The sequence below is a fragment of the Methanofollis sp. UBA420 genome, from assembly GCF_002498315.1.
Classification (GTDB): Archaea; Halobacteriota; Methanomicrobia; order Methanomicrobiales; family Methanofollaceae; genus Methanofollis.
Genome location: NZ_DAGX01000005.1, coordinates 535384 through 588654, shown reverse-complemented (window position 1 = coordinate 588654; position 53271 = coordinate 535384). Strand labels below are relative to the sequence as shown.

63 protein-coding genes and 2 tRNA genes (2 of these 65 cut by a window edge) are annotated in these 53271 nt (G+C 61.9%); 47 read left to right on the top strand and 18 right to left on the bottom strand.

The genetic code is table 11. The features are described from left to right. The 10 genes from BP869_RS09100 to BP869_RS09055 all read left to right on the top strand — a co-directional run. On the top strand, positions 1-660 hold the 3' end of the coding sequence (locus tag BP869_RS09100; RefSeq protein WP_342678911.1) for a D-aminoacyl-tRNA deacylase. The gene continues 669 nt to the left of window position 1, outside the view; the window shows 660 of its 1329 coding nt (coding positions 670-1329); its start codon lies beyond the left edge, outside the window; the stop codon is at positions 658-660. Beyond that, the gene (gene ftsZ, locus BP869_RS09095) at positions 644-1738 is read left to right on the top strand and encodes a cell division protein FtsZ (RefSeq protein ID WP_067048664.1); all 1095 of its coding nucleotides are present in this window, start codon (positions 644-646) and stop codon (positions 1736-1738) included. The genes BP869_RS09100 and ftsZ overlap by 17 nt, the downstream gene beginning before the upstream one ends. A 5-nt stretch (positions 1739-1743) precedes the next feature. Further along, positions 1744-1944: a protein translocase SEC61 complex subunit gamma gene (locus BP869_RS09090; RefSeq protein WP_342678907.1), complete on the top strand. Its 201-nt coding sequence runs from the start codon at positions 1744-1746 to the stop codon at positions 1942-1944. Further along, the gene (locus BP869_RS09085; RefSeq protein WP_394339034.1) at positions 1944-2420 is read left to right on the top strand and encodes a transcription elongation factor Spt5; all 477 of its coding nucleotides are present in this window, start codon (positions 1944-1946) and stop codon (positions 2418-2420) included. The genes BP869_RS09090 and BP869_RS09085 overlap by 1 nt, the downstream gene beginning before the upstream one ends. A gap of 108 nt (positions 2421-2528) precedes the next feature. After that, on the top strand, positions 2529-3005 hold the full coding sequence (locus BP869_RS09080) for a 50S ribosomal protein L11 (RefSeq protein WP_300166694.1): 477 nt from the start codon (positions 2529-2531) through the stop codon (positions 3003-3005). Between the two features lie 53 nt (positions 3006-3058). Next, the gene (locus BP869_RS09075; RefSeq protein WP_067048673.1) at positions 3059-3703 is read left to right on the top strand and encodes a 50S ribosomal protein L1; all 645 of its coding nucleotides are present in this window, start codon (positions 3059-3061) and stop codon (positions 3701-3703) included. Continuing rightward, on the top strand, positions 3703-4554 hold the full coding sequence (locus tag BP869_RS09070) for a 50S ribosomal protein L10 (RefSeq protein ID WP_342678901.1): 852 nt from the start codon (positions 3703-3705) through the stop codon (positions 4552-4554). The genes BP869_RS09075 and BP869_RS09070 overlap by 1 nt, the downstream gene beginning before the upstream one ends. Positions 4555-4581: 27 nt before the next feature. Further along, positions 4582-4890 (top strand): 50S ribosomal protein P1, encoded by a 309-nt coding sequence (gene rpl12p / locus BP869_RS09065; protein ID WP_067048680.1) that lies wholly within the window; start codon positions 4582-4584, stop codon positions 4888-4890. A gap of 89 nt (positions 4891-4979) precedes the next feature. Beyond that, a complete protein-coding gene (locus tag BP869_RS09060) occupies positions 4980-5357 on the top strand; it encodes a cupin domain-containing protein (protein WP_342678899.1) in 378 nt (125 codons plus the stop codon). A gap of 332 nt (positions 5358-5689) precedes the next feature. Further along, positions 5690-6685, top strand: coding sequence for an HNH endonuclease (locus BP869_RS09055; RefSeq protein WP_342678897.1), 996 nt, complete (start codon positions 5690-5692; stop codon positions 6683-6685). A 53-nt stretch (positions 6686-6738) separates the two neighbouring features. On the opposite strand, the gene BP869_RS09050 is transcribed toward BP869_RS09055, so the two are convergent. Together BP869_RS09050 and BP869_RS09045 are read right to left on the bottom strand one after the other, a co-directional pair. After that, positions 6739-7581, bottom strand: coding sequence for an alpha/beta hydrolase (locus BP869_RS09050; protein WP_342678895.1), 843 nt, complete (start codon positions 7579-7581; stop codon positions 6739-6741). 233 nt (positions 7582-7814) lie between these two features. Further along, a complete protein-coding gene (locus tag BP869_RS09045) occupies positions 7815-8009 on the bottom strand; it encodes a hypothetical protein (RefSeq protein WP_342678893.1) in 195 nt (64 codons plus the stop codon). 186 nt (positions 8010-8195) lie between these two features. Here BP869_RS09045 and BP869_RS09040 point away from each other — a divergent pair, with 186 nt between their 5' ends. Continuing rightward, positions 8196-8945: a hypothetical protein gene (locus BP869_RS09040; RefSeq protein ID WP_342678891.1), complete on the top strand. Its 750-nt coding sequence runs from the start codon at positions 8196-8198 to the stop codon at positions 8943-8945. 109 nt (positions 8946-9054) lie between these two features. Here the strand turns inward: BP869_RS09040 and hypF are convergent, their stop codons facing one another. Further along, positions 9055-11274 (bottom strand): carbamoyltransferase HypF, encoded by a 2220-nt coding sequence (gene hypF / locus BP869_RS09035; protein WP_342678889.1) that lies wholly within the window; start codon positions 11272-11274, stop codon positions 9055-9057. Between the two features lie 96 nt (positions 11275-11370). Between hypF and BP869_RS09030 the strand changes: the two genes are divergently transcribed. The 4 genes from BP869_RS09030 to BP869_RS09015 all read left to right on the top strand — a co-directional run bounded on the left by BP869_RS09030 (position 11371) and on the right by BP869_RS09015 (position 15114). Continuing rightward, positions 11371-11850 (top strand): ArsR family transcriptional regulator, encoded by a 480-nt coding sequence (locus BP869_RS09030; protein ID WP_342678887.1) that lies wholly within the window; start codon positions 11371-11373, stop codon positions 11848-11850. After that, complete coding sequence (locus tag BP869_RS09025) at positions 11828-12643, top strand: MarR family transcriptional regulator (protein WP_342678885.1); 816 nt, start codon at positions 11828-11830, stop codon at positions 12641-12643. The genes BP869_RS09030 and BP869_RS09025 overlap by 23 nt, the downstream gene beginning before the upstream one ends. Next, the gene (locus BP869_RS09020; RefSeq protein ID WP_342678883.1) at positions 12640-14661 is read left to right on the top strand and encodes a DEAD/DEAH box helicase; all 2022 of its coding nucleotides are present in this window, start codon (positions 12640-12642) and stop codon (positions 14659-14661) included. Before BP869_RS09025 ends, BP869_RS09020 begins: the two co-directional genes overlap by 4 nt. A 261-nt stretch (positions 14662-14922) precedes the next feature. Continuing rightward, the gene (locus BP869_RS09015; RefSeq protein WP_342678881.1) at positions 14923-15114 is read left to right on the top strand and encodes a hypothetical protein; all 192 of its coding nucleotides are present in this window, start codon (positions 14923-14925) and stop codon (positions 15112-15114) included. Between the two features lie 25 nt (positions 15115-15139). Here BP869_RS09015 and BP869_RS09010 read toward each other — a convergent pair whose 3' ends face one another. From BP869_RS09010 to BP869_RS08985, 6 genes are all read right to left on the bottom strand, one after another. Further along, positions 15140-15967 (bottom strand): hypothetical protein, encoded by an 828-nt coding sequence (locus tag BP869_RS09010; RefSeq protein ID WP_342678879.1) that lies wholly within the window; start codon positions 15965-15967, stop codon positions 15140-15142. Continuing rightward, entirely contained in the window at positions 15964-16821 is an 858-nt protein-coding gene (locus tag BP869_RS09005) for a polymer-forming cytoskeletal protein (protein WP_342678878.1), read from the bottom strand. The genes BP869_RS09010 and BP869_RS09005 overlap by 4 nt, the downstream gene beginning before the upstream one ends. A 184-nt stretch (positions 16822-17005) precedes the next feature. After that, positions 17006-17608, bottom strand: a complete 603-nt coding sequence (locus tag BP869_RS09000; protein WP_342678876.1) for a 30S ribosomal protein S3ae — start codon at positions 17606-17608, stop codon at positions 17006-17008. A gap of 63 nt (positions 17609-17671) precedes the next feature. Further along, complete coding sequence (locus BP869_RS08995) at positions 17672-17914, bottom strand: KEOPS complex subunit Pcc1 (RefSeq protein ID WP_342678874.1); 243 nt, start codon at positions 17912-17914, stop codon at positions 17672-17674. Beyond that, complete coding sequence (locus BP869_RS08990; RefSeq protein ID WP_342678872.1) at positions 17911-19125, bottom strand: DHHA1 domain-containing protein; 1215 nt, start codon at positions 19123-19125, stop codon at positions 17911-17913. The genes BP869_RS08995 and BP869_RS08990 overlap by 4 nt, the downstream gene beginning before the upstream one ends. Before the next feature lie 3 nt (positions 19126-19128). Next, positions 19129-19587, bottom strand: a complete 459-nt coding sequence (locus BP869_RS08985) for a 30S ribosomal protein S15 (protein WP_342678870.1) — start codon at positions 19585-19587, stop codon at positions 19129-19131. A 231-nt stretch (positions 19588-19818) separates the two neighbouring features. Between BP869_RS08985 and BP869_RS08980 the strand changes: the two genes are divergently transcribed. The 9 genes from BP869_RS08980 (at position 19819) to thiE (ending at position 28630) form a co-directional block, all read left to right on the top strand. Then, complete coding sequence (locus BP869_RS08980) at positions 19819-22800, top strand: PAS domain S-box protein (RefSeq protein WP_342678868.1); 2982 nt, start codon at positions 19819-19821, stop codon at positions 22798-22800. Positions 22801-22838: 38 nt separating this feature from the next. Further along, a tRNA-Gly gene (locus tag BP869_RS08975) sits at positions 22839-22909 on the top strand. Positions 22910-23092: 183 nt separating this feature from the next. Then, the gene (locus tag BP869_RS08970) at positions 23093-24178 is read left to right on the top strand and encodes a DUF91 domain-containing protein (RefSeq protein WP_342678866.1); all 1086 of its coding nucleotides are present in this window, start codon (positions 23093-23095) and stop codon (positions 24176-24178) included. Positions 24179-24276: 98 nt separating this feature from the next. After that, the gene (locus BP869_RS08965) at positions 24277-24858 is read left to right on the top strand and encodes an HD domain-containing protein (RefSeq protein ID WP_342678864.1); all 582 of its coding nucleotides are present in this window, start codon (positions 24277-24279) and stop codon (positions 24856-24858) included. A 188-nt stretch (positions 24859-25046) separates the two neighbouring features. Further along, on the top strand, positions 25047-25541 hold the full coding sequence (locus BP869_RS08960; RefSeq protein WP_342678862.1) for a threonyl-tRNA synthetase editing domain-containing protein: 495 nt from the start codon (positions 25047-25049) through the stop codon (positions 25539-25541). Positions 25542-25574: 33 nt separating this feature from the next. Then, positions 25575-26762, top strand: coding sequence for an aminotransferase class V-fold PLP-dependent enzyme (locus BP869_RS08955; protein WP_342678860.1), 1188 nt, complete (start codon positions 25575-25577; stop codon positions 26760-26762). Further along, a complete protein-coding gene (locus tag BP869_RS08950; protein ID WP_342678858.1) occupies positions 26734-27102 on the top strand; it encodes a hypothetical protein in 369 nt (122 codons plus the stop codon). Before BP869_RS08955 ends, BP869_RS08950 begins: the two co-directional genes overlap by 29 nt. Before the next feature lie 50 nt (positions 27103-27152). Beyond that, on the top strand, positions 27153-27953 hold the full coding sequence (gene thiM, locus BP869_RS08945; RefSeq protein ID WP_342678856.1) for a hydroxyethylthiazole kinase: 801 nt from the start codon (positions 27153-27155) through the stop codon (positions 27951-27953). After that, positions 27953-28630, top strand: a complete 678-nt coding sequence (thiE, locus tag BP869_RS08940) for a thiamine phosphate synthase (protein WP_342678854.1) — start codon at positions 27953-27955, stop codon at positions 28628-28630. Before thiM ends, thiE begins: the two co-directional genes overlap by 1 nt. A 465-nt stretch (positions 28631-29095) precedes the next feature. Here the strand turns inward: thiE and nadA are convergent, their stop codons facing one another. After that, a complete protein-coding gene (gene nadA / locus BP869_RS08935) occupies positions 29096-30031 on the bottom strand; it encodes a quinolinate synthase NadA (protein WP_342678852.1) in 936 nt (311 codons plus the stop codon). 123 nt (positions 30032-30154) lie between these two features. Between nadA and BP869_RS08930 the strand changes: the two genes are divergently transcribed. The 3 genes from BP869_RS08930 to BP869_RS08920 are packed head-to-tail and all read left to right on the top strand — an operon-like array spanning position 30155 to position 31585. Continuing rightward, on the top strand, positions 30155-30478 hold the full coding sequence (locus BP869_RS08930) for a hypothetical protein (protein ID WP_342678851.1): 324 nt from the start codon (positions 30155-30157) through the stop codon (positions 30476-30478). Beyond that, positions 30478-30672 (top strand): MoaD/ThiS family protein, encoded by a 195-nt coding sequence (locus BP869_RS08925; protein WP_300164383.1) that lies wholly within the window; start codon positions 30478-30480, stop codon positions 30670-30672. Before BP869_RS08930 ends, BP869_RS08925 begins: the two co-directional genes overlap by 1 nt. Continuing rightward, positions 30662-31585: a TIGR00269 family protein gene (locus tag BP869_RS08920; protein WP_342678846.1), complete on the top strand. Its 924-nt coding sequence runs from the start codon at positions 30662-30664 to the stop codon at positions 31583-31585. Before BP869_RS08925 ends, BP869_RS08920 begins: the two co-directional genes overlap by 11 nt. Here BP869_RS08920 and BP869_RS08915 read toward each other — a convergent pair whose 3' ends face one another. Continuing rightward, a complete protein-coding gene (locus tag BP869_RS08915) occupies positions 31586-31894 on the bottom strand; it encodes a transcriptional regulator (protein WP_342678844.1) in 309 nt (102 codons plus the stop codon). Positions 31895-32033: 139 nt separating this feature from the next. On the opposite strand from BP869_RS08915, the gene nifS reads away from it, so the two are divergent. From nifS to BP869_RS08895, 4 genes are read left to right on the top strand one after another with little or no spacing between them, the layout of a single operon-like run. Next, positions 32034-33212 (top strand): cysteine desulfurase NifS, encoded by a 1179-nt coding sequence (nifS, locus tag BP869_RS08910; protein WP_394339033.1) that lies wholly within the window; start codon positions 32034-32036, stop codon positions 33210-33212. Then, the gene (gene nifU, locus BP869_RS08905; protein ID WP_342678842.1) at positions 33212-33640 is read left to right on the top strand and encodes a Fe-S cluster assembly scaffold protein NifU; all 429 of its coding nucleotides are present in this window, start codon (positions 33212-33214) and stop codon (positions 33638-33640) included. The genes nifS and nifU overlap by 1 nt, the downstream gene beginning before the upstream one ends. Then, positions 33630-34373: a HesA/MoeB/ThiF family protein gene (locus tag BP869_RS08900; protein ID WP_342678840.1), complete on the top strand. Its 744-nt coding sequence runs from the start codon at positions 33630-33632 to the stop codon at positions 34371-34373. Before nifU ends, BP869_RS08900 begins: the two co-directional genes overlap by 11 nt. Beyond that, positions 34370-34774 (top strand): molybdenum cofactor biosynthesis protein MoaE, encoded by a 405-nt coding sequence (locus BP869_RS08895; RefSeq protein ID WP_342678838.1) that lies wholly within the window; start codon positions 34370-34372, stop codon positions 34772-34774. Before BP869_RS08900 ends, BP869_RS08895 begins: the two co-directional genes overlap by 4 nt. Here the strand turns inward: BP869_RS08895 and BP869_RS08890 are convergent, their stop codons facing one another. Further along, positions 34775-34972, bottom strand: coding sequence for a hypothetical protein (locus tag BP869_RS08890; protein ID WP_342678836.1), 198 nt, complete (start codon positions 34970-34972; stop codon positions 34775-34777). A gap of 81 nt (positions 34973-35053) precedes the next feature. On the opposite strand from BP869_RS08890, the gene BP869_RS08885 reads away from it, so the two are divergent. The 4 genes from BP869_RS08885 to BP869_RS08870 all read left to right on the top strand — a co-directional run bounded on the left by BP869_RS08885 (position 35054) and on the right by BP869_RS08870 (position 38691). Further along, positions 35054-35959: a 4Fe-4S dicluster domain-containing protein gene (locus tag BP869_RS08885; RefSeq protein ID WP_342678834.1), complete on the top strand. Its 906-nt coding sequence runs from the start codon at positions 35054-35056 to the stop codon at positions 35957-35959. 524 nt (positions 35960-36483) lie between these two features. After that, positions 36484-37185 carry a DUF5612 domain-containing protein gene (locus tag BP869_RS08880; RefSeq protein WP_342678832.1) on the top strand — a complete coding sequence of 234 codons (702 nt, stop codon included), beginning with the start codon at positions 36484-36486 and terminating at the stop codon, positions 37183-37185. 1 nt (position 37186) lies between these two features. Beyond that, positions 37187-37768 carry an L-threonylcarbamoyladenylate synthase gene (locus BP869_RS08875; RefSeq protein WP_342678830.1) on the top strand — a complete coding sequence of 194 codons (582 nt, stop codon included), beginning with the start codon at positions 37187-37189 and terminating at the stop codon, positions 37766-37768. Continuing rightward, positions 37765-38691, top strand: a complete 927-nt coding sequence (locus tag BP869_RS08870) for a nucleotidyltransferase domain-containing protein (RefSeq protein ID WP_342678828.1) — start codon at positions 37765-37767, stop codon at positions 38689-38691. The genes BP869_RS08875 and BP869_RS08870 overlap by 4 nt, the downstream gene beginning before the upstream one ends. A gap of 745 nt (positions 38692-39436) precedes the next feature. On the opposite strand, the gene BP869_RS08865 is transcribed toward BP869_RS08870, so the two are convergent. After that, a complete protein-coding gene (locus tag BP869_RS08865) occupies positions 39437-40120 on the bottom strand; it encodes a Dna2/Cas4 domain-containing protein (protein WP_342678826.1) in 684 nt (227 codons plus the stop codon). A 40-nt stretch (positions 40121-40160) separates the two neighbouring features. Here BP869_RS08865 and BP869_RS08860 point away from each other — a divergent pair, with 40 nt between their 5' ends. The 7 genes from BP869_RS08860 to BP869_RS08830 all read left to right on the top strand — a co-directional run bounded on the left by BP869_RS08860 (position 40161) and on the right by BP869_RS08830 (position 46304). Further along, positions 40161-40454 carry a DUF3467 domain-containing protein gene (locus tag BP869_RS08860; protein WP_342678824.1) on the top strand — a complete coding sequence of 98 codons (294 nt, stop codon included), beginning with the start codon at positions 40161-40163 and terminating at the stop codon, positions 40452-40454. A gap of 88 nt (positions 40455-40542) precedes the next feature. After that, positions 40543-42192: an AarF/ABC1/UbiB kinase family protein gene (locus BP869_RS08855; protein WP_342678822.1), complete on the top strand. Its 1650-nt coding sequence runs from the start codon at positions 40543-40545 to the stop codon at positions 42190-42192. A gap of 74 nt (positions 42193-42266) precedes the next feature. After that, on the top strand, positions 42267-43745 hold the full coding sequence (locus BP869_RS08850; RefSeq protein ID WP_342678820.1) for a phytoene desaturase family protein: 1479 nt from the start codon (positions 42267-42269) through the stop codon (positions 43743-43745). A gap of 8 nt (positions 43746-43753) precedes the next feature. After that, positions 43754-44590: a phytoene/squalene synthase family protein gene (locus BP869_RS08845; RefSeq protein WP_342678818.1), complete on the top strand. Its 837-nt coding sequence runs from the start codon at positions 43754-43756 to the stop codon at positions 44588-44590. Then, complete coding sequence (locus tag BP869_RS08840) at positions 44587-45435, top strand: prenyltransferase (RefSeq protein WP_342678816.1); 849 nt, start codon at positions 44587-44589, stop codon at positions 45433-45435. Before BP869_RS08845 ends, BP869_RS08840 begins: the two co-directional genes overlap by 4 nt. Beyond that, complete coding sequence (locus BP869_RS08835; RefSeq protein ID WP_342678814.1) at positions 45436-46191, top strand: carotenoid biosynthesis protein; 756 nt, start codon at positions 45436-45438, stop codon at positions 46189-46191. It abuts the gene before it with no gap. A gap of 41 nt (positions 46192-46232) precedes the next feature. Further along, positions 46233-46304: transfer RNA gene (locus BP869_RS08830), tRNA-Thr, on the top strand. A gap of 337 nt (positions 46305-46641) precedes the next feature. Here the strand turns inward: BP869_RS08830 and BP869_RS08825 are convergent. Together BP869_RS08825 and BP869_RS08820 are read right to left on the bottom strand one after the other, a co-directional pair. Beyond that, positions 46642-46947 (bottom strand): hypothetical protein, encoded by a 306-nt coding sequence (locus tag BP869_RS08825; protein ID WP_300165866.1) that lies wholly within the window; start codon positions 46945-46947, stop codon positions 46642-46644. After that, positions 46940-47623 carry a MarR family winged helix-turn-helix transcriptional regulator gene (locus BP869_RS08820; protein ID WP_342678811.1) on the bottom strand — a complete coding sequence of 228 codons (684 nt, stop codon included), beginning with the start codon at positions 47621-47623 and terminating at the stop codon, positions 46940-46942. The genes BP869_RS08825 and BP869_RS08820 overlap by 8 nt, the downstream gene beginning before the upstream one ends. A gap of 137 nt (positions 47624-47760) precedes the next feature. Here BP869_RS08820 and BP869_RS08815 point away from each other — a divergent pair, with 137 nt between their 5' ends. From BP869_RS08815 to BP869_RS08805, 3 genes are all read left to right on the top strand, one after another. Then, entirely contained in the window at positions 47761-48330 is a 570-nt protein-coding gene (locus BP869_RS08815) for a hypothetical protein (protein WP_342678809.1), read from the top strand. A 657-nt stretch (positions 48331-48987) separates the two neighbouring features. Then, on the top strand, positions 48988-49215 hold the full coding sequence (locus BP869_RS08810; protein WP_342678808.1) for a hypothetical protein: 228 nt from the start codon (positions 48988-48990) through the stop codon (positions 49213-49215). After that, the gene (locus BP869_RS08805; RefSeq protein WP_342678806.1) at positions 49172-49483 is read left to right on the top strand and encodes a type II toxin-antitoxin system RelE family toxin; all 312 of its coding nucleotides are present in this window, start codon (positions 49172-49174) and stop codon (positions 49481-49483) included. The genes BP869_RS08810 and BP869_RS08805 overlap by 44 nt, the downstream gene beginning before the upstream one ends. Before the next feature lie 357 nt (positions 49484-49840). Here the strand turns inward: BP869_RS08805 and BP869_RS08800 are convergent, their stop codons facing one another. Beyond that, positions 49841-50665: a hypothetical protein gene (locus BP869_RS08800; RefSeq protein WP_342678804.1), complete on the bottom strand. Its 825-nt coding sequence runs from the start codon at positions 50663-50665 to the stop codon at positions 49841-49843. 216 nt (positions 50666-50881) lie between these two features. Here BP869_RS08800 and BP869_RS08795 point away from each other — a divergent pair, with 216 nt between their 5' ends. Both BP869_RS08795 and BP869_RS08790 read left to right on the top strand, forming a co-directional pair. Then, on the top strand, positions 50882-51280 hold the full coding sequence (locus tag BP869_RS08795; RefSeq protein WP_342678802.1) for a hypothetical protein: 399 nt from the start codon (positions 50882-50884) through the stop codon (positions 51278-51280). 176 nt (positions 51281-51456) lie between these two features. After that, positions 51457-52191: an epoxyqueuosine reductase gene (locus tag BP869_RS08790; RefSeq protein ID WP_342678800.1), complete on the top strand. Its 735-nt coding sequence runs from the start codon at positions 51457-51459 to the stop codon at positions 52189-52191. 25 nt (positions 52192-52216) lie between these two features. Here the strand turns inward: BP869_RS08790 and BP869_RS08785 are convergent, their stop codons facing one another. Together BP869_RS08785 and BP869_RS08780 are read right to left on the bottom strand one after the other, a co-directional pair. Next, positions 52217-53053 (bottom strand): class I SAM-dependent methyltransferase, encoded by an 837-nt coding sequence (locus BP869_RS08785; protein WP_342678798.1) that lies wholly within the window; start codon positions 53051-53053, stop codon positions 52217-52219. Then, a protein-coding gene (locus BP869_RS08780) for a class I SAM-dependent methyltransferase (protein ID WP_342678796.1) crosses the window boundary here: on the bottom strand, positions 53050-53271 show its end. The gene runs 621 nt beyond the window's last position; the window shows 222 of its 843 coding nt (coding positions 622-843); its start codon lies beyond the right edge, outside the window; its stop codon occupies positions 53050-53052. Before BP869_RS08780 ends, BP869_RS08785 begins: the two co-directional genes overlap by 4 nt.

Sequence of the window (53271 nt, the reverse complement as noted above, 5' to 3'; positions counted from 1 at the left end):
GCGGTCGCCGCCTACCTCGACAGAAAAGCGCTTGCAAAAACCGACGCCGACCGTCTCCTGGCGATCCTCGTCGACCTCGGCCTGCCCCTCCTCTCGGAAGGCGAGATCACCGGTATCGGGGACCTCTCCTGGGAGACATACACGGCCGTTCGCGCGGCGGCAGAAGGGATCTCTCCGGGCTGCCGTCTTCATACCGGCACCCTTGCAGGGACGGGCGATCCTGTCGTGGCCACGATACCCGCGGCTCTCGTTTCAGAGGCGGATAAAGCCGACCCGAAGGCATTCAGGGACGCACTTGACCTCCTCCCCGCGGCATCGGTCGCCGGGGAGCACGGGGAGATCCTCCCGACATTCATCACCTTCGCGAATCAAAGAGAAGAAATAATACATTATTTAATATCCATGTGTATTAAAATCATAGATGATCGGTGGAGCACTGCAGCTGAAGGGGACGACCTCGTCATCATGAAGGCGAGATTCGACCCCGATAAGGCCCGGCAGCTCGGGGTTCCGAAAGGCCCGCTCTTCGGACGTCTTTCGAGCGGTCAGCCCGTCGAGGTCGGAGGGCGGACGATCACCCCGACCATGGTCAGTTCCTGCAGTGAAACACGCATCCACATCCCGGGGTTGGAGAGGTATATCGATGAAGTCCATAGTTGAAGAGGCATTATCACGGGCACGAGACGAGTTTGAGACCGCCGTCCAGCCGGATGACGACCTTGAGGAACTCCTGCGAGACCTCAAGACCGAGATCGTCGTCGTCGGGTGCGGCGGCGGTGGCTCGAACACGATGACCAGGATCGCCGAGGAAGGCGTGGTGGGAGCGCGGCTCATCGCGGTCAACACCGACGCCCAGCACCTGATCCGCACCAAGGCCGACAAGAGGATCCTCATCGGCCGCCAGCGGACGCGCGGCCTCGGCGCCGGTTCCATCCCCCAGATCGGCGAGGAAGCCGCCCTGGAGAACGAGGACCAGATCAAGACGTCCCTTGAGGGTGCCGACATGGTCTTCATCACCACCGGCCTCGGCGGCGGCACCGGCACCGGCTCGGCCCCGATCGTCGCCAAGGCCGCGCACGAAGAGGGCGCACTGACGATCGCCGTCGTCACCCTCCCCTTCACCTCCGAGGGATCGATCCGGTCGGAGAACGCGGAGGCCGGCCTTGAACGCCTGCGCGACGTCGCCGACACCGTGATCGTCGTCCCGAACGACCGTCTCCTCGAAGTCGTGCCGCGCCTGCCCCTCTATGCCGCCTTCAAGGTTGCCGACGAGGTGCTCATGCGTGCGGTCAAGGGGATCACCGAACTGATCACCGTGCCCGGCCTCGTGAACCTGGACTTCGCCGATGTGCGGACCGTGATGGAGCGCGGCGGCGTCGCCATGATCGGCATGGGCGAGTCCGACGCCGAGGACAAGGCTGCCGATTCCGTGAAAAAGGCCCTGCGTTCGCCTCTTCTCGACGTGGACATCTCCGGCGCGACCGCCGCGCTTGTCAACGTCGTCGGCGGCCCCGACATGACAATGGCCGAAGCCGAGGGTGTCGTCCAGGAGGTCTACAACAGGATCGACCCGAGTGCCCGGATCATCTGGGGCGCCCAGGTCGACCCTGATATGCAGGGCAAGGTGCGGACGATGCTCGTCGTCACCGGTGTGAACTCCCCCCAGATCTATGGGCGGGGCGAGCGCAAGTCTCTTCCCCGCGTGGCGAAAGAATTTGATATAGACTTTCTGAGGTGAGATTTATGGAGATCAATACCGGATCAGCCAGATTAGGCTCTCTCTATGAGGAGTATATCCAGAAATACCTCCGCGTCCTGAAACTGGCGCGGACCCCGTCCCGTGATGAGTTTACCAAGATCGCCCTTGTTGCGGCAATGGGCGTCTTTGTCATCGGTCTCATCGGGTTTACGATCTATGAGCTGATGCTCGTTCTGCCGCACTGATGTCCATGACCAGCGAAATACTGACCCGGGTATATGCCGTCAAGACGACGGCAAAACAGGAGCGTGCCGTCGCGGACGGGATATACCGTGCGGTTCTGCACGACCCGTCCTTCAAGGTGAAGGCGGTGGTCGCTCCCGATGAACTGAAAGGCTACGTCCTTGTCGAGGCCGATGAGCCCCACGCACGTATCGCCGAACTGATCGAGACAGTGCCGAGCGCCCGGACAGTGGTGCCCGGCGAGACCTCCCTTGCAGAGGTCGGCCATTATCTCGTCCCGAAACCAGCCGTGTCCGGTATCGACGAGGGTACGATCGTCGAGCTCATCGCCGGACCTTTCAAGGGTGAAAAGGCCGTCGTAAAGCGGGTCGACTCCTCCAAGGAAGAGATCACCGTGGAACTGTATGAGGCCATGGTGCCGATCCCGATCACCGTGCGCGGCGACAATGTCCGCGTGATCGACCGTGGCGAAGCCTGATCCTCTCCCTCTTTTTTCCCGCTCCCTGTGATAGTATTAAGTGCGCCCCGGGAAAACCTTAGTCACCCAGGCTCAGTACCCTTCTGGGAAAAGCATGGTGATTGTACTATGGCAGAAACGGTCGAGGTATTAGTACCCGGTGGAAAGGCAACTGCAGGCCCACCTATTGGTCCTGCCCTGGGTCCCCTCGGTATCAACGTGAAAGCGGTCATTGACGAGATCAATAAGAAGACCGCTGAATTCAACGGCATGCAGGTGCCGGTGACGATCGAAGTTGACGAGAAGAAGAACTTCACCGTAACGGTGGGTATTCCTCCGACAACCGCGCTCGTCATGAAGGAAGCTGGTATCGAGAAGGGGTCCGGCGAGCCGTCCACTCAGTTCGTGGGTGATCTGCCGCTCGAGGCCGCTGTCAGAATCGCGCGCATGAAGTTCGACGACATGCTCTCCTACCGCCTGAAGTCGGCGGTCAAGGAAGTTGTCGGGACCTGTGTCTCTATCGGTGTGACGGTCGAAGGCCGCAAGCCGAAGGAGATGCTGGCAGCGATCGATGCGGGCGAGTTCGACAGTATGCTCGAGAACTAAACGGGATTCATCCATAGGAGATCAAACACGGTCGTGTACTATGGAGGCACGTAATGGTTGAGAGAGAACAGATATTGAAGGCTGTGCAGGCGGCTCTTGAGACTGCGCCGGAACGCAAGTTCACGGAGAGCGTTGATCTCACGATCAACCTCAAGAATATCGACATGGCGCAGCCGAAAAACCGTATTGATGAGACTATCCTTCTCCCGCACGGTATGGGCACGCCGATAAAGGTCGCTGTCCTCGGAAAGGGCGAGATCACGACGCAGGCAAAAGAAGTCAACGTCGACCTGATCATCAGCCCCGAAGAGATCGAGCGCCTGGGCGGCGAGCCCCGTGAGGCACGGAAGATCGCAAACGAGTACCGCTTCTTCCTTGCGGAAACAAGCGTGATGGGTCTTGTGGGTCGCTGGCTCGGTCCGAGGCTCGGTCCCCGCGGCAGGATGCCGATGCCGATCCAGACCGGGATGGACGTCCGCCCGATCATCGAGAGGCTCCGCTCCTCGGTGAAGATCCGGTCGAAGGACAAGAAGGTCTTCCACGCGCCCGTGGGCAGCACCACGATGGCTCCGGAGGAACTTGCAGACAACATCGACGCGGTCATGAAGAAGATCGAGTCTGTGCTTGAGCAGGGTCCGCAGAATGTCCGCTCGGTGTATGTGAAGACGACCATGGGTCCGGCAGTGAGGCTGATCTAATGGCGCTCTACACTCACCACCTGCCCACGTGGAAGAAGAGCGAGGTCGAGGCGATCAAGCAGCACTTTGCCGATTACCCGGTGGTCGGGCTCGTGGATATGTACGGTATCCCGGCGAGTCAGCTCCAGCACATCAGGCAGAACCTCCGCGAGGTCGCCTATATCAAGATGACCCGCAACACCCTGACCTCTCGTGCTCTCGACGAGGTCGGTGGCGAGGTCGCCACGATGGCCGGGCACATTGCCGGACAGAGTGCGCTTATCTTCACGAAAGAGAACCCCTTCAAGCTCTACAAGCTCCTTGAGCAGACGAAGACGAAGATGGCCGCAAAGCCGGGCGAGACTGCTCCGGAGGACATCGTCGTCGCCAAGGGCCCGACGAGCTTCAAGCCCGGTCCGATCGTCGGCGAGCTTCAGCAGGCCGGCATTCCGGCCGTGATCGAGGCCGGCAAGGTCAAGATCAAGGACACGAAGACGGTCGTGAAGAAGGGCGAGGTCATCAACGCGAAGATGGCCGACGTGCTCGCAAAGCTTGACGTCAAGCCGATGGATGTCGGCCTGATCCTTCGGGCGGCATTCCAGAACGGCACGGTGTTTGCACCTGAGACGCTCGCGATCGACGAGTCGGCCTACCTTGGCAAGATCTCGCTCGCGGCCCAGCAGGCATTTAACCTGTCGGTGAACGCTGCGATCCCGACCACGGAGACGACCGGTGCGATCCTGGCGAAGGCCGTCCGCGACGCCCGCAGCCTCGGTATCGAGGCCGGTGTCTACGAGAAGGATATCATCGACGCGATCATTGAAAAGGCGTACAGATCATCGCTTGCTCTGAAGGGAATTGTCGAAGAATAAAATTGAAAAAAATTTGAGGTGAATGAAATGGAATACATCTACGCTGCACTGCTCCTGCACAACGCAGGTAAGGACATCAACGAAGAGAATGTCAAGGCTGTTCTCTCCGCTGCCGGTATCGCCGCTGACGACGCTCGTGTGAAGGCCCTCGTGGCCGCACTCGACGGTGTTGACATTGAGGAGGCCATCTCGAAGGCCGCCGTCGCCACCGTTGCCGCTGCACCCGCCGCAGCCGCTCCGGCCGCAGCCGCCCCTGTTGAGGAAGAGGCTGAGGAAGAGAAGAAGGAAGAGGAAGAAGAGTCCGGCATGGCCGGCCTCGGTGCCCTCTTCGGCTAAATCTTTTTTTCTTTTCGGGCCACGGTGCTTTCGGGCCCGGTTTTCGCTCTGTCGATACCTACATCCCTGTTCAGACCGGACGGTGATGTATGATCGTCAAACATACGTCTGATGTCCCTGCCGAACCGCAGGAGAAGCCCGGTTTTTCAAAGATGACGGCGCGTTTTCTCCTCACGGCGGACGCCGGGTGCCCGCGGTACGCGTTGCGGCTGATGGAGTTCGCCCCCGGCGGGTGCACCTCGTACCACCGGCACAGGGAGGAGCACGAGATGTACATCCTGGAGGGCGAGGGTGTGTGCGTGGGTGAAGGAAAGGAAACTCCCGTGAAGGCCGGGGACGCGGTCTATACCGCGCCATGCGAATTTCACCAGATGAAGAACACCGGCGACGGCGTGATGCGGATGATCTGCACGGTCCCGCTCTTCGCGGGGAAGGACGGGAAGACGACGACGCCGTGCGAGGAGTGAGCGCCGCCGTAAATCGTGAACTACCCGTAGGTCCGTGAACGGGCGAAGGTCCACCGACATGGCGGGAATGCCGGCGGACACTTTTCTCCTTATGGGGCGCTCCTCACCTCTCATAGGCGACGGAACTCCTCATAGGATAGGCGGGTATATGACAATCTCCCTCCCCTGGATCTGTGCTCACTCTGGTGGACCGGAGTATGTCTCCGCTGGATGATGATTCTACAGAGCCGTCTGTCCCAATAAAATCAGCAAATTTATCGGATGAAAGGAGGCATTTCAATCATGCTCTGGCGTTTCGGCCTCCTTACAGGTAATGGGGGGGAGTTTCTGTGATGGTTTATTCGGGGATGAATGAAATCAAAGAAACTCTCTCATCAATTTTGCCCGATGAAAAATATCGAAAGAGGTGTCTGTCCTTATTCGCGGAATCAGTCGTCGAAGCACATTCACATGGCAGGAACAAGTGGGGCGTATATTGTTTTCGTGAAGGTGCCCGGAAAGGTATTCGGCTCCTGGTGGGGGGTCTCATTGTTTTTACGATCGATAAAGACGGGATGTGGTTGTCTCTTGATGCGGCGTTCTTGAATGAGAAAAAAGATGAACAGCGTGTTTTAGAAAAGAGCGACGTCTGGCGCTGGGGCAGAGGGGAGTATTCTGAGTATTGTTTGATCCCTTCACGGAACGGATATTATGTCCCTTCGGATATGAATTTTGATCTCTGGCCGGTAATTCGTATGTTTCATTTTGCGCATCTCAGAAATGCTGCAAACAAATACGGCCAGTTACGATCAGATAGCCAGGAAAATCATACTCCTGCATTACTGGTGTATTTAAGAGAGGAACTGGGACAGAATCTTCCGAGCCCTGATTATGGAGCGGCACCTGGCGATGATAGTATTCAGGAGCTTGCAGACTTTAATAGAACATATCGAGAATTGCCTGAGACCCAACGCAAATCAATTGTTCTGAGTCGTATTGGCCAGGGGCCGTTCCGTTCTGATCTGGAGAAATACTGGAAGACCTGCGCGGTGACAGGGTGTGCGGTATCTGAACTGCTCGTTGCGTCTCATATAAAGCCATGGAGGGATTCGGATAATTTCGAACGCCTTGATGTCTATAACGGGTTATTGCTTGCTCCCCATGTAGACCGTGCTTTTGATAGGGGGTATGTGAGTTTTGATGACGAGGGAAGGATCATCCTGAGTGATGCATTCAGTGACCGCGATCAGAGGATACTTGGCATTCATTCGGATATGAAACTCAGAAAGATAGAACCGAACCATCTCGGGTATCTGGATTATCACAGGAAGAATATTCTCAAAAGATGAGTTCATTCATGGCCGGGACTGGAGGTATCTCCCGGTCAAAAAAATGGGATATTTCAGGCCGGGGACTCGTTTGTGCCGAGGAAGGTCACGACCGTCCGGCCGTACTCCTCGGGCGCATGGGACGACCCGACATGGGGGATGCCCCTGAACCGCACGAGCCACGACCCCGGGATCTCCCCGGCCATCCGGACAGAAATCGCATCGGGCGTGATCTCGTCGGCGGTCCCGACAAGGAGCATCACGTCCTTCGTGATGCCGGAGAGATCGTCGTAGGTGCCGTTCCAGGCGAGGTTTGCGTTCGCCTCTTTTCGCAGACCCGAAGGCAGGGATGCGTTCCCGGAGCACGCCGCGAGCGTGTCGTGCAACGTTTTCGTCTCGTTCAGTCTGGCGCTGTAGGTGGACGAGGAGAGGACGAGTTTTCTGACCGTTTCTGGGTGGTCGATGACGAGTTGCTGCGCAACCGACGACCCCATCGAGACGCCGTACACGTGCATGCTCTCATGGCCGAGCGCCCCCATCAGGCCGGCCGCATCGTCGGAGAGCCGGGGGATCGTGTAGGGTGCGTCGGTGTCGCCGCTGTGTCCCATCGCACGGTGGTCGTAGATGTAGACATGGTACTGCCCGGCAAGGATGCCGACGAATGTCTCGTTCCACGTCTCCATCACACCGCCGAACCCGGTGATCAGCAGCAGGGGTTCGCCCGCGCCGAACTCCCTGTATGCCAGACGAACGCCGTTCACGTCCGCGTACCGGACGGGGGTGTCGTTGATGGATATCGGCGGGGAGGACGGTGCGAGTGTGACTGCCGGCGTCGCCGATGTTCTGTTGTCAACCGCTCCCGTGCACCCTGCCGTTAGGAGCAGGCAAAGGCAGATCAGACTACACGAGATCCACATTTTTTTGATCAGAATTCGTCCTCCTGAAAATAGGTGTCACATATCTGGTCATCCTGGCAAAAAAATCATCTGATTGGCTCTGGAGAAAAAAATCGTGTGCATGCCGGAGGGAGATGGGGATGGCCCGGTCACATCTTCAAGAGGGGGGGGTCAGGTGGCATCAGTCTCCCTCCTCAAAGAGGTCTGGCCTCTGCCTCTTCCCTGCCGACACTCCTGCCCCATCCTGGAACCGATCACTTCTCGTAGGCGATGAGAATTTTTCCGAGTTTCTTCTCCTTCTCCCTGATCTCTCCGACCTCGTCCTCGTTGAGGCGGGCGATCGCCGGGACTTTCTCGTAGGCGACGAGGGTAGTGCCGAACTCCTTCTCGAATGCCTGGAGTCTCTTCACTTTTTCGTCGGAGAGATGGGCATATGCGGTGCACTGCATGACATCACCGTGCCGGGATTGTCCTGCTTCATTATAAATGTTCCATCTCGTGGCATCATCCCGGTTTTTTCTTATTTTTTCTTATCTTTCAGGCATGCTTTGCCAGATCAAGGCCAGTTCAGATCCCCGCCGCGGGCTGCCAAAGATTTATGTTCCCCGCGTCCTATCTCTCCCGCGGGGTGAGAGATGATCGGGGAACAGTCGCCATATCGCCGGCCTTTTCTCGACCTCTGGTTCTCTGTCCCCTGCCGCTATCCTGCCGCACCCGACCACTACTCCCTCTCCTGCACCCTCTACGACCTCCTCGCCTCTGTCAGGTCGGCTTTCTTCTCCGCCCGCGCCGGCGATTCCTTCACGCGGGACACCATGCCGGTGGTCGTCGACCTCTGCGGGCGCACCTGTCTCCATCTGGTCGAAGATAGTCCCCCGCGTTTCCGTACCCTGATCCGGCGGACAGGCGATCCCTGCCTGTATGAGTTTCTCATCCTCCCGCGAGACCGGTACTCGCTCCGCGACCTTGCCACGGACAGGAACGCACTCCTTGCCGTGAACAGGATGCTTGCCGGCGGCAACGGCACGCCGAAGTCTCTCTTCTATGCCGGGTTCGACGAGGAGGGCGAACCTGTCGGAAGACTCTCTTTCGGCGCCCTGTCGATGCGGTACCTGATGCGGGACCGGATCCGGGCCGCGGTCTCCGACCTCTTCTTCGACAAGTTCTGCTTCTTCGAGACGGTCTTCGAGGGTATCGGGCGCCTTCAGGCAGACGGGGAGACGGGCGAGTACGCCGCCGCCTGGATTGCAAAGGTCGATGCGATCCTGGAGGAGGAACTGGCGCGGCAGCATATCGATCGCACGGTTCTTGAAAAACAGAAGAGGTCCCTGAACTCCTTTATCCAGAGCATCCACCGCCGGACGGCCCTGCCGCGGATGCGGTAGGCGCCATTATGAGGGGGGGTGGATGGCACCTCCTCCTCAGCATATTCTCGTCGCTCTTCCCCGACCCTATCCTATTAGGAAGGGAGGTCTCCTGATGATCAGTCCCCTCCTACCTCTCCCGCGTCACCGCCCCGGCCCAGACGCACTGCCCGTAACTGATGCAGCCGTCGCCGAGGGGGTACTCGCGGCTGGTGACGAAGGAGAGGCCCGCCGTCTCGACGCACGAGCGGATCGTCTCCCTGATCGCCGCGTTGTAGGCGACACCGCCGGAGAGGGCGACCATCCTGATCCCGCGCTCTTCGGCCGCATGGACCGCGAGGGCGGCGACGCCGCGGGCGAGGTTGTGCTGCACCGAGGCGGCGATGTCCGCGGCCCGCCCGCCCGCGGCCTGCGCCCTGGCCGCGGTCCGCAGGAGGTCGGTCGTCTTCAAGACCTCGCAGGATCCGTCGCTGCCGAAGGAGAGGTCCCAGTCTGCGGGAGTCCCCTCTGCCGCCGCCGCCTCCAGCTTCATCGCGGGCTCGCCGTCATAGGTCCGCTCCCGGCAGATGCCGAGGAGGGCCGAGGCCCCGTCCAGGACACGCCCGGTGCTGCTCGTCATGGGAGTGTTGAACCGCCTCTCGACCTGCCGCCCGAGGACGCCGAGTTCGACCTCGCCCCAGCCGCGGGCGGCGAGGAGGTCGCGGGTCGCTTCCTCCGGGAGGATGCCGTAGAGCATCCGTTCCGGGAACTTTGTCGCCAGGTCGCCGCCCGGCATCGGCACAGCCTCGATGTGCGCGACTCTCTTCAGGTCAGGCACCGCGCCGGCAAAGACCTCGCCGCCCCAGACCGTGCCGTCGTCGCCGTAGCCGACGCCGTCGATGGCGATGCCGACGCACTCCTCCGCTGTCACCGCCGCGATGTGAGCGCGGTGGTGCTGGACCGCGACGAGGTCCGCTCCTCTCTCGTCGGCGAGGTCGCGGGCATAGCGCGTCGAGAGAAAACCGGGGTGGAGGTCGTGGGCGACCACCTCGACCTCCGCGCCGAGGAGGCGGCCGATCTTCTCCACCGTCTCCTGCAGGTAGGCGAGGGTCGTCGGGTTCCTCACGTTCCCGATATGGGGCGAGGTCACCGCAAAACCGTTCCTGTAGATCGTCGTCGTGGCGTTCAGTTCCGGGCCGACGCCGAGGATGCACCGCGTCCCGAGATCGACCGCCTTCCTCTTCGGGGCGATGCCGCGGGAGAGTCTGATGATGTAGCCGTCCCGCACCACCGAGTCGTCGCAGCGGTTCACGATCTCGCGGCTGTGGACCAGGAAGGCGTCGGCCTGCCCCTTGAGGCCCCTGACCGCGTTCTCCGTGTCGGTGATCATCGGGGTGCCCGGCATGTTCGCGCTCGTCATGATCAGCAGGTCATGGGAGAGACGGGCAAAGAGGAGGTGGTGGAGGCCGGTGTACGGCAGCATGACGCCGATGGTATGGAGGGACGAGATCCCGGTATGGGCATGGGCGTCACGTTTTTTTGCGACGACGATCGGCCTGACACGGCTGTGCAGGGCCTCCTCCTCCTCGGGGGAGAGGGCGGCGTACCGCGCTGCTGCTGCGTCGTCCCGCACCATCACCGCGAGGGGCTGTTCGGTCCGCCCGAGACGGGCCTTGAGAGTGCCCGCCGCCTCCTCGACACAGGCGAGGTGGAAGCCGCCGACGCCCCTGACCGCAAGGACCTTCCCGGCATCCAGGAGTGCCGCCGCCTCCGCCACCGGGTCGCCGCACGCGACCCCCCTCCCGTCAGGGCCGAGGAGGAGGAGGGACGGGCCGCAGGCGTCGCAGGCGATCGTCTGGGCATGGTGCCGGCGGCAGGCCGGATCGGTGTACTCCGCCCCGCAGGCGTCGCACATCGGGAACTCTTCCATCGCCGTCCTTTCCCGGTCGTACGGGAGCGTCCTGATGATGCTGTACCGCGGCCCGCAGTTCACACACGATGTCGCCCAGTAGCCCGCGTACCGGCCGCCGGGCGTATCGATGTCCCTGACACACGCGTCGCAGATCGCCACGTCCGGGGGGATCATCCCGTCGAGGGCCCCGGTGCCGCTTGAGAGAATGGAAAAACCCGGGGCCACCGCGTCGTCGAGGGGGAGCACCTCCACCGAGTCGATAACGGAGAGAGGCGTGCCCTTCGATACGGCGTCCACGAACTCGGGAAAGCGCGCACCGGCAGCGGCCACCTCGACACGGCTCCCGAGGTTTTTCACCCACCCTGAAATGCCGAATTTCCCGGCGCAGGCATAGACAAAGGGACGAAATCCAACCCCCTGGACAATTCCGCGGATGATGATCTTTCCCCTGTTCTGCATTGTGTAACCTGCAAAAATTTATTGGGTCATAAGGCGATATATAAATAGGGTTTTTGCGTGACAGGTCATATTCGGATTGTGAATGATCCCGTTGAAATGGTTCCGCTGCTGCTCACATTCAATAATCCAAAGTTCAAACAGATGTATGAACTGCTCAACAAGAACTGGATGACCGAGGACGAGCTCTGTGAGCAGTGCGGAGAACAAGCCTGCGTCGCCTCCTGCCTCTCGATACTCAGGAAGGGGAACCTCATCGAGGAGCAGTGGCGGATGCCCAAGCCAGGCCAGAAGCCGTGCAAGGAATACAGGACGACCTATGGCACCTTCAGGGCAAGTTTCCAGTGCACGATGACCGACCTTGCAGACCTGATCTACATCGCCCTGTCCACGGACGATAACCTGCGGACACTCGTATCCAATATCGATGACGAACTGAAGACCGGAAACTCGTCCATCTCCGATATCGGCCGGAAGTTCGGGGTGTCGTCTCTCTTTGTCAAGGCACTCTCCAAGAGGATTCCGCACCTTGACGTCAAGGGGCAGGGGCTTGTCTATGCCGACAACAACGGCCGGTGAGGACCCCCTCGCCACTCTCCTGCGGAGTAAACGCGAGATCACCAGGTTCCAGATCCTTGTCGAGGTCGCCGAGCACCAGCCCGCGGTCCGCCAGCAGGAGATCGCCGAGAAGATGGGCGTGACGCCGCAGGCGGTCTCCGAGTACATCCGGGAACTTGCCGACGACGGTTTTATATCTGCCTACGGCCGTGGCAGATACGAGGTGACGAAAGAAGGGATCGAGTGGGTGCTGAACAATGCCGAGGTGCTGGAGAGTTATGCCCGGCATGTCACCCGCGACGTGATCCAGAAGGTGCGGGTCTGGCCCGCGATCGCTGCCGGGAACCTGAAGGAAGGCGACGTTGTCGGTGTCTATATGAAGGACGGCTGGCTGTACGCCGCGAAGGAGTCACAGAACGCGATGGGCGAGGTGATCGCCGATGCCGTCGCCGGGCAGGACGTCGGGATCGCGCAACTCACCGGGCTGATCGACCATACCGAGGGGACGGTCCGCGTCCTCAAGGTGCCGCGGATCGAGAGAGGGGGCTCGCGGAAGGTCGACCTTGCCGGGATGCAGAAGGTCCTTGCCGGGGTGCAGATGGTCGGGGTCGTCGGGCTTGAAGCGGCTATCGCCCTGCGGGCGGCAGGCCGGGAGCCCGACATCACCTTCGGCTCGCGGGAAGGTGCGGTCGAGGCCGCCTTCCACGGTGTCGAGTGTGCGGTCCTCATCGTCGACGAGGAGTTCACCGATTTTCTCAAGCGCCTTGAGAGTGCAGGGCTGAACTACACCATCCACGACCTTATCATTCCATGATTGTCATCATCGCCCCGCAACGGGGCTCATATAAACTCATTCTTTTTGACGGGCGGTCTGTCAGGGAGACCGGGGTCTTCGAACTCGCCCATTCTACCCGCGGGTATCGGCCGACAAACCTGAAACTCCGCGCATCCGGGCGGAGAAATTACCAGAATGTCCCGACAAAGAAACTGATCGACCTGATCCGGGGGTCCGACGTCAGGATCACGAAACCCGAGCCCGGACTCCTGGCATTTCTCGGGGACTTCCAGGTCCCCCCGGCAGAGGTGAAACTCTGCCGCATCTGCCTCCTCGAAGACAAGGTAACCCCGCTGTCAAAGAAGAACGGCGTGCGCTTCGGCAGGGAGCATATCTGCATGGAGTGCGCCGAGAGGGAACTGCGGCGGGAGATGGGCTATGTGGGCCGTTTCGGCACGAGGTCGTTCTCGCATATCAGGAGCCTCCTCGACTCGTACCGCGACGTGGACCGTGTGCTCTCCCTCCTCCAGCCGGAGCAGCGTGACTCCTCCCAGACGCTCTTCGACCGCATGGAGGCGGTGGAGCCGATCGATACGCAGCACATCACGCAGCTGCCTGTGCCCCCCGCCTTTGCAAAGGCCTCGGGCGTCGAGTATCTCACGCCTGTCCAGCAGCTTGCCGTCAATGCCGGTCTCCTTGAACGCCAGGACCTTCTGGTCGTCTCGGCGACGGCAAGCGGCAAGACCTTTGTCGGCGAGATGGCCGGGCTCAAGAATCTGCTCGAAGGGAAGGGCCGTCTCCTCTTCCTTGTCCCTCTCGTCGCCCTTGCAAATCAGAAATATCTCCGTTTCAGGGAACGCTACAAGGGCATCGCCTCCGTCTCCCTCCAGACCGGGAGGAGCCGTCTCAACCTCCCGGAGACGCGGCCTGTCGGCGAGAGGAACACCCGCGCCGAGATCATCGTGGGCACGTACGAAGGAGTCGACACGGTCTTCCGGAACGGGAAGACCCTCGCGGACATCGGCACCGTGGTGATCGACGAGGTCCAGAACCTCGAAGAACCCGAGAGGGGCCACCGTCTAGACGGCCTCATCGCACGGATCAAATACGCCTCGCCGAAGGCCCAGTTCCTGTATCTCTCGGCGACCATCGGGGCCCCGAGCGTCCTTGCACGAAAACTCGGCGCGAAACTCGTGCGCTACGACAGCAGGCCCGTCCCTCTCGAACGCCACCTGATCTTCTGCGAGAAGAAGAAGAAGATCCAGTTCATCAAGTCGATGGTGAAGGAGGAGTTCGGGCGGCGGTCCTCGAAGGGGTATCACGGGCAGACGATCGTCTTCACGAATGCCCGGTCGCGGTGCCACACCCTTGCAGATGCCCTGGGCCAGAACGTGGCCAGGCCGTACCACTCGGGCCTCACCTCGCAGGAGCGCCGCCAGGTCGAGGACCTCTTCGCCTCGCAGAAGATCGCCTGCGTCGTCACGACCGCGGCTCTCGCCGCGGGCGTGGACTTCCCGGCATCCCAGGTGATCTTCGACGCTCTGGCGATGGGGATCAAGTGGCTCAGCGTGCAGGAGTTCAACCAGATGCTCGGCCGTGCCGGGCGTCCCGACTTCCATGACCAGGGCAGGATCGTCATCCTCGCCGAACCCGGCGCGACCTACTCGAAGACCTCGAAGGCGACCGAGGAGGAGATGGCGATCCTTCTCCTGAAGGGCGAGATGGAGGAGGTCGCCCCTGTCTATGACCTCGAAGGGAGTTCCGAGGAATTTGCCGCGAACGCCGTCGCCTGTCACGGCGACGAGGCGCAGATACAGTGGATGGAGCGGCTGATGGTCGGCAGTCTCGAACCTGTCCTCCAGACCCTGATCGAGACAAAACTGGTGAAAAGGAAGAAGGGTGAGATCGAACTCACCGATCTGGCCAGGGTGATGGCCCGCCACTTCATCGGCGTCGAGAAATTGATGCGCGTCCGCGACCTTGTCCGCGAGATGGAGGGCCCCCTGATGATCGCCGCCGAGATCGACGGCACGAAAGCGGGGGAGGAGAGGTCGTAGGGCCTCTCCCTGTCCCGGGCCGGAAAAGGCCCGATCTTTTGTGTTCTGCCCTGTACTTTGGTGCATCTCTCCCCCGCGCTGCGATGGGCGTTTGAGGGTCTGTGATATCTTTTCTCCTTTATGGTGCATTTTCAACGTGGCAATCTGATTTTTGCCAGAATTTTCTTGGATTTTCATATGATATCTGGCCGATGCAGCGCCATGAAATTAGATACTTTAATATAATATTACTTGATTATGTATGGTACACGAGGCGCGGGCATGGACTCCACAGTTTCAACACCACAAGAGGCACGATCGATTGCCGCACAGATCACCGGGGACGGCCTCGACTGCGAAAAAATCGTGACATCCGGGGACGGGGTGCGGGCCCTTCTTGAGAGGAATGCAGAGAAACTCCCCCCTGTCGGTGAGATACTGGAAAGACTCAAAAAATATGAAAGTTGCGAATAAATTTCTCTTTTGACGTGTTCAGGTCTCAGGAGAGGCAGACCCAGCGGTCATAGAGGGGATCGCGGTCGCTCTCCCTGACTTCGGGCGTCCGCCCGGCAGAGCGGCACCAGGCCGCGACCATGCGGGCCTCCTCCTCCGTGGCGACGGTGATGAGCGTCTCCTCTGAGAGGGCCAGAAGTTCGAGGGTGAGTCTCTCCCATATTCCGCTGTCGAAGGAGCGGATCGTCCCCATCATAAATGCCGTCCCGTAGGGGACCGGCCTGAAATAGGTGGTCGCCATCGTCCCGTCGATGCACGCAGTCTCTGCCGGCACCAGACGCCCCTCCTCGAAGCCGCGGGCAAGAAGAGCGGGGTCGTGGTCGTAGGCGAGCGTCCGCATCCCGGCCGACCTGAGTGCGGCGGCGCCGACACCTGAGCCACAGCAGCAGTCGATACAGACGGCCCCCTCCTGCCTGCCCCAGACCTCTGTGACGAGGCCCGCGATCTTGCCCGGCCTGTCAGGCGGGATGTCCTCGATCGACGGTTTGACCTCTCTCAGGATCGCGGCGCTGTAATACTCCCGCACCGCGCCGGTCCAGACGTCTCTGTCCTCCTGGTAGATCTCTCCGTCCGTCCCTTCAAAGAGGTCGATCACCTCTGTCGCCGGGGTGTGGAAGAGGTAGTTCGCCGCGTACCACGCGCCGCCGCTCCTGAACGCGACGGCCATGAGGTCCTCGTTCTCGTCGACGAGGAGTTTTCCGGCCTCGGGGTCAAGGGAGAGGATGGGGTCCGCCGACGCCGGGTCCGCGAGGTCGGCGAACGAGTCCTCGACACATATGAGATCGGTCAGTTCGAGTATTTCCGCTGCTTTCATGCTTCCTCCTGCACTTCTCTCTCGAACCTGACACCCTCGGGCGCCCGGATCGTCCCGTCTATACGGGCTTTCTCGTCGAGGGCGAGGGTCCTGCCGCTCACATTGCCGAGGATGTGCACTCCCGGCGCCACGGCGACTTCCTCGCCGCCCTCGACATTGCCGTGGACCTGCGTACCGTCCCCGACCCTGATAAGTCCGTTCGCCCGCAGGCTCCCGAAGATAGTGTTGTCCCGGCCGACCATGATCGAGGAGGCCCTGATATTGCCGTGGAGGCGGCAGCCGTTCCCGATCGTCATCATGGTCGGGACGGAGAAGACCTTCATGTCGATGTTCGAGGACGGCGGGATGAGCAGGGGGTTCTCGTCGTCTTCGTCTTCGTCCTCGCCGAAGATCTCCTTCAGGGCGTCGTCGATCTCGTCGGGGTTGTCGATCTTCAGGAGGGTCATTACATAGAGGATGAGGTAGGCGATCACCGGCATCGGGTTCCTGATCGAGATCCACCCTTTTGCCTCGAAACCCCGCTCGATATGGACGTTGTCGCCGACATCGAGGTCGCCCTGAACGATGAGTTTGCCGTGGACCTTCACCCCTTCCCCGAGATAGGCATCTGCAGCAGCGATCACGTCGCCGTTGATCTCGCACCAGTTGTCGATCCTGACGTCACCGTCCGCAACAATGCTTCCGTTGAGAGTGCAAAATTCGCAGACGACGATGTCTTTCCCTTTCAGCCCGTAGTCGATCGTGCAGCGGTCCCCGATGATGATGGTATTCCCCGTCTTCAGGGTATGTTCCTGCAGTTCGGTGCCGTCGGGGAATGAACACTGGTATATCCAGTCCTGAATCCCGTCTTCCATGAACAGGTACACACTCACCCCGCGCCCTTATCAGTCTTGTCAAAAGGCCCGTTCAGGAACGGGAGAAGAGATGCGCCGCAATTCTGCGGGAAAGGAATGAATGTGCCGACGTCAGGAGAGACTCCGCGGACATGCCGCGGGAAGAACCGTTACGGACCGTTCTGTCCTGATAAAAAATGGGTGTTCAGGCCGCGACCACGATGGGCGCGGTCTCGAGCTTGGACTTGATGATCTCGACCCGGCGGACCGGGAAGATCGGCTTGATCAGCTTGAAGACTTCCTTGGCAGTCTCGCCCGAGACGACAGCCTTCGAGAATTCGTCGAAGGAGGCCTGGGCCGCCTGTTCAAGGACGCTCTTCATCGTCACTGCCCTGATCTCGTGCACCTGGCTGAAGTTCGCCCTGTTGATGGTGAAGCACGTGATGGTGAGGCGGACCTTCTTGCCGTCCTTCGTGGGGACGAGGATGATGGAGTCGATCCTGGAGGTCTTTCTCTTTACGAGCCCGCGCATGTAGTCGCGGGTGATCTCGTGTCCGACGAACTCGGTATAGGCCGCGTCGCCGGCGACGTTGTTCACCCTGAAGCGCATCTTGATGTGCTGCTTCGCGTAGTCCTGCGAGATCTCGCCGAGCGTGGTCTGCATCACGCGGCCCATCACGAGGGAGGGGTCAGCGGAGATCGTGTCGCCGATATAGGTCTTGCCGAATGCTTCGGGACCGTAGACCTTGTACCAGGACTTGGCCTTCCAGCCTTCGACTCTCTTTCCAACCTGCTTTCTCTTTGCCATGAAATCACCAGATTATTTGAATTAAATTCCGTATCCTCTTTTCCAGAGAGTTATGTCGCTCTTTCAGGCCCTGCCCGCTTTCTCGAGGAGGTACGAACAGACCTCCTCTGCGATGGCGAGGTTCATCAGGTAGTCGTCCACCGACGCCGTCACCGACCGCAGGTGTTCGCCCCGGATCCCGGTGACGACCGCGTCGTCGCCCGCGGCCGCCGTCTCCATGCCGGAGAGGTTGTCGGGGGCGAGGGCGCCGGCGACGCACTCTGCACGTGCGCTCCCGGTCGTGATGGTGCCCTCGATCCGGATCATGCGGCCACCATCCTGGCGAACTCCTTCCTGAACTCGCCGATCCGGTCGGCCGGGATGCGTGCGCCACCGCGGTTCCTGTGACCGCCGCCTGTCCCGCCGGTCTGCGCGGCGACCGTCCTGAGGATCTCCTCGAGGTCGGTCTCCACGCCCGGCGGACAGCGTGCCGAGACCTGCCAGACATCCCCGGCCGGTGCGATCACCGCGACCGGCCCGGTCTGCTTGAGGTCGTAGGCGAGGCAGTCGGCAACGCCGCTTGCCGCGACGGCGTCGGAAACCTCGTAGATCGTCCCGGCGTCGTCGGCCTTCCTGGCGGCGAGTGCGTCGAGCACCCGGCGCCTGAAGGCCCCTGCGACTTCCATGGCCTCAGGAACGCACTCCGGGGCCCTGAGGCAGACCGATGCCGCAAGTCCGCCGCGGCCCTGCTGGCCGCAGCCGTCGATGACGGCGGCAAGGGTGCGTGCGTCCTCGATCACCTCGCGTTCCAGCCGGTAACGGTCGCCGTACACGCGGGAGAAGACCGACGGTGCCGCGTCAGCCCCGGCATCCAGCACGAGGAGGGAGAGGAGGACGTCGTCGGCCACCTCTTCCTCGCCTGTTGCGGCGTCGAGGATGCGGGTCACGGCGTCGTCGTTCCCGCTGAGACCGCTGATGTACGGGGTGACCGCCGTTTCAAGAGCTTCGTGCAGCGTGTTTCCCGGAAGGAGGAGCCCTCTTTCCGGGCTGATGAAGCCGTTGGCGATCCCCTCGTTCAGGATCTCCCTGTTGGTGCCGGAGAACTGCTGGCCGTCCCCGATCATGCCGAGGACAGCAAGCCCTGCAAGGTCGCGGTTGTCCCCGAGCGCCTGGGCGACCAGGTAGGCCGCGCCCGATGCCGAGAGCTCCTGTTCCCCGTCGAGGCCCGCAAGGTGCGGGTTGACGTGGAACTCCCCGGTGAAGTGGGGGACGTGATGGTCGACGACCATCGTGCTCTCCGGCAGGTCGGCAAGGCCGGCCCCGAGGTCGCAGAGCAGGGTCGATTCAGGGTGCCCGATCTCGTCGGCCCTGATGCCCTGCCGTATCCGCAGCCGAAAACGCAGGCCCGCGCGGAGCATGGCCTGAGCGAGGATCGCCCCTGCGGCGATCCCGTCGGCGTCATGGTGCGCGTAGACCTCGACAAAGTCGGTGGCACGGATCTTCCCTGCCACCCGTTCAGCAGCGGCCTGAATGGACATAACTTATCTGGAGAGGAGAATCTCGGCAGTCTCCGGTTTGTAGGTCCAGCCCTTCTCGAGCTTTCCGCTTGTCGTGTAGTACCTCACCAGGCGGCGCACCTTGGACTCGGTGAGCTGGAGCTGCCGCTTGTTGTGAAGGTCGTTTTTGTTCTCGGCAAGGTGCTTCCTCATCCCGAGCGCCTTGGCGATCAGGTTGCGGAGGTCCTCCGGGAGGTCCGACCCGAGGTTGTGTTCCTCGAGGATCTCGCCGATCTTCTTGCCTGCCACGAGTTTGACATCAGAGACGCCGTACTTGTCCCTGAGGATGAACCCGATCTCGCTGCTGGAGTTGCCCTTTTTGCGAAGGTCGACAACAATCTTCACGGCTTCGTCTGCCGACATGCCGCACCACTCGGGTGCTTCAGTGCGGTATGGGGCGACGGAACAGGACTTGCCTCTCCTTCGTGCATGCATTCGTGCCATGATCTACCTCTCAAATGACAGAGTAAGTCCAGAAAAGAGCAGAAAGTACTTCTACTGACTTTTCGGTAATCCCGAGCCATTTCGGCCATGCCATCGGGCACGTCGGACTTACGTCAGCCAGCACAGAAACGTGCTGGTTATTCATCCACCTGCGCGGTATTAAGGCTGTCGCCGGCCCGGATCATAACCTTTAATGCCGCCGTTGTGGGACTATTCCTGCAGACGGACCGCATGGCACACGATTTGCTCTCAGCATTCCATGCCTGGCCATGGAAACTGCCTGTCCTCCTCGCCGCGACAGGCGGCGCCCTCGCCGCCACGGTCTTTGCGGCGTCGTTCGGCGTGACGACCGTTGTCGCCCATCTCTTCTTCGTCCCGGTCATCCTTGCGGTCTGCTGGTACGGCTGGAAGGGCGTTGCGATGACGGCGGCCCTCCTCGTCGCCTATCTCCTGGTCATTGCATTTTTCTTCGGCACGGCGTCGCCTGTCTTTATCGAAGCGGCAGGCCGCGCCGTCGTCATTGCCGCCGTCTCCCTCCTCCTCGCCCTTTTGTCGGCGCGGATCTCGGGCCTGGCGCAGGACTACCACGGGATCTTCGAGCACTCCGGGGGCGGGATCCTGATCGTCGACCGGGAGGCCCAGGCCGTGCTTGCCGCGAACCGCGCCGCCGCCGGCATGCTCGGCTTCTCCCCGGACGACATGGTCGGGCGGTCGATTTCGTCCCTGTTCCCGGATGCAGCGGCCGGGGAGAGCGCCGCGACGGCAATCCGGGAAGGTGAATCCCTGGAGGGGGTGGAGGCGGCGCTGACCGCACGGGACGGCAGCGTCCGCTGGGTCAGGTTCTCCACCGGTTCACTCCCCGGCGGGAGGGTCGCCTGCACCCTCCTCGATGTCTCCGACCAGAAGGAGGAGGCGCGGGAGATGGAGGCCCTCGCCCGTTTCACCGGCGACAACCCGAACCCCGTCTTCAGTGTCGATAGTGCAGGGAGGATGATGTACGCCAACGCGGCCGCCGCACCCCTGGAGTCCATCTGGGATACGGAGGCGGGACGGCCCTTCCGCGTGCTGATCGCCGCTGTGGTCGCCCGGGCGATGGATGGAGGGAAAAACGAGGAGATCGAGGTGACGATCGCCGGACGGACTGTCCTGTGCATGGTCGTGCCGGTGGCAGGCGAGGGCTATGCCAACATCTACGGGCGGGACATCACCGCCAGAAAGACGGTCGAGGAGGCGATCCGCCTCGAAGAGCAGAGGCTTGAGGCGCTTGTCAGGCTGAACGGGATGGACGGTGCACCTGTCAGGGCGATCGCCGACTATGCCCTGGAGAGCGGGATCTCTCTCACCGGCAGCGAGATCGGGTACGTCGCCTTTCTCAATGAGGACGAGTCGGTCCTGACGATCCAGTCCTGGTCACAGAAGGCGCGGGAACAGTGCCGGGTGAGAGACCCGCCGAAGGTGTACCCCCTTGAACAGACCGGGCTATGGGGGGAACCGGTCAGGCAGCGCCGCACGGTCATCGTGAACGACTATGCCGCACCCTCCCCCCTCAAGAAGGGCACGCCGCCGGGCCACCCTCCGATCCGGCGGTTCCTGAGTGTCCCGGTCTTTTCCGGGCGGCGGATCGTTGCGGTCGCCGGGGTGGCGAACAAGGCCGGGCCGTACGACGATGCCGACGCCAGGCAACTCGCCCTCTTGATGGGTGAGATGTGGACGCTCCTGCAGAGAAAATGGTATGCCGAGGACCTGGCCCGTTCTGAAAATCTCTACCGCACGGTCTTCGAGGCCACGGGCACGGCGACGATGGTCATCGACGAGGCCGGCACGGTCACCCACGTGAACTCCCGGTTCGGCCCCTTCTTCGGGTACGACCCGGCCGACCTGGTCGGGAAGAGTGTCTGGTCCACTCTCTTCACCGGCCCGGCCGCGGAGGTCACGCGGCGCTACCATGCACAGAGGCGGTATGGGACAGGGGCGCCCTCGACGTACGAGGTGCAGTTGCAGGACCGTGAGGGGCAGACGCGCGATGTCCTCCTCACCGCGGCACTCATTCCGGGGACCCTCACGAGCATCGTCTCCCTGGCAGACATCACCACCCTGAAGGAGACTGAACGCGAACTCCTCGAACGCAACAGGGAACTCTCTTTTCTCTCGGAGATCGGGGGCATCTCGGTCTCGTCCTCCTCTCTCTCCGCCATGCTCGGGGCGATGCTGCAGACTGTGCTCCAGACCTCTGGTCTCGACGGCGGGGCTATCCATCTTATCGACGAATCGGGTGGGGCGACTGCATCGCTCGTCTGCCAGTACGGCGTCCCCGACGCCGCTGCCGTCCCGGCCGTCTCGCCGGTCGCGGAGGGGACCCTGCCCGCCTGGGCCGCCGAACAGTTTGCAGCCGCGGTTGCGGTGCCCCTCCTTGCCGGGCAGGAGCGTCTCGGCGTCATGACTGTCGGGGGCGATCACCCGTTTTCCGACAAAGAGGAATCTTTCCTTGCCGTGGCCGGGCGTTCGATTGGCCCTGCCATCCAGAGGGCGGTCCTGCGGGCCGAACGCGAGCGGGCGAGCGAGGAGGCGAACCTGTACCTGGACATCATGACCCACGACATCAACAACGCGAATGCCGTGGCGATGGGGTACAGCAGTCTCCTGGCCTCGATGCTCTCCGGCAGGGAGGAGGCGCTGGCAAAGGGAGTGCTTGCCGGCATCAGGCAGAGCGCGGAGATCATCACGAATGTCTCGACCTACCGGACAATGAGCAGGCGGCGGACGAGGGTCGAGCCCATCCCGCTGGACCGCGTGATCCGGGGGCAGGTCGCCGTCTTTTCCGACGTGGACGTCAGGTACGGCGGGACTGACGGCATCGTCGAGGCGGACGAACTCCTCTCCGAGGTCTTCGCGAACCTGATCGGGAACGCGGTGAAGTTCGGCGGCACCGGGGTCACGATCTGGATCACGGTGGCGGACAGAAACGGCGAGGTGGCGGTGACGGTCGCGGACAATGGTCCGGGCATCCCCGACGACCAGAAGGTGCGTGTCTTCGAGCGTTTTGTCCGGAACTCAACACGGGCCTCGGGCAAGGGCCTCGGCCTCTGGATCGTGAAGATGCTTGTCGAGCGCTATGGCGGGAGCATCGCGGCCGCGGACCGCGTGGCCGGCAGTCCGGGCGAGGGCGCGGCGATGGTCGTCGTCCTGCGGAAAGCAAAGGCGGCGGGGAAATAACCTTTAATATCTTTGACGGGCAAGAGTGTATGGTACCTGCGATAGTAGTCTAGTGGTAGGACAGTGGCTTCCCAAGCCACTAACTCGGGTTCGAATCCCGGCTATCGCATAATAGGCGGCCCTGTGATATACCCTGCACGACCGGGTCGTTTCATGGCTCTTCTTTCTCCGTTTTCGAGATTTTGTGATCATCATTTTTCCGTGGATTTGAGTCTCCATGCCATCGGTGGTGAGGGCAGTGCCAGCTGAAACCAGAAATCCTAAATAACGACATCTCAGAAATGAGACTATCATGCCGATTGAAGTCTCCCTGTGGAATATTTCATCTGATATCGTCAAAAAAATTGAGTATTCTTCCATTGACTCAGAAAAACGGCTTGAAGACATACTCTGTGAAGACCTCTCCATCCTTGACGACGACCTGTTGTTGCTCGGCAGGCAGGTCCCGACAGGTTTTGGAAAGTATATCGATATGCTCGGGATAGATCCCACAGGAAAACTCACCGTCATCGAATTGAAAAAGGATAGAACACCACGGGAAGTGATTGCTCAGGTTCTGGACTATGCCTCCTGGGTGAAAGATCTCTCGTACGCGGATGTGAAAGAGATCTGCAACGAGTTCCACAAAGCAGAATTTGAATCACTTTTTGGTGAGAAATTTGGCATTTCCCCTCCGGAGGAGATCAATCAGGAGCATGACATGGTCATCGTCTGTTCAGACCTGGACAACGAAACAGAACGCATCCTGAACTATCTCTCCGAAGGTTATAACGTCCCGATAAATGCCGTGTTCTTTCGATTTTTTTCAGATGCGGGATCAGAATATCTCTCGCGCAGCTGGCTCATCGATCCGCGGGAGGCCGAGGAGAGATCGGACAAAACAAAATCGAATAAAAAAAGCGAGCCATGGAACGGCCGTGATTTCGTCGTAAATGTCGATGCATGCGACGGTATATCGGTATGGAAAGATATGCAAAAATATGGTTTCGCCTCAGCAGGCGGCGGCATATGGTATAGCAAAACGCTCATGAATCTCTTTCCCGGAGCCCGTGTCTTTGCCATGATCCCGAAGAAAGGGTATGTGGGGGTTGGAACCGTACAGGCCGCGAGCGTACGGGTCAGGGATTTTTCCGTTATGGAGGGAGAAAAGGAAGTATCGATCCTCGATGTACCCCTGAAATGTGAAGGACTGAAACATGATCCCGACGATCCTGATCGTTGTGAATATTTCGTTCGCGTTGAATGGATGCGAACGGTCCCGGAAGATCAGGCATTCTGGGTAAAAGGACTGTCGGCAAACCAGAACAGCGCCTACAAATTGAGAAATAAGTTTACGCTCGATGCATTAACAGAGCACTTCGGGTTGGAGGATTCATAATCCCGGCGAAAAAATGGCATGGCGATCGGTGAGGATCGCAGGTCCGTCCCTCCCTCCGCCCCCAACCTCTATCCCCGCCCTCATCCAACCTCATCCAGATGCACACCACCGATGACGAGATCCAGGCCTACGTGGAAACGACCCTCAAAAATTCCGGTTCCCACGGCCTCGACCACACCCTCAGGGTCACCGCTCTCTGCCGGGAGATCGGCCTCGCCGAGGGTGCCGACATGCGGGTGCTCGTCCCGGCCGCCCTCCTCCACGACATCGCCCGCCCCCAGGAGGAGGAGACGGGCGTCCCCCACGAGGAGGAGGGGGCGAGGATCGCGGAAGAGTACCTCGGGGCGATCGGCTACGACGCTGCCCTCGTCCCGGCGGTCTCCCATGCCATCCGCGCCCACCGGTACAGCACGGGCGCTGCGCCCGCGACACTGGAGGCGAAGGTCCTCTCCGACGCCGACAAACTGGACGCCATGGGTGCGGTCGGCCTCGCCCGGACGTTCCTGCAGGCCGGCGAACGCGGGGGTGGCATCCCTGACGCCGTCGATCATATCCACGAGAAACTCCTGAAGCTGAAGGGCCTGGTGTACACACAGACCGCCCGTGCCCTCGCGGAAGAGAGGCACGCCTTCCTGAGCGACTTCGTAGGGGCCCTCGAAGATGAGATGCGTCGGCGGTGATCCCCTCTTCTTTTTTTTCGACGGTGACGGAGAGCGCCGGAAAACCGGAACGTTGATGTGTTCACAATTGTGAATAGTGATCGCTTCACAATTGTGAAACCCCGGCGACAGACCTGCCGTCGTCCCGGGCCTCTCAGGGTGACTATCATGATCAGCAACACAGGGAACATTCCCGCCGGAGGGTCGAGATGAGGATCGTCTCCATCCACGCGGACAGCATGCACTACCGTGCGACGAAGAAGACGCCCTTCGCCGAACCCCTCGACGAAAAGGAGGGCGGCATGGAGGAGTGCGTCGTCCTCTTCTGCTGCGTCGAGGAGATGGACCGCCTGGACCCCGCGGCCGTCGTCGGGAAGGCCGCCCGGAACGTCCTCGCCCGCATGGCGATGCTGAAGGCACAGCGGGCGATCGTCTACCCGTACGCCCACCTCGCCTCAGACCTCTCCGACCCGTCGACCGCCCTCCAGATCCTCGACGGCCTCGCCGACGCCCTGCGTGAGGCCGGCATCGAGGTGCGGAGGGCGCCCTTCGGGTGGTACAAGAAGTTCGACCTCGCCGGGAAGGGCCACCCCCTCGCCGATCTCTCGATGACCATCTGCCCGTACGACGGGACCGAGTGCGGCCCTGTCTGCCCCCACTGCCGCCACCCCCTGAAGGGGGCGGAGACGCCCGACCGTCCCTGACCGGTACTCTTTTGCTGCCGTCGAGAGAGTACAGTGACAGCGAAGAGCATGCGAGAGGAAAAACCGATAATCTACCTGAACAACGCGGCGACGACCTGGCCGAAACCCCCGGCGGTCGTCGCGGCGACCGCGGCCTCCCTTGCCCGTCCGGTCTTCGGGTCCGGGCGGACCGCCGGGACGGAGGGCGAGGACTATCCCACGCTCGCACGCGAGGCTCTCACCCGCCTCTTCCATGCCGGGCCCGCGGAGCACTATATCTTCACCCTGAACGCCACCGACTCCCTGAACCTCCTCATCCGGGGATTTCTTGCCGCCCACCCCGGCCCCTGCCATGTCCTGACCACAGCCCTCGACCACAACGCGGTGCAAAGGCCTCTCCACGAACTGGAGAAGCAGGGGCGGATCGGCCTCACCGTCGTCCCCTTCGACGAAGACGGCCAGGTCTCCCCCGCCGACGTCGAGAAGGCCCTCCGCCCGGAGACGCGGCTCATGGTCATGGCGCACGGGAGCAACGTCCTCGGCACCGTCCAGGATATCGGGGCGATCGGGAATCTCCTCCACGACCGCGGCGTCTACCTCGTCGTCGACGGGGCGCAGACCGCCGGCCATGTCCCGGTGGATCTCGGTGCCCTCCCTGTCGACGCCTACGTCTTCACCGGGCACAAGGGCCTCTTCGGCATCACCGGGACAGGGGGATTCTATATCCGCGACCCCGACGAGGTGGCCCCGGTGAGGGTCGGGGGCACCGGGACAGACTCCTTCTCCCTCTTCCAGCCGCGGGAGATGCCCGAGAGGTTCGAGGCCGGGACGCCGAACTACCCCGGCCTTGCGGCTCTCGCTGCCGGCGTGGAGTTCGTCCTCTCCGTCGGCGTCGACGCCGTTGCGGAGAAGGCGGAGCGCCAGACGGCGTACATCATCGGGGAACTCGAAAGAGAGCCGAACATCGTCGTCCACACGAGACGCCCGGCCCTGCCGATCGTCTCCTTCTCCATCGCAGGGATGGACGACGACGACGTCGGGTTCGTTCTCGCCCGCGCCTACGGCGTCGTCACCAGGACCGGCCTCCACTGCGCCCCTCTCGTGCACCGGGCGGTCGACGGCGGGAAAGGATGCGTGCGGCTCAGTCTCTCCTGGTTCACCACCGACGAGGAGTGCGAGGCCGCGGCCGCGGCCATACGGGAGGTTGCACGCCATGCGTGTCATACGGTCGGTTCGCCATAAGTCCTGCGCCGACGGCACCCTCATGAAGGAGTTCGTCCTCAGCGCCCCGCTGACGGCGGGGTTCTTCTCGTACCTCGGGAACTTCGGGCGCGTGGAGGCGATGCCGGACCTCGGCGAGGGATTCTACACCTTCGAGAAGACGGACTTTTTCTCCATCAAGGGGTTTGCCGGGGACACGACGGTCGAGGTGCGGTTCAGGCGCGAGGTGGTGGACCTGACGACCGACTTCCTGTACTCCCTCTTCTCCCTGTACCGGGACGGCGACCCCGAACTCCCGACGCTGAAAAGGCGGGAGAGTGCGCTCGCCGGGCGGGTGCACGAGCACCTGTACGGGAAGTGACTGCCTCCACCGGAAGACCTCTCATATTCCCCGCCCAAGTGATCATAACCATGGACGGAAAGATCTGCGCTGACCTCCTCTCGCAGGTGCGGGAGAGACGGCCGCTCGTACACCACATCACCAACACCGTGACGATCAATGACTGCGCCAACATCACGCTCTGCGCCGGGGCCGCGCCGGTGATGGCGGAGGCGATCGAGGAGTCGGCCGAGATGGTCGCGGCTGCCGGGGCCCTCGTCCTGAACATCGGGACTCTCAACCCGGCGCAGGTGGAGTCGATGCTCCTCGCGGGCAGACGGGCGAACGACCTCGGCGTGCCTGTCGTCCTCGACCCGGTCGGGGCCGGGGCGACACGCCTGCGGACCGACGCGGTCCTGCGGATCCTGAAGGAGGTGAAGGTCGCCGTCCTGAAAGGAAATGCCGGGGAGATCGGCGTCCTCGCCGGCATGGGCGGGAAGGTGCGGGGCGTGGACTCGTGCGGTCTTGCCGGCGACCCGGTCGAGACGGCGAAGGCCTGCGCCCGGGCGACAGGCACGGTGGTGGCGATGACCGGCGAGACGGACGTCGTCACCGACGGGGACCGCGTCGTCCTGGTCAGGAACGGGAACGCCATGATGGACCGCCTCTCCGGCACCGGGTGCATGGCCTCCTCGGTGGTCGGGTCCTTCGTCGCGGTCGCCGACGACCCCCTCACCGGCGCCGCCGCGGCCCTCGCCGCCTTCGGGCGTGCCGGGGAGAAGGCGGCCGCGGGTGCCCGCGGGCCGTACTCCTTCAGGACCGCCCTCTTCGACGAACTCTACGGCCTGACACCCGGCGACCTCGCGGAGGGGGCGCGGCTGGAGGCCGTCTGATGGGCTACGACCTGTACGTCGTCACCGATAGGGAGGTCGGCCGCGGCCTCTCCCACCTCGACCAGGCCCGTCTCGCCGTTGCCGGCGGGGCCGACGTCGTCCAGATGCGGGACAAGACGATGAACACCTCGGCCCTCCTGCGGGAGGCGCGGGCGGTCAGGGCGGTCACCGCCGCGGCAGGCGCCCTCTTCATCGTCAATGACCGCCTGGACGTCGCCCTGGCGGTCGGCGCCGACGGCGTCCACCTCGGCCAGGACGACCTCCCGGTGGAGGAGGCGCGGGTGCTCGCCCCGCCCGGTTTCATCGTCGGCCTCTCTGTCGGCGACGTCGCGGAGGCGGTGGAGTCCGTCGCCGGCGGCGCCGACTACGTCGCCCTCAGCCCCACCTTCTCGACCGCCTCGAAGGCCGACGCCGGACCCGGCCACGGCCTTGCGACCCTCCGGGCGGTCCGGTCCGCAGTCTCCGTCCCTCTCCTCGCTATCGGCGGCATCGGCCCCGAGAACGTGGCCGACGTCATCGCCGCAGGCGCCGACGGCGTCGCCGTCATCTCCGCCGTCGTCGGGCAGGAGGACGTGACCGCCGCCGCCCGGACGATGAAAAACCTCGTCGCCGCCGCAAAGAGCGCCCCGCACCTCTCCGGCGCCCGTGAAAAGGCCGGGGACGATGTCGCGTTCTGAGAGGGTGTTGTCTCCCCTCTTTTGCATCGGGGGAGGGGTACAAGACCGCCTTCCCCATAATCATGGCCGGGGGACTCCTCGCTATCGCTCGTCCAGCGAAGGTCTTCGACCTTCTCGACTCCCTCCGGTCGTCACTCGAAAATCAAAGATTTTCTCGAACTCGCTACGCTCGTTTCCCCCGGACCCCCGATCTTGGGATAGGGCCGGGGAAGAGCGATGTGAATACGCTGAAGGGAAGATTGCTATCTCCCCGCCTATCCTGAGCGGGGTGCGAGCGATAGCGAGCATGAGAAATACGGGGAAATCGAAGATTTTCCTGTTCTGGCAAATCTTTGATTTGCCGTTGACCGAAGGTTTTCGATTGTCCGGGGGCGTAGTCCCCCGGCATGATACGCCAACCCCCCGCTTTCAATTGGCCTGAGTTCTGGCAGTTGTTGTGGGAATCGAAGAGTATCTTGACGACTCTTACTTCACCGCGAGCATCCTCTCGATCGCCGTCCGCGCCCTGTCGGCGACGTCCGCCGGGACGGTCACCCGCGGTTCGAGGGTCACGAGGGAATTCCTGACCTTTTCGAGGTCGGTCTTCTTCATGTTGATGCAGACTGCCCTCTCGGAGAGCGGGAAAAACTTCTTGTCCGGGCATTTCTTCCGCATCTGGTGGATGATGCCTGTCTCCGTGCCGATGATGAAGGAGCGTGCCGTGCTCGCGCAGGCGTGCCTCACCATCCCTGACGTCGACTGGACATAGTCCGCCAGGTCGATCACCTCGGGCCTGCACTCCGGGTGGACGAGCACCTCGGCCTCGGGGTGGAGGCGGCGGGCGTCCTGCACGTTCTCGGGCGTGAACCTGTCGTGGACATAGCAGAACCCGTCCCAGGGCATCACCTCCTTCGTCGTGAACCGTGCGACATAGCGGGCGAGGTTCCGGTCGGGCACGAAGAGGATCCTCTCCTCCTCCAGGGACTCCACCACCTTCACCGCATTCGCCGAAGTGCAGCAGATGTCGCTCTCCGCCTTCACCTCCGCGGAGGTGTTGACATAACAGACGACCGCGGCGTCGGGGAAGCGTTCCTTCAGCACCCGCACCTCCCCGGCGGTGACCATCGCCGCCATCGGGCAGCAGGCGTCGCCCGCCGGCAGCACCACCCTCTTCTCCGGCGAGAGGATCGCGGCGGTCTGGGCCATGAAGTCGACGCCGCAGAAGATGATGACGTCCGCGTCGTAGGCGGTCGCCGCCCTCGCAAGTTCCAGGGAGTCGCCGACGAGGTCTGCGACGTCCTGCACCGCCGGGACCTGGTAGTTGTGCGCAAAGATGACGGCGTCCCTCTCCTCTTTCAGGCGCAGAATTTCTTCAACGAGTCTCTCCTCCATCGTCTCCCGATCCTCCGGAAGGGCAACCATAATGTATATCTGTTTCCACCTCTCCAGTATATAATGTTCACAATTGTGAATGTGTCGGCGCCTCCCCCTGCCGGCGACCAGGAGACGGGTATGCCGAGACTATTGTCAGAAAAAGACCGTGCAATGCTGAGAAAACTCGCGCCCGAGTGCAGCGATCTCGTCTGCAGCGGGTCGGGCGTTCCTTTCCGCTCCCTCCTCCCGCCTGTGGCGAACCACTTCGCCGCCGGGTCCGACGACTTCGGGGTCCGCCTCGCCCGTCTCGACGACGACGAACTCCGCACCCTCGTCGACCTCATCGAAAACGGGGAGGAGAGCCTCGGCTGCGTCCCGCCCGCGTGTGCCGACGTCCTGATCTCCCTCCTCGCGACGCGCCTCGGATCCGGCACGGCCGGGCGTGTCCTCGGCATCTACGAGGCGGCCGCAGGGTGCGAGGACCGGAGGATCTGATGAAAGTCCACCTCTCCCCCGACAGGACCGAGGAGATCGCGGTGACGGCGGCGACCGTCGAGGACGTCCTCCTCATGCTCGGCGTCAACCCCGTCGAGGTGATCGTCTCCCGGAACGGCACCCTCGTCCCCGAGGACACCGTGGTCGGCGGCGACGACGAACTCAGGGTGATCAGGTTTGTCCATGGCGGGTGAGACAGGCCGCTGCTCCTCTCCCGGCTGCACCGAACCCGCGATCACGGTGCTCCGCGGGACCGGTGAGCGCCTCTGCGCCCGCCACTTCACCGCGTCGGTCGAGGACCGGGTGCGGCAGACCGTCGAAGGCCGGGGCATGGTGCAGGACGGCGACGTCGTCGTCGTCGGCCTCTCCGGCGGCAAGGACAGCACCGTCCTCCTCCACGTCCTCAGCCGGATCCTCCGCGGCCGACCCGTCAGGGTCGTCGCCGTCACCGTGGACGAGGGGATCGCGGGCTACCGGGAGGAGACGGTTCAGACAGCCCGCGCCATCACCGCCGCCTGCGGCGTCGAGCACGTCATCGTCTCCTTCGAGGACTTCTGCGGCTGCACCCTCGACACTCTCGTGCGCGACCTCCCCCTGCATCCCTGCACCATCTGCGGGGTGCTGCGCCGCCGCCTCCTCCAGAACGCGGCCCGCGACCTCGGGGCGACGCGCCTTGCGACAGGCCACTGCCTCGACGACGAGGCGCAGTCGGCCCTGATGAACATCCTGAACGGCGACGTCAGGCGGATCGTGCGGACCGGCGTCCCGGATACGGGCGCCTTCGTCCCGCGGATCAAGCCCCTCAGAAATATCCCGGAAAAAGAAGTGACAATGTATGGGATCGTGCAGGGGATCTACACGCCCCTCCCCGAGTGCCCGTATGCCGGGGAGGCCCTGCGGTCTGACGTGCGCCACCTCCTCTCCACCCTCGAATACCGCCACCCCGGCACGATGGTGCGGCTGATGGAGGGGTACGACCGCCTGCGGGAGAGGGTCGGCGGCTGCGTGGAGGCGGAGGGGGTATCGTACTGCCCCGACTGCGGCGAACCGAGCACGGGCGGCCTCTGCCGCGCCTGCGAACTCCTCAGGGATCTCAGGACGCGGTGACTACATCCCGCACTGACTGTCCCCTTCACGCAGCTGCATGCAGATGCCGCAGATCCGTTTCCCCAGGTCCTCGACCTTCCCGTCCTTCAGGTCGACGGCGAGGGACCGGATCGACTCCTTCACCTCGTCCTCGAAGACGATCCTGTAGCCACGCTTCCCGGAGAGGTACTGCGAGACCGCGGACGGTGCCATGTCGAGGAGGCGGGCGGCCTCCAGTTGCGAGACGCCGGCCGCGATCAACTCCCCGGCAATCGCCGCCCGTATCGCCGGCAACACGTCCCAAACGATTAACTGGCACGGTACTTTCATACTATCACAACGTATATACGCAGGAAGAGAGCACCTATCGTGCGTACTTCACAATTGTGAATTAGTGTCCTGCACGAAAATACTTTGCCATCACCCTCCCAGGGTGGTCTCCTGCAGGGCAGACCAGGGGTCAATCGATATGAAGAAACTGGTGTACATGGACCACGCGGCGACCACGCCCGTGAAACCCGACGTCCTCGAGGCAATGCTCCCGTACTTCTCCGAAAAGTTCGGCAACCCCTCCTCCCTCTACGCGCTCGCCCGCGACTCGAAGGAGGCGGTGGAACACGCACGGGCGCAGGTCGCGGCGGCGATCGGCGCATCGCCCGACGAGATCTTCTTCACCGCCGGGGGATCGGAGTCTGACAACTGGGCGATCAAGGGGACCGCCTTTGCGAACAGGAAGAAGGGCGACCACATCATCACCACGGCGATCGAGCATCACGCCGTCCTCCACACCTGCGAGTACCTCGAAAAGCAGGGTTTCACCGTCACCTACCTCCCGGTGGACAACTACGGCATGGTCGACCCTGCGGACGTCGAGGCGGCGATCACCGACAGGACCGTCCTGATCACGGTGATGGCCGCGAACAACGAGATCGGCACCCTCCAGCCCATCAGGGAGATCGGGCGGATCGCCCGCGCCCACGGCATCCCCTTCCACACCGACGCCGTGCAGGCGGTCGGCGCCGTCCCGATCGACGTGAAGGCCGACACTATCGACATGCTCTCCCTCTCCGGCCACAAGTTCTACGGCCCGAAGGGGATAGGCGCCCTGTACGTCAGGAAGGGCACGAGGCTCGACAGCCTCGTCCACGGCGGCGGGCAGGAACGCCGGCGGCGTGCCGGGACCGAGAACCTCCCCGGCATCGTCGGCCTGGGGAAGGCGATCGAGATGGCGACCACTGACATCGAGGGCCACGCCGCACATATCGCGGCGATGCGGGACCGCCTCCGCGAGGGGATCCTGGCCGCCATCCCGGACACCATCCTGAACGGCCACCCGACGCAGCGCCTCCCGAACAACCTCAATGTCAGTTTCCGCTACATCGAGGGCGAGTCCGTCCTCCTCATGCTCGACGCCCACGGCATCTGCGCATCGACCGGGAGCGCGTGCAGTTCGGCGTCCCTCGAACCCTCGCACGTCCTCCTTGCGATCGGCCTCCCGCACGAGACGGCCCACGGGTCGCTCCGCCTCACCCTGGGCGACCTGACCACCGACGAGGACGTGGACCATGTCCTTGAAGTGCTCCCGACGATCGTGGCGAGACTGCGGAGCATGTCGCCCCTCTATGCGGCGCGGAACGGAGGTGTATGATGTACAACGAGACAGTGATGGACCATTTCATGAACCCGAGAAACGTGGGCGAGATGGAGAACCCCGACGGCGTCGGCGAGGTCGGCAACCCGACCTGCGGCGACATCATGAAGATCTTCCTGCGTATTCGGGACGACCGCATCGAGGACGTGAAGTTCATGACCTTCGGCTGCGGCGCCGCGATCGCCTCGTCGAGCATGGCGACCGAACTGATCAAGGGCAAGACCGTGGACGAGGCGTGGGAGATCACGAACAAAGCGGTGGCCGAGGCACTGCAGGGCCTCCCGCCGCAGAAACTCCACTGCTCAGTCCTCGCCGAGGAAGGCATCCACGCGGCGATCAACGACTACCGGAGGAAGCATGGCCTCGAACCCCGGCCCGAGACCGGCCACGCCGCCCACGAGGAGGCCGGCGGCGATGCTGAGTGAGCACGAACGCGAACGCTACCGCCGGCAGACGATGCTCTTCGGCGAGGAAGGGCAGGAGAAACTCAAAAGAGCGACGGTCTTCGTCGCCGGCGCGGGCGGCCTCGGCTGCCCTGTCGCCCTGTACCTCGCCGCCGCCGGCATCGGTCATATCAGGATCGCCGACTGCGACACCGTGGAGACGACCAACCTGAACAGGCAGGTCCTCCACTGGGACAGAGATGTGGGGCGGGCGAAGGTCGCCTCGGCCGGCGAGAAACTCGCCGCCATCAACCCGGAGATCGAGGTGGAGACGGCGCGGGTCGTCATCGACGCCTCAAATGTCGCCGACCTCGCCGGCGACGCCGACGTGATCGTGGATGCGATGGACAACTTCGAGACCCGCTACCTCCTCAACGAGGTCGCCCTGGCGAGGGGCATCCCCCTTGTCCACGGTGCGATCTCCGGGTTTTTCGGGCAGGCGACGACGATCATCCCGGAACAGACCCCGTGCCTCCGCTGCATCTTCCCGAAAGCGCCGCCGAAGGAGACCTTCCCGGTGGTCGGCACGACGCCCGGCGTCATCGGCCTCGTGCAGGCGAACGAGGTGATAAAATACCTGACAGGGGCCGGCGACCTCCTTGCCGGCCGTCTCCTCCTCTGGGACGGGACGAACTCCACGATGGAGACGATCGCCATGGAAAGACAGCCGAAGTGCCCGGCCTGCGGCCATCTGCACGAGAGGGTGTGTCCATGATAGACCTGACGCGTGACGATTTCGACGTGAACGAGATGATCGCACGGGCGAGAAAACCGTCGATGGGTGCGCTGGTCACCTTCCTCGGCGTGGTGCGGGACGACGACATCGAGGGCATGGAACTGGAGGCCTACGAGGAGGTCGCCCGCGCCGAACTCGGGGCGATCCGGGACGAGGCCTTTGCGACGTTCCCCATCGAATCGGTGGACATCATCCACCGCATCGGCCGACTGAGGGTCGGCGAGAACATCCTCCTGATCATCGTCGGCGCCGGCCACAGGCAGGAGGCGTTCGCGGCCTGCGAGTACGTCCTCGAACGGATCAAGGAGAGCGTCCCCATCTGGAAGAAGGAGACGGTGAAGGGCGGGGACACCCGCTGGGTCTCCGGCCACCATGGCTGATCAGAGATAGTGCTCGTAGATCCGGTTCTTCTCCGGGTCGATGGCATAGTCCCCCGGACGGTCGAGGAGGTCGAGGGCGTTGATCTCCATGGCGATCACCTCCTCGAAGGTGTAGCACCTCCGTCTCAGCTCTCCTTCTTTCCTGTACCTCACCTCGATCCTGTCGTGGTGTTTCTCGGCGGCGACGATCCGGTGCATGCGCATATGCCTGCGGCCGGGGCTATATTTTTTGCGGGCAGGATTGATGCCCTTCGGGCCCCATACTCTTTTGGATCACTGATGACCGGCACGACAAAGAAAACGGGGGGCGGCGTCCTGCCGCAGAAGGAGAAGGGTTTTGTCTCGATACGGGTGCGGGCGCCGGCAGGCGTCCTGACGGCTGAGCAGATGGAGGCGGTCGCCGCGGTGTCGAGGAGGTTCGGGCGGGGCGATGTCGCCCTGACTCTCAGGCTCAATGCCGAGGTCCCCTGGGTCAGGCGCGAGGACGTCCCCGCCGCCGTCGAGGCCCTCGAACACGCCGGCCTTGCCGTCGGGAGCACCGGCGCAACCGTCAGGTCGGTCGTCGCCTGCAAGGGGACGTTCTGCCGCCACGGCATCGTCGACACCCAGGCCCTCGCCCGCGCCGTCGAGGAGAGTGTCGGCGGCCGCGCCCTGCCGAGAAAACTGAAGATCGCGATCGCCGGGTGCCCGAACAACTGTGCGAGGGTCCGGTTCAACGATATCGGGTTGATGGGCGAGGCGTACCCCGTCTTCGACCCGGAGACCTGCACCCTCTGCGGCGCCTGCGCCCGCGTCTGCCGGGAGGGCGGGGTCGCCGTCGTCGACGACAGGGTCTGTTTTTCGGCCGACGCCTGCATCGGGTGCGGGGACTGCATCGCCATCTGTCCGGCAGGTGCGGTGACGGCGGAGACAGAGGGGGTCGTCGTCTATCTCGGCGGCATGGCGGGCCGCCACATCAGGACAGGCGTCCGCGCCGCCGGTCCCCTCGCGCCCGGCGACCTGCCGGCCTTCGTCGGCGGGGTCATTGACTACTTTGCCTGCCACGCAGAAAAGGGGGAGAGATTCGGGAATATGATGGACAGGATCGGGGAAGAGGAGGTCGTATCGGATCTCACTCGTCCCGTTCCCGGTAGATCCTCCGGAGAGCACGGGCAATATCGCTCTCCGGATGTGTCTCGGCGATGATCTCGGCGATCCGCGTGGGGTCGGGGATTTTTCTCAGGATCACCCCGGAGAGATCCTCGTCCTCTCCCTTTCTGGCACTGAGCAGGCGCCTGTATGCCTCGTCGCTGATCTCTATGGATGGGGGAGACATCTCTCCCTTGATTATCGGACGCGTTATTATACCTTCCGATTGTATCTTTCCCTGTTCGTCAATTTGAACGCATTCGGTCTGGCCGCTGCGATTGGTATCAGATGTATCCTCTTTTTTCGTCGGGTGACGGCCACGCCCCTGGCGCCACGCGTGGCATCCTGTGTTTTTCGGCTCTGGAGATCCGCCTGAAGCGAATGTTTCATGAACGATTCACCAGAGCCCATTTTTCCTGTTCTGCCACGCCGGTGAAAGGCGGCACACCCGCACACCTCCGGCCGTATCCGCCGATCCATGGAGAATTGCCGCACCACACACCTTATGTTGTCCGGATTCAAATACTCCTCAAAGAGGGAGGGGGCGGGTCCGGCACCGATTGGGGCCCGTCTCAGCGGGTATGGAAGAATCTGAACATCTGCAATCGCTCGATATCGTGGAGCTCCACGCTCTCAGCATCATCGCCGACAACCAGCCCGGCGTCCTCAGGGACATCGCCGCGGTGATGGCCGGGAACGCCGCAAACGTGCTCACCGTCCAGCAGTCGATCATGGCATCCGGCTCCGACGCCGGGAAGGCGCTCTTTTACTTCGAGGTCGAGTGCACCGGCGGCATCGCGGACGCGATCTCCGGTCTCCTCACGATCCCGACCGTCCGCCATGTCTCGACCCACGACACCTTCTCCCGGATCTTCGGCTCCAGAGTCATCATCATCGGCGGCGGGGCCCAGGTCGCGCAGGTGGCGCTCGGTGCGGTGAACGAGGCCGACAGACACAATATCAGGGGCGAGAGGATCTCGGTGGACACGATCCCCCTGGTCGGCGAGAAAGACCTTGCCGAAGCCGTCGACGCCGTTGCCCGCCTCCCGAGAGCCTCCATACTCGTTCTTGCCGGTTCCCTGATGGGCGGGACGATCTCCGAGGCCGTCGACAAGGTGCGGGCCGCGGGTATCCCGGTCATCGCCCTGAAGATGGCGGGGAGCGTCCCGAACCACGCCGACCTCGTCGTCACCGACCCTATTCAGGCCGGCGTCTTTGCAGTGATGCACGTCTCGAAGCGTGCGGTCTTCGATATCTATCGCGTCTGCGGACGGGAGTTCTGAGATGGACGAATCTATCATTCATCAGGCGGTGAAGGTGCTCGGGCACGACGGTCTCGTCGTGTACCCGACGGACACGATCTACGGCCTCGGGGCCGATGCCCTTTCCGAATATGCCATCGAACGCGTGTACGAGGCGAAGATGCGCCCGCGGTCCATGCCGATCTCGGTCGCGGTCTCGGACATCGAGATGCTCGGCGCGGTCGCCTGCGTGGACAGGTTTGCGGACGCCTTCGTCGACCGCTTCCTCCCCGGCCCGGTGACCGTCATCCTGAAGGCGAAGTCCTGTCTCCCCGACATTCTCACCGTCGGCACCGGCCTGATCGGGGTCCGCATCCCCGACCACCCGGTGCCCCTGGCGATCATCAGGGAACTCGACGCCCCGATCACGGCGACCTCGGCGAACATCCACGGCGCCGCCGACCCGGTGACGGTCAACGACGTCCATGTCCCCCACGACTTCCTCATCGACGGGGGCAGACTGCCGGGGACGCCGAGCACGGTCGTCGACCTGGTGAACAGGACGGTGGTCCGCGCCGGTGCAGAGATCGAGGAGGTGGGAGCATTCCTCAGGGATATGGCATGACGCCGATCCGGCTGCGCGATTTCGTCGAGGACAGGGACGGCCTGATCTACGCCGTCTCCGCCTACGACAATGCGGAGAGGGTCGGGTGCGTCCTCAGGTACGTCCCCGACCCGGCGGGGGAGCGTGTCGACCCCGCGGGCAGGCACTTCTCCAAACTCGATTTCGGGCCTGCCTTCGCGTATATCAGGGAGCACAAGCCGCAGTACCTCGCCGACCTCCACCGGGTGCCGCCCGCGGACATCGTGCGGGTCTACAAACCCGACGAGAGGATCGACTGGATCGCATCCCGCGACGAGAGGGTGAGGCGTCTCCTCTCCCTCTTCGACCTCCCGGCGGGGAGCGTGGGCTGCACGGGGTCCCGTCTCATCGGCGTCGAGAACGGCGCCTCCGACATCGACCTGGTCGTCTACGGGCCGGCGTGGTTCTCGGCGCAGGCGCAGTTGAAGCGCCTCGTCGGAGAGGGGAAGGTGCCGGCGATGAGCGAGGAGATGTGGCAAAAGGTCTACACGAAGCGCGTCCCGGAGATCTCCTTCGACGCCTTCGTCCTCCACGAGGGGAGGAAGTGGAACCGCGGCGAGTTCGGCGGCACCTACTTCGACCTGCTGTATACGCGGGCATACGACGCCCTCGCCTCGGCACCCTCGGGGAAGGGGACGGTGCTCGGCCGGGCGACGATCGAGGCGACGGTGACCGACGCCTCCCACGCCTTCGACGCGCCCGCCGTCTACGAGGTGGAGCACGAGACGGTCTCCCGCGTCATCTCCTTCACCCACACCTATTCGGGCCAGGCCCTTGCGGGCGAGACGATCGAGGCGCAGGGCGTTCTCGAACAGCACGGCGACACGCAGTGGCTCATCGTCGGCACGACCCGCGAGGCGAAGGGCGAGTATATTCTCTCGAAGACGCTGATGGAACAGGGCTGAGTTTTCTTTTTTTTTTGTACGGATTATATCCCGGAAATCGCGTTCGTTTTTCCGCCATCACCCCCATGATCGGATTGATGTCTCCCCTTCATTCTTGAGTGCAGCGTTTACCCTTCCCCCGTCCTATCCTGAGATCGGGGGTCCGGGGGCGACGAGAAGACCATCAGGTCTTCGAGGTGCGAACGAAGTGAGCATGAGAAGGTCGAAGACCTTCGAGCAGTCCCCCGGTGGAGGGTGTGGGGAAGGCAGCGGGTCCGCGCCGCTCGTCCAGGGGTCTGTCATCCACCCTCTATCCTGTATCGGAGGCAGTGGGCGTCAGCGAACTTGAGAAAAACGTAGTTTTTCGAGGTGTAGTCACCCAGAAGAGACACCGATCCACTGCCTTCTCCCAAACACGCGCTGGGGGACTACGCCCCCAGACCCCCGCTCAGGATAGACGGGGATACGGCAATCTCCCCTCCGCGAATTTACATCGCTCTTCCCCCGTCCTATCCTAATTCCGGGGGTATGGGGGAACGACCGAAGGGAGTCGAGAAGACGAAGCGCTGGACGAGCGACAGCGAGAAGTCCCCCGGCGGAGGATGTAGGGAAGGCAGGGGGATGCGCACGGTTGTTTATGGAATCCGGGGGATCCATCGATCCGATCATTCCTGATTTTTCAGAGCCCCGGACTCCCTACCGAGATTGGAATCGCACTCGCCGGGCTGAAATATCTGGACATCCCCCGAATCTTACCGGGGAGTACTTACAACAACTCCGAAAGCCTCCGCGGCCCGGGTGCGCACCTCTCCTGGTGCGGGCAGCGGGTGCACGGCGGGTTGAGGGGCTTTCGCGGTATCCGCCCCTCGTCCACGTTCTTCGCGGCGGCGATCGCCCTGACCATCGCCCGCCTGTCCCGCGGCCCCGGCGTGCAGACGCGGATCACCCCCGAGGGGACGTACTCCACCCATCCCCCCTCCACGTCGAGGCCGAGCGAGTCCCGCACGCACGCAACGTAGCAGGCGACCCGGAGGCGGTCCGCCGCATGGACGCCCGCCTTCGGCGCCTCGCCCGCCCGCGTGATCGCGAAGGCCGGCAGGGCCGGGTCCACCTTGTCCACGACGCCCCTGATGCCGAGACGCTCAGACGAGACCGGGACGTCGAAGTCCGAAAAAAGAATCCACTCTTTGTCCCGGCAATTCTCCATGCACTGCGCGAAGAGGTGGTGCTCCTCCTCGCCCGCATGGGGGAGGACCGCGAGCACCTCCTCCCAGACCTCGCCCGGGTCGAAGGGCGTGCCCAGGTGGTACGAGACCTGCTTGCAGACCGCGTACCGCGGCGGCTCCTCCCTCTCCTCCTTCCTGTCCAGGTAGAGACGGAGGGGGCAGAAATGAGCGGCGGCGACCGATGCGACCCCGACCTTCCCGCGGTCCCTCCCGGGTGCGTCCATCGCACAAACCCTTAATGGGTACCTGTTTATATCTTATGCTATGTCTCAGAACGAGATTGCGGTCAATCTCCCCCAGACTCTCGACCCGGTCTATGCAAACCGCATCCAGGTCGCCTACAAGGAGGACGAGTTCACGTTCATCTTCCTCCACGAGATCCCGGGCACGAACCAGGCCCGGGCGAAGGCGATCGTCTCCATCACCCCGAAACATGCGAAAAATCTTCTCGGCGTCCTCGCCCGGAGCATGAAGGACTACGAGGAGAAGTTCGGGACGATCCAGCCTCCCGCGGAGAAGACGGGAGACACGAACGTGACCATGCGGGGCTACTCGTAAGCACTGTCGCCCCCTCTCGTCGCTCTTTTTTCCGGCACCTCCTGTGCCTGTTTTATATATCTGGTCGTACTCCCTTTGCGTCGGGGCCATGATCCGACAACTGGGCAGGTACCGGCAGATTGTCGGCGTTCTGGCGAAGTACGGCCTGGGCGCCGTCGTCGAGGGCGCCTTTCCCCCTCGGGCAGAACCCGGGATCGGGAAAGGCCGGGGGGAGACCGCTCCCGACCCGGTGTACCGCCGGGTCCGCCTGGCGATCGAGGAACTCGGCCCCACCTTCATCAAGTTCGGGCAGATCCTGAGCACCCGCCGCGAGGTGCTGCCGCGGGGCCTCGTCGAGGAACTGGAGATGCTGACAGACACGGTGGCCCCCCTCCCCTTCGAGGCGATCCGGCCGATCGTCGAGGAGGAGTGCGGCCCGATCGCCGAGGCCTTCGCCTCCTTCGATGAAGAACCCGTTGCGGCGGCGTCCCTCGCCCAGGTCCACCGGGCCGTCCTGAAGGACGGGAGGGTCGTCGCCGTCAAGGTGCAGCGCCCCGGCATCAGGAAGGTGATCGAGGACGACCTGGAGATCCTCGCCTCCCTCGCCCGGCGGGTCGAGCGTCACCGCCCCGACCTTGTCGTCTACAACCCGACAGGCCTCGTGCAGGAGTTCGCCCTCCAGATCAGGCGGGAACTCGACTTCGTGCAGGAGGGGAAGAACGCCGCGGCCCTCGCCCGCAACCTGGAGGACTTTCCCCGCGTCGTCGTCCCCGCGATCGTCTGGGAGTACTCGGGGCCCCGCCTGCTGACCATGACCTTCATCGACGGCGTACGGATCGACGACCTCGACGGGATCAGGGCGCTCGACGTCTCTCCGACACGTATCGCCGACATCCTGCTCGCCGTGTACCTGAAGCAGGTCTTCGAGGACGGTTTCTTCCACGCCGACCCCCACCCCGGCAACCTCCTGGTGACCAGGGCCGGGTCTCTCGCCTTCGTCGACTTCGGGACCGTCGGGATACTCCGCCCCGAACGCCGGGACGCCTTCATCCGCCTCGTCTACGGTGTCGTCGACGAGGACACGGACGCGGTCGTCGAGGCCTACCGCGACCTGGGGATCGCTCCCAGGGACGGGACCGTCGACCTCTTCAAGGACGAGATCTATGCCACCCTCCGGGGCCTCGGGTCGTACGAGATCGGCATGGTGGACATCAGGGGGGTGATGGAAGAGATCCCGGAGACCCTCAGGCGCTACCACCTCCGTGTCCCTCTCTCGCTGATGCAGGTGATCAAGGTCCTCCTCTTTCTCACCTCGATCTGCCTGAACCTGGACCCTTCGTTTAATTTCCCGGCGCGGGCAGGACCGGCGGTCAGGAAGATCCGTATGCGCCAGATCTTTTCGGCAGAGAGACTGGAGCACATGGTGGCGTCGGTGCGCCGGCAGATCAGGGACGCGGTCGAACTCCCGCAGACGGCGAACACCACGCTCAGGAAACTCTCGGCCGGGGGCGTCTCCATCGGCATCGTGAGCGCCGACCTGGCAGACCTCGCCGCCTCTGTCAGGTACGCCGCGAATATCCTCCTCCTCGGCATGGTCGCGGCGGGTTTCGTCCTGGCGGCGGGTCTGGTCATGCTCTCCTCGGAGCGCCCTGAAAACCCCATTCTCTGCGGGGCGATCTCCACGGTGACCTTCTCCGGTTTTGGTCTGGCGATCATCATCGCTCTCGTGGCCGTCTATCTCGTGCTGACCCGGCGCTGAGGGACGACATCTATTTATAGAGTGATCGCGCGGACTCTCCCCGGGTCGCGCACGACCCGGGGGGATGGTCAGGCATGAAAACAGTCATCGTCGGAGCGGGGTTCGGCGGCCTTTCGGCCGCGGCCCTCCTCGCGCAGCAGGGCGTCGACGTGGAGGTGGTCGAGAAGAACGAGCAGGTCGGCGGCAGGGCCGGCGTCTACCGGGAGGGCGGGTTCTCCTTCGACATGGGGCCGTCCTGGTACCTGATGCCCGACGTGTACGAGAAATTCTTTGCGGCCTTCGGGAAGAGGCCTGCCGACCTCTATCCCCTGAAGAGGCTCGACCCCGCCTACCGGGTCTTCTTCGGCGACGGGGATACGGTGGACATCAGGGCCGACCTCACGCAGGACTACGCCCTCTTCGACTCCTTCGAGGAGGGCGGCGGCAAGAAACTGGAGGCGTACCTTGACTCCGCGCGGGACATCTACGACCTCTCCATCAACGAGTTCCTGTACCGCGATTACCGGTCGATCTTCGACTTCCTCAGCGGACGCCTCATCCTGCAGGGGAGCAGGCTGCACCTCTTCGAGAGCCTTGACACCTTCGTCAGGCGCCACTTCGAGAGCGACCATGCCAGAAAGATCGTCCAGTACTCCATCGGTTTTCTCGGCGGGTCGCCGCGGAACACCCCATCCTTCTACCATATCATGTCCCACATCGACATGACGATGGGCGTCTGGTACCCGGCAGGGGGGATGCGGGCGGTTGTCGAGGCGATCGCCCCCCTCGCCCGCTCGCACGGCGCCGAGATCGCCCTCGACGAACCGGTGACCCGGATCGAGACGGCCGGAAAGACGGCGACGGGCGTCGTCACGCCGACGGGCAGGCGCGACGCCGACGTCGTCCTGGTCAATGCCGACTACGCCCATGCCGAACTCGACCTGCTGGGCCCGGCCCACCGCACGTACCAGGAGAAGTACTGGCACTCCCGCGTCCTCGCCCCCTCGGCCTTCGTCGTCTATCTCGGCCTGGACAGGCGGGTGCCGGGCCTCGCCCACCACACCCTCTTCCTGGACAGGGACTGGGAGGCGGGCTTCGACAGGATCTTCGACCCGAAAAAGGCCGCGTGGCCGGAGAACCCCTCGTACTACGTCAATGTCCCGTCGAAGACCGACCCGACGGCCGCGCCCGCGGGGGGAGAGGCTCTCTTCATCCTGGTGCCCCTCGCGCCGGGCCTGGAGGACACGCCCGCCCTCCGGGAAAACCTCTACGCCCGCGTACTCGACGACCTGGAGGCGAGGCTCGGGGAAGACCTCAGGGACGCCGTCGTCGTGAAGCGGATCTTCGCCCTGGACGACTTCGCGGAGAGGTACAACGCCTACCGCGGCACGGCCCTCGGCCTCTCCCACACCCTCCTCCAGACGGCCCTCTGGCGGCCCGCCCACCAGAGCCGGAGGGTGGAGAACCTCTACTATACCGGGCAGTACACCCATCCGGGCATCGGCGTGCCGATGACCCTCATCTCCTCGACGATCGTGGCGCAGGAGATCGCCGACCGTCATAAAGCCGGGTGAGGTGGCCGATGGTCTCGCCTCTCCACTTCAGGATCTTCAGGCACGGGAGCACGACCTACTTCTACTCCACACTCTTCTTTCCCCGGCAGGTGCGGGAGGACGTCTTCGTCCTCTACTCCTTCGTCAGGGTCGCCGACGACTATGTCGACGCCGTCCCGCAGGAGGCCGACCGTTTCTACGCTCTCCGCGACCTCTACCGCCGGGCCATCCGCGGGGAGGAGACGGGCGATCCGGTCGTCGACCCCTTCGTCGATCTCGTCGGGAGGACGGGGATAGACCCGGCCTGGGTGGAGGCCTTCCTCCGCTCCATGGCGTGCGACCTCACGAAGGGGCGGTACGAGACGGTCCGCGACCTGGAGACCTACCTGTACGGCTCCTCCGAGGTGGTCGGCATGATGATGGCGCGGGTGATGGACCTCCCCGACGCCGCCCTCCCGTCCGCCCGCCTCCTCGGGAAGGCGATGCAGTACATCAACTTCATCAGGGACATCCCCGAAGACCTCGCCCTCGGCCGGACCTATCTCCCGGCCGAGGAGGCGGCGGCCTTCGGCCTTCCGTCCCTGGAGTACGGGGACGCCGCGGCGTCACCGCGGGCCTTCGAGGCCTTCGTCGCCGCACAGGTCGATCGGTACCTCGCCTGGCAGGAGGAGGCCGAGGCAGGGTTCAGGCATATCCCGCGCCGCTCCCTCGTGCCGGTGAAGACGGCGTCCGACCTGTACCGCTGGACCGCCCTCCGGATCCTGGCCGACCCCTTCGTCGTGTACCGGCGGAAGGTGAAGCCCTCGCCGCCGCGGGCGGTGGCGCGGGCGGTCGTGAACGCCGTCCTGCCCCTCACCCGCCCATGACCCGCCTCCTCTCCCTCGCCGTCTCCGTCTCCCGGTTCAGGTTCTGGATCTACACGGGCGGGACGTACGTCGTCGGCTACGCCCTGGGCATGGGGTCGTGGGAGGCGTTCTTCCTGCCGGCGTACACCGTCTACCTCGTCTACTTCTTCTTCCCGGCGAACCTCTTCATCTACGGGGTCAACGACTGGTGGGACCGGGAGACGGACCGCCTGAACCCGAAGAAGGGGGGAAAGGAGCACCTCCTCAGGGACCGCGAGCGCCGCGACCTCTTCGGCCTCCTCGCCGCCGTCTCCGCCCTCAGCCTCCTCCTCCTCCTGGTGCAGACGCCGCCGGAGATGGTCGTCTTCTCCACCTTCCTCTTCCTCGCCTACTTCTACAGCGCCCCGCCCCTCCGCTTCAAGGATGTGCCTGTCCTGGACTTCTCCTCGAACATGCTCTACATCATGCCGGGCGTCTTCGGTTATCTCCTGGCCGCGGGGTCTCTCCCGCCTCTCGCCCTCCTCGCAGCGGGCTATTTCCACATTGCGGCGATGCACCTCTTCTCCGCGGTGCCTGACATCGCCGCCGACCGCGCCGCGGGGGTGAGGACGACGGCGGTGGTCCTCGGGGAGAGGCGGTCCCTCCTCCTCTGCCTCCTCTTCTGGTCGGTCTTCGCGGCCCTCGTCATCGTCCTCGCGGGTTTCCACCCGCTGAGTTTTGCGGTCCTCCTCTTCCCGGCCGTCCCCCTCGCCCTCCTCACGGTCCGCACCCTGAAAACGGCGTCGGTGTACTGGTACCTCCCGTACCTCAACACCGGCCTCGGCGGCCTCGCCTTCGCGGCGGTCACCCTCTCGAAGGTCGTCTGAATGATTTTGTCGTGGCGCGTGGCGGCGGCGATGGCGGCCCTGATCTTTTTCGGAACCGGCCTCGCCCTCGCCGATCTCGGGGCCGGGCCGTCTGCGGTGTCGGCCCTCTTCCTGGTCCTGATGGCCCTCCCCGCGTATGCGGCCCTCATCCGGTGGCTTGGAGTGCGGCGGGGCCTCGCCCTTCTCCTCCTCCTCTCGGTCCTCCCCCTCCTGGTCGAGGCCCTCGCCGTCCTGACCGGGGTGCCGTACGGCCGCTTCTCGTACGGCGGCGCCCTCGGCCCGAAGGCCTTCGGCCTGGTCCCCTGGACCGTCGCCGTCGCCTACCCGCCGGTCTTCCTCGCCTCTGCCGCGGCGGCCTCCTCCCTCGCCGGCACGGAGGCCCGCCGTTTCCTCCCGGCCACCGCCCTCTTCGCCCTCCTCGCCGACCTGGTCCTCGACCCGGCGGCGGTGCGGGCCGGTTTCTGGGCCTGGGACGCCCCCGGCCCGTACTACGGCGTCCCGGCGGCGAACTTCGTCGGCTGGGCCATAACGGGCCTCCTCTACGCCGCCCTCTTCCGTCACCTCGTCCGCGACCGTTTTGCCGCGGGGGAGACGGTCCCGCCCTCCGTCGCCGCGAGCGCCGTGCTGATCTTCGGTTTCTGGGCGGGCTACCTCCTGCGGGAGCGCCTCCTCCTCCCCGCGGCCCTCGGCCTCTTCCTTGCCGCGCTCTTCCTCTCCCTCCCCCGGAGAGGCGGGGGTCCGGGCCCGCACCGATGAGTATCTTTATAATTCCGCGGGGTCAATATGATAGAGTACCTGCCGCCGTGGCTTAGCGGTATAGCGGCTGATTCGTAATCAGCAGGTCGAGGGTTCAATTCCCTCCGGCGGCTTCAAGGATCTGTTTCCTTAATCCCTTTTTGAAAAGAAGCCTCCAGCGCACGTATTTTCTAAGGATAGATCTTCCGAAGTTTTTCCGGTGCGGCACCGCACTGGATCATCACCGTTCTGAAAAATAAGTCTTTTCCTTTGCCTTTCAAGGGTCGTGGATCGATGTGTGGTTATGGGGGAGTCCTCCGCTGGTACACGGGGGATCGGTGTCTGCGCCCCCCTTTCCCCCGTCCAACCTGCGTGTCTTCCCTTTCAACTCCTGGAGGACGGACGTGTAATAATTCACAAAAGAGTATTTTGTTGTGGTGACTTCCACAACGAGGGGGTGACTTATAGAGTTTATGGTAACTTCTCGTTTTGCATTTGTTTTTTGTATGCTTCCGCGTGGCTCATCATCCACTCGGCGATAGAGATAAACTGATGCGGCGACATTCGGATGTCGATGATCTGGTTCCGTCTAATCCTACCGATATTCATCACTCCTGTTTTTTCCTCGACTCTGGGTTCGAAGTTGTCGAGATAGAATACAATCTGACCCCCATTGGGATCCAACCCTCCATAGGCGCCGGTTACATAGGCCGTCCTAAATTGGGGATCATTGCTCAGGGCATATGATGGCTCCTCTTTCGTTTCCTGATCAGTCATTTTTTACCTCGGCGTACTGGGGGCCTGAACTCGACGAGACGTCATATGATGGTCCCGGGATTTTTAGCCCGACACTTTCTGGGCCGTGGAGTCTGTTTTGTTCGAGTGGTTCGAGTGTGTTGTTCCAGTTTGCCATGTCAATCCTATCCGCGATATCTATTTTCTGGAGAATTTTTTCTGTCTTTTTTGTATTTATTGAATAGAAGAGTATATCTCTTCGAGAGATGTAATTCGGCAGATTGTCACTTTGATCAATCTTAAAATCATTTTGATCCCACTTTTGTTTGTAATACGGCATAACGTCCTTCAGACTCAACCAGGGTGGGGTCTCTGTGCTCTGCTGTGAACGTTCAGGCAGAAGATCCTCATAAATCGTAGCAAACAGGTTTGTACCCATCGCTGTTGGTTCGTAGTAGATCTTCCGGCGATCTCCTATGTCCTTGACCTGCACCTTCCTGGCCACAAGGCCCCCATTAACCAGATCCTTCAGGATCGGTGCCATAGTGTTTGGATTTGCCCCAAATTGCTCCTTCACTTCGTTGAAATATTTCTGCCCTTCAGTAGTCAGTGCAATATATACTGCCCATCTTTGACCGCTTGAGAGGGCATTGAATGCCTCGCGGATTTCCAACGGCACGAGGTTGAGATATCGCTCGACTACCTCCTCATTCATCATTCACTCACTCCCAGCAATTTCAGTTATAGATTCCTAACTGATATGAATTTTTTTGTTTATCTTGGTGTCGATCACCAATACCCCCTGAAGCAATCAGTCCGTCAAAGTAATACCCTCACCCACCCCAACCCTTTTTGATGCTTACCCCCCTCTCCACAATCGATATCATAAATGCACGTCTTGCACGATTAGAATCCCTCAAAGCGCAGACCCCAATAGGAATCTACGGATCTTTTTATAATAACCGAAAGGAGGATCTGATCCGTCTGCGCGACTCTCTCCGGAAACTTGGATATAACGCCCGGATATCGGAGGATCTTGATGATGGAAGTGGAAATATAGGTGGGATAAGCAAGTCTGTTTGGGACAGGGAATTGAGCGAACGCCTGATTAATGAAAGTGATGCCCATATTTTTGTAGTACCTCGGCGCCGAGAAGGAGAGTCAGATACTCTCATTCAATCAGTATCCATGGAACTAGAGCGTCTTAATACCCTGATAGAGTGTGGGACTAAGAAAAATCAACAGATTGCTGTGTTTTATGAACTTGGCCTGATGGATCTTAAAGAATGGGGAGTGGGTGCAGTATTCAGAGGTTTAATTGATCGTTCGCAATCTTGGACCGTGGGGGAGTTTGAAAGAATCAATGATCTCCTGCCGCAGGCGCGTTCATTCTGTTTCGATGCCCTGTACCGCCTAGGTCGCTAATTTGTGGGTTTATCCCACTTTTCTCAAGCCCCGTGGATCGTAGCCTCGTCGGGGTAATGTTTTCTGACATTGCTTGTTGGTTTGTGCCCGCCCCTGTCGCGGGAATGATGCCCTCTGGTGGCTTCTGCGCGTGCGAGCCTTCCGGCGGCTCTGTTTCTTTTGTCCGGGTCTTTTTGAAAACAGAGTCTTTTTGTGCCTCTGATACTCGTTATGGTCGGCGCAACACTTTTAAATCAACACTGTTGATTGTGGTATACCCTGCGGAGGATGAACCGCACTGCGCAAGGCGTGTCGCCAGGATGTACCGGCGCATGTCCGGCGCCATCATCATCCCTCTGTCAATCCCATGATCTCGTCGTATTTCTGCCAATCCACATCTGCGTCTACCGACTATCGAGCTGGTCTTTCGATCCGGTGTGCGTCATTCATGTTGATCGTCACCTTGCTGTCCGGGATTTCATATAGATCCACAAGAAGATTTTCATCCCTCTCTGCTTCGTACTGAGCATAAGCGGCGTCGTACGTTGCGATCACCCCAAAGATCAGGTGGGTGTAACGGTTAACAAGAGGGGACAGGTCCTTCCCCCCACGATCACGTCCGGAGGATCGTAATCGTTTAAAGTGGGGGTGCCGGTTCGTGGTGCGATCATTGTAAGTATGATCAATACTTACAATCCTATCATGTCTGCAACAAAGCGCGTGCCCGTCTCAGAAGGGGTATGGTCTGACCTCTCTACCCTGAAAGGTCCCGGTCAGACCTATGATGATCTCCTTGCCTCGATGATCGAGCAGGAAAAGAAGCGGCGCTTCATCGAAGACATGGACCGCATCGAAGAAGAAGGTGACTTCGTGGAGCTGGACTTTGGCGTACAAAATTCTGATTGATCGGAAGGTCGGAGAGTCCCTTCGTCGCCTCAGTCCAAAAAGCCAGCGGATCATCATGGACAAACTCTCCACTCTTGTCGAGGATCCCTATCCTGGCAATGGAAGCGACAAAGAGCGCCTCTGTGTGCAAGGCCGTGATGATACCTATCGACTTCACATCAGCCACACCTACACTGCATTTTACAGGATCCACGAACCAGAAAAAGAAGTGCGGATCCTCGCGGTGATGTCAATCGAGCAGGCACACAAAAAGTATGGGTGGTTCTGATAGGCTAGTGTCGGGGATCACTGAACTTTTTCAGTTGGGCTCTGTAGAAATCCTGTTCTCGAACGTCTCTTCCGGGGGGCTGCCACCCCCCGGTCCCCCTGCCATTAGGATAGGGGATGGAGGGCAGTCTCCCCCTCAAAATGCAAGTTCGCCCCTTTGAGGTCCAATCCTGAGCGGGGGTCCGGGGGAACGATCGAAGGGAGTCGAGAAACCGAAGGTTTCGCTGGTAGTCCCCCGGCGCGAAGATGGAGGAAGGCGGTTGGGTCACGTCCATACATGGAAAAGGTGAGGGTTTCTATAAAGCCGAAGATCTGAAACACTACCTCATTGTATGCCCTTCTGTCGTAAATCTACTCATCATGGTCGATAAATTGACCAGATCTTCCGTTCCTTGAAATATTTGTCTTCATTGTTGTAAATTCCGAAAAAGTCAGCCAGATATGGAATGTCTTCTGCTTTTTTTTCTTGTGCAGCGTTGCCTAACTCGATAAGCAAACGTCCTATAAAACGAATAATCTGCATGACGTATAATCGAACATAGGGTGTAGTGATGTCTGTTATAGATTTCTGCATCGCAGATTTATATGGAGAGGCAATGTTCTCACCAGTTTCACTGTGATATAATGCTACAGTATTACCATTCATGAGTTCATCAACAATACATGCTTTATAATGCAGTTTTTCCATCTGACGGTTTAACGAATGTTTTTCTATCATCGGTAACGCAACATGCTTGAACCATTCGCTTATCGGATCGTTTTGGCTTACTGGGCCCGACCCCCCAGTGACTAAATCGAGGTTATAGTAACGAGTTATGTTTGTGGCGAAGTTTGAAAGGATAGCAATAATCTGATCATGAATAGTTGAGCGCGGAAGTCGATCCTTGGAGTCAGATAAATTATAATGAGGGGCAATTTCATCCATCTTTTCAAGAAGATTTTTCAGGTTGTGTCCATATTCACGAATTTTCTTGTTAGAAGGAAATTTTCCATGAACCAAGAAATAGTCAATCATCAAAGCTAGTTTTGCGGAGCGTTCAATACCGATTGTAAGCGCGAAGAACGCCTGTCCATAATATGCATGCTGTGCATAGTTCGCTCTTCCTAGTGCTGTGACACCTATTGCTAAGTGCTCAGAAGCTACGGCTGCTTCTCGTGATATTGCTTGCCATGTAGTATTCATAGTTAATCCTGTGATATCAGTGCGTTAATATTCTCACATCCAGTTTTAAGTCCTCCGATTAGCCAGTCTATTATTTTCTCCGTGCTGAGAGGTTACTTAAGAAGTGTCACCAAAAGCAAAGATCGGGCTACTGATGATAAAAGTGCAACAGACCAGAACACACTTTCAGACCGCACGCACGCCATCATCATAATCCGGAGATGCGGACAGGGACATATGCATCACAAGACCGTTCTCAGGCAGACCGCCTTCACCGTCCTCGTCGCACCCCGGGACGATGTCGCCCTGGCCGTCAGGGAGACAGACCCCCCGCCGGTCTACTTCTGCGGGAGGACGCATCCGGTCCTCGATGCGATTGGCGGCATGCTCGCGGGCGATGTGGATGCCTGGGCGGTGGAGGACGCGAGGGAACTCCTCCTTCTGCTTGGCGAGGTCCAGAGGCGGAGCATCGTGGTGGAACATGACCCGGCCCTCTATGCCCCGTGTCCCGAATGTGCGGCGGCACTTGGTCGGACACTTCGTGAACGGGTTCGGGAGAGTCGACAGACAGTGGTCTATCTTGCGACGAGGAGGGACGAGTGGCTGGACGCCGTGGAGGATGCGGCCGGATCGTAGATTCTCTCGAAACTTTACCGCATCATGAAAAGACAGGGAGAGGATTGGTCTTCAGGAAAGTTCGTCCCCCCCGGGATCCGTCCTGCCGCCCGGCGTGCCGCCCCCGCTTTCTATGCACGGGTGATCACTTCGTCGAAGAAAAAAGGGTTTATTATACGGTAATCATCCAGATCTGGATGATGGAGGATCGTACTCTCGGTACCAGAACGCTGCTCCGTGATCTCGGTGCATCTCTCATCGGGGTCGCCGACCTCTCCCCCGAAGGCCTCAGCCCTTTTCCTCACCTCAAGACCGCAGTTGTCTGGGGCCTCGCCCTGGACCCTGCGATTGTAAGAACCCTTATTGCCGGCCCCTCATCTGCCTATGGCCGGGAATACGTCGCCGTCAATGAGCGTCTGGCGGCACAGGAGGACCATCTCGTCGCGTACCTCGAAGAGCATGGATACCGCGCTGCCGGAATCTCTCCGTCGACCGGAGACTTCGACCGGGACACTCTTTCCGCTGAATTTCCGCACAAAACCGCCGCCACCCGTGCGGGTCTCGGCTGGGTGGGGAAGTGTGCACTTCTCGTCACCAGAGAATACGGCTCTGCGATCCGGTTTGCATCCGTCCTCACCGATGCGCCCCTCGTCCCCGACACGCCGGTCGAGCGCTCGTACTGCGGGACGTGCGAGGAGTGCCGGACGGCATGCCCTGTCGCCGCCCCTTCCGGTCGTCGGTGGGAACCGGAGATCGAGCGGGACGCCTTCTGGAACAGTCGGGCATGTTATGTGCAGTGTCAGAAGGCTGTCGATGACCTGGGACTGGTCCACCCGATGTGCGGGATCTGTATCGCGGCGTGTCCGTGGACCCGGAGATATCTGGAGAGGAGCGGTCTGGATCATATCCGGCCGCCCTCGCCACCGGGATGAAGAATGAGACGTTTCTGCCGCATCCCTACACCTCCCACCAGATCTTCACACGGATATTCTTCTCCCTCTGGACAAACTCGCCGTTCTCGACGGCGAGATGCCGGAGCAGGTAGGCCCTGAGGAGGCGCTCGTCATCAGGGTTTTGAATGTCGAACTGCTGCCTGTATTCGGCGACCGCCACATCCAGCGACGGAAATCGGCGGATGTGCTCCATCGGCCGACACTCGACATTGGGATAGATCCCCATCGAGTACAGGAGATTGAAAAGGACGTCGGCCTTCGGCCAGCACCGGTATTCGGTGCCGTGGAACGACGGCCAGAGGTCGATCAGCGGCCTCTCCCAGGAGGCCGTCCCGGCGAACCAGAAGAGGTACACCCACCGCGACGACGCCCTGCACATCGTCTCGATCGCCGCCCTGAGATCGGGCATCCCGAGCGAGTACGAGGCAAGGACGATATCGTAGGGAAGATCGAGGTCCGTCTGCGGGTCGACCTCCTCCCACCGTCTCGGGACAACGGAGATGTTCGTGATCCCCTCGTCGGCGATCATCTCCTCCATCACGGCGACCATCCCTGCCGCCGGTTCGACGGCGGTCACATGGGCCACGGTGGCGGCGAGGGGTATCGCAAGCGTTCCGGGGCCCGCCCCCACGTCGAGAAGGCGCGTCTCGGGGGTGAGGGGGAGACCGGCAAGGATCTGCCCGGTCCGTTCGGGGTTCTGCCGCGTCTGCTCCAGAAATTCACGCGCCCGCTCCTTCGACGCCCAGATTGTTGCGCATTCCTCGGAGCCGTTGCATCTGCTGCTCTGCTCGTACTGGTCTGTCCAGACCTCGTTCCAGTCTATCGAGATCCGTGGCTTCATTGCACATTCCACTGAAACATCATGCAGGGCCACCGTTCATGGTGTACGAACCGGCCGTCCTGTTCTTCGACATACTCTTCCAGATATGCTCTCAAACCCCGGTTCCCTGTATCGAAGGGGATATGATACTCGTACAGGAAATGTCTCGCCATCTCTTCCTCCGAATCGAATACATGCATCTGTTCGAAATCGAAATACCTCACATCAGGATAGATCCC

What these genes read in the sequence shown, in the direction of transcription:
- ftsZ (WP_067048664.1), top strand. Translation starts at nt 644, where the DNA reads ATGAAGTCCATAGTTGAAGAGGCATTATCACGGGCACGAGACGAGTTT.
- BP869_RS09090 (WP_342678907.1), top strand. Translation starts at nt 1,744, where the DNA reads ATGGAGATCAATACCGGATCAGCCAGATTAGGCTCTCTCTATGAGGAG.
- BP869_RS09085 (WP_394339034.1), top strand. Translation starts at nt 1,944, where the DNA reads ATGTCCATGACCAGCGAAATACTGACCCGGGTATATGCCGTCAAGACG.
- BP869_RS09080 (WP_300166694.1), top strand. Translation starts at nt 2,529, where the DNA reads ATGGCAGAAACGGTCGAGGTATTAGTACCCGGTGGAAAGGCAACTGCA.
- BP869_RS09075 (WP_067048673.1), top strand. Translation starts at nt 3,059, where the DNA reads ATGGTTGAGAGAGAACAGATATTGAAGGCTGTGCAGGCGGCTCTTGAG.
- BP869_RS09070 (WP_342678901.1), top strand. Translation starts at nt 3,703, where the DNA reads ATGGCGCTCTACACTCACCACCTGCCCACGTGGAAGAAGAGCGAGGTC.
- rpl12p (WP_067048680.1), top strand. Translation starts at nt 4,582, where the DNA reads ATGGAATACATCTACGCTGCACTGCTCCTGCACAACGCAGGTAAGGAC.
- BP869_RS09060 (WP_342678899.1), top strand. Translation starts at nt 4,980, where the DNA reads ATGATCGTCAAACATACGTCTGATGTCCCTGCCGAACCGCAGGAGAAG.
- BP869_RS09055 (WP_342678897.1), top strand. Translation starts at nt 5,690, where the DNA reads ATGGTTTATTCGGGGATGAATGAAATCAAAGAAACTCTCTCATCAATT.
- BP869_RS09050 (WP_342678895.1), bottom strand. Translation starts at nt 7,581, where the DNA reads ATGTGGATCTCGTGTAGTCTGATCTGCCTTTGCCTGCTCCTAACGGCA.
- BP869_RS09045 (WP_342678893.1), bottom strand. Translation starts at nt 8,009, where the DNA reads ATGCAGTGCACCGCATATGCCCATCTCTCCGACGAAAAAGTGAAGAGA.
- BP869_RS09040 (WP_342678891.1), top strand. Translation starts at nt 8,196, where the DNA reads ATGATCGGGGAACAGTCGCCATATCGCCGGCCTTTTCTCGACCTCTGG.
- hypF (WP_342678889.1), bottom strand. Translation starts at nt 11,274, where the DNA reads ATGCAGAACAGGGGAAAGATCATCATCCGCGGAATTGTCCAGGGGGTT.
- BP869_RS09030 (WP_342678887.1), top strand. Translation starts at nt 11,371, where the DNA reads ATGGTTCCGCTGCTGCTCACATTCAATAATCCAAAGTTCAAACAGATG.
- BP869_RS09025 (WP_342678885.1), top strand. Translation starts at nt 11,828, where the DNA reads ATGCCGACAACAACGGCCGGTGAGGACCCCCTCGCCACTCTCCTGCGG.
- BP869_RS09020 (WP_342678883.1), top strand. Translation starts at nt 12,640, where the DNA reads ATGATTGTCATCATCGCCCCGCAACGGGGCTCATATAAACTCATTCTT.
- BP869_RS09015 (WP_342678881.1), top strand. Translation starts at nt 14,923, where the DNA reads ATGGACTCCACAGTTTCAACACCACAAGAGGCACGATCGATTGCCGCA.
- BP869_RS09010 (WP_342678879.1), bottom strand. Translation starts at nt 15,967, where the DNA reads ATGAAAGCAGCGGAAATACTCGAACTGACCGATCTCATATGTGTCGAG.
- BP869_RS09005 (WP_342678878.1), bottom strand. Translation starts at nt 16,821, where the DNA reads ATGGAAGACGGGATTCAGGACTGGATATACCAGTGTTCATTCCCCGAC.
- BP869_RS09000 (WP_342678876.1), bottom strand. Translation starts at nt 17,608, where the DNA reads ATGGCAAAGAGAAAGCAGGTTGGAAAGAGAGTCGAAGGCTGGAAGGCC.
- BP869_RS08995 (WP_342678874.1), bottom strand. Translation starts at nt 17,914, where the DNA reads ATGATCCGGATCGAGGGCACCATCACGACCGGGAGCGCACGTGCAGAG.
- BP869_RS08990 (WP_342678872.1), bottom strand. Translation starts at nt 19,125, where the DNA reads ATGTCCATTCAGGCCGCTGCTGAACGGGTGGCAGGGAAGATCCGTGCC.
- BP869_RS08985 (WP_342678870.1), bottom strand. Translation starts at nt 19,587, where the DNA reads ATGGCACGAATGCATGCACGAAGGAGAGGCAAGTCCTGTTCCGTCGCC.
- BP869_RS08980 (WP_342678868.1), top strand. Translation starts at nt 19,819, where the DNA reads ATGGCACACGATTTGCTCTCAGCATTCCATGCCTGGCCATGGAAACTG.
- BP869_RS08970 (WP_342678866.1), top strand. Translation starts at nt 23,093, where the DNA reads ATGCCGATTGAAGTCTCCCTGTGGAATATTTCATCTGATATCGTCAAA.
- BP869_RS08965 (WP_342678864.1), top strand. Translation starts at nt 24,277, where the DNA reads ATGCACACCACCGATGACGAGATCCAGGCCTACGTGGAAACGACCCTC.
- BP869_RS08960 (WP_342678862.1), top strand. Translation starts at nt 25,047, where the DNA reads ATGAGGATCGTCTCCATCCACGCGGACAGCATGCACTACCGTGCGACG.
- BP869_RS08950 (WP_342678858.1), top strand. Translation starts at nt 26,734, where the DNA reads ATGCGTGTCATACGGTCGGTTCGCCATAAGTCCTGCGCCGACGGCACC.
- thiM (WP_342678856.1), top strand. Translation starts at nt 27,153, where the DNA reads ATGGACGGAAAGATCTGCGCTGACCTCCTCTCGCAGGTGCGGGAGAGA.
- thiE (WP_342678854.1), top strand. Translation starts at nt 27,953, where the DNA reads ATGGGCTACGACCTGTACGTCGTCACCGATAGGGAGGTCGGCCGCGGC.
- nadA (WP_342678852.1), bottom strand. Translation starts at nt 30,031, where the DNA reads ATGGTTGCCCTTCCGGAGGATCGGGAGACGATGGAGGAGAGACTCGTT.
- BP869_RS08930 (WP_342678851.1), top strand. Translation starts at nt 30,155, where the DNA reads ATGCTGAGAAAACTCGCGCCCGAGTGCAGCGATCTCGTCTGCAGCGGG.
- BP869_RS08925 (WP_300164383.1), top strand. Translation starts at nt 30,478, where the DNA reads ATGAAAGTCCACCTCTCCCCCGACAGGACCGAGGAGATCGCGGTGACG.
- BP869_RS08920 (WP_342678846.1), top strand. Translation starts at nt 30,662, where the DNA reads ATGGCGGGTGAGACAGGCCGCTGCTCCTCTCCCGGCTGCACCGAACCC.
- BP869_RS08915 (WP_342678844.1), bottom strand. Translation starts at nt 31,894, where the DNA reads ATGAAAGTACCGTGCCAGTTAATCGTTTGGGACGTGTTGCCGGCGATA.
- nifS (WP_394339033.1), top strand. Translation starts at nt 32,034, where the DNA reads ATGAAGAAACTGGTGTACATGGACCACGCGGCGACCACGCCCGTGAAA.
- nifU (WP_342678842.1), top strand. Translation starts at nt 33,212, where the DNA reads ATGTACAACGAGACAGTGATGGACCATTTCATGAACCCGAGAAACGTG.
- BP869_RS08900 (WP_342678840.1), top strand. Translation starts at nt 33,630, where the DNA reads ATGCTGAGTGAGCACGAACGCGAACGCTACCGCCGGCAGACGATGCTC.
- BP869_RS08895 (WP_342678838.1), top strand. Translation starts at nt 34,370, where the DNA reads ATGATAGACCTGACGCGTGACGATTTCGACGTGAACGAGATGATCGCA.
- BP869_RS08890 (WP_342678836.1), bottom strand. Translation starts at nt 34,972, where the DNA reads ATGCACCGGATCGTCGCCGCCGAGAAACACCACGACAGGATCGAGGTG.
- BP869_RS08885 (WP_342678834.1), top strand. Translation starts at nt 35,054, where the DNA reads ATGACCGGCACGACAAAGAAAACGGGGGGCGGCGTCCTGCCGCAGAAG.
- BP869_RS08880 (WP_342678832.1), top strand. Translation starts at nt 36,484, where the DNA reads ATGGAAGAATCTGAACATCTGCAATCGCTCGATATCGTGGAGCTCCAC.
- BP869_RS08875 (WP_342678830.1), top strand. Translation starts at nt 37,187, where the DNA reads ATGGACGAATCTATCATTCATCAGGCGGTGAAGGTGCTCGGGCACGAC.
- BP869_RS08870 (WP_342678828.1), top strand. Translation starts at nt 37,765, where the DNA reads ATGACGCCGATCCGGCTGCGCGATTTCGTCGAGGACAGGGACGGCCTG.
- BP869_RS08865 (WP_342678826.1), bottom strand. Translation starts at nt 40,120, where the DNA reads ATGGACGCACCCGGGAGGGACCGCGGGAAGGTCGGGGTCGCATCGGTC.
- BP869_RS08860 (WP_342678824.1), top strand. Translation starts at nt 40,161, where the DNA reads ATGTCTCAGAACGAGATTGCGGTCAATCTCCCCCAGACTCTCGACCCG.
- BP869_RS08855 (WP_342678822.1), top strand. Translation starts at nt 40,543, where the DNA reads ATGATCCGACAACTGGGCAGGTACCGGCAGATTGTCGGCGTTCTGGCG.
- BP869_RS08850 (WP_342678820.1), top strand. Translation starts at nt 42,267, where the DNA reads ATGAAAACAGTCATCGTCGGAGCGGGGTTCGGCGGCCTTTCGGCCGCG.
- BP869_RS08845 (WP_342678818.1), top strand. Translation starts at nt 43,754, where the DNA reads ATGGTCTCGCCTCTCCACTTCAGGATCTTCAGGCACGGGAGCACGACC.
- BP869_RS08840 (WP_342678816.1), top strand. Translation starts at nt 44,587, where the DNA reads ATGACCCGCCTCCTCTCCCTCGCCGTCTCCGTCTCCCGGTTCAGGTTC.
- BP869_RS08835 (WP_342678814.1), top strand. Translation starts at nt 45,436, where the DNA reads ATGATTTTGTCGTGGCGCGTGGCGGCGGCGATGGCGGCCCTGATCTTT.
- BP869_RS08825 (WP_300165866.1), bottom strand. Translation starts at nt 46,947, where the DNA reads ATGACTGATCAGGAAACGAAAGAGGAGCCATCATATGCCCTGAGCAAT.
- BP869_RS08820 (WP_342678811.1), bottom strand. Translation starts at nt 47,623, where the DNA reads ATGATGAATGAGGAGGTAGTCGAGCGATATCTCAACCTCGTGCCGTTG.
- BP869_RS08815 (WP_342678809.1), top strand. Translation starts at nt 47,761, where the DNA reads ATGCTTACCCCCCTCTCCACAATCGATATCATAAATGCACGTCTTGCA.
- BP869_RS08810 (WP_342678808.1), top strand. Translation starts at nt 48,988, where the DNA reads ATGATCAATACTTACAATCCTATCATGTCTGCAACAAAGCGCGTGCCC.
- BP869_RS08800 (WP_342678804.1), bottom strand. Translation starts at nt 50,665, where the DNA reads ATGAATACTACATGGCAAGCAATATCACGAGAAGCAGCCGTAGCTTCT.
- BP869_RS08795 (WP_342678802.1), top strand. Translation starts at nt 50,882, where the DNA reads ATGCATCACAAGACCGTTCTCAGGCAGACCGCCTTCACCGTCCTCGTC.
- BP869_RS08790 (WP_342678800.1), top strand. Translation starts at nt 51,457, where the DNA reads ATGATGGAGGATCGTACTCTCGGTACCAGAACGCTGCTCCGTGATCTC.
- BP869_RS08785 (WP_342678798.1), bottom strand. Translation starts at nt 53,053, where the DNA reads ATGAAGCCACGGATCTCGATAGACTGGAACGAGGTCTGGACAGACCAG.